Genomic DNA, 57,671 nt, shown 5'->3' with positions numbered 1-57,671 from the left:
GATAGAAGCTGTGTCTGTCTTTATAAGACTTTCAATGTTCTTTTCTTTACCCTGAACAATCTTCTTTGTAACGGTAAAGGTTTTCTTTCCCTTAATATCAGGAATCTTGAACATTACGTCCATAAGCATTTTTTCTACGATTGTGCGGAGACCACGCGCACCGGTTTTCTGTCGGATTGCTTCGTCTGCAATTTCTTCTATGGCTTCTTTTTCAAATACAAGCTTAACATCATCAATGTTGAAGGAAGCCTGGAACTGCTTTGTAATTGCGTTCTTAGGTTCTGTGAGTACGTTTACAAGATCGTCGCGAGTGAGTTCTTTGAGGGCACAGGTAATAGGCATACGACCAATAAGCTCTGGAATCAAACCGAACTTTACAAGGTCATCCGGAGTAACCTGATTCAAAAGCTTCATCTTGTCTTCATCAGACATCTGGCCAACTTCTGAGCCAAAGCCCATTGCGTGAGAGGAAACACGCTGTTCAATAATCTTATCAAGACCAACAAAGGCTCCTCCAAGAATAAAGAGGATGTTTGTTGTATCAATCTGAAGCATTTCCTGGTTTGGATGTTTTCGTCCGCCCTGAGGAGGAACGCTTGCAACTGTACCTTCAATAATCTTCAAAAGTGCCTGCTGAACGCCTTCACCGCTTACATCGCGTGTAATCGAAGTGTTCTCGCTTTTGCGCGCAATCTTATCAATTTCATCAATAAAAATAATTCCACGTTCTGCGGCTTCAATGTTTCCGTCTGCGGCGTTAATGAGTTTCAAAAGAACGTTTTCAACATCTTCTCCAACGTAGCCGGCTTCAGTCAAAGTTGTTGCATCTGCGATTGCGAATGGAACCTTAAGGCGCTGTGCAAGAGTGCGGGCAAGAAGTGTTTTTCCGCTACCTGTTGGTCCAATCAAAAGAACGTTAGATTTTTCGATTTTTACAGCGTCCTCTGCGGCCTGAGCTGCTGCAGAAACTGACATTCTTTTATAGTGGTTGTAAACTGCAACAGAAAGTGTCTTTTTTGCTTCTTCCTGACCTACAACGTAAGAATCAAGATATTCCTTAAACTCACGTGGAGTAGGTACATCTTTAAGTTCAATAGGAGTTACATCTGCTTCCTGCTGATCTAAAATTCCCTGACAGATTGCTACACACTTATCGCAGATAAAAGTATTTCCGCTTGGGCCTGTAATAAGCTTGCGGTCTTTACCGGCTGTGCTTCCGCAGAAAAAGCAGAATACGTCATTATTGCTTCCAAATCGTTTCATATTATTCTCCAAACCTAACGTCATTCCGAACTTGTTTCGGAATCTATTTTGACGAGATGCTGAAACAAGTTCAGCATGACGTGAGGTATTTTATTTACGTGCAGGCATAACCTGGTCGATTACGCCGTAATCAGCTGCTTCCTGTGCTGACATAAAAAAGTCTCGCTCAATATCTTCTGCAATTTTGTCTGTGCTCTTGCCAGTATCTTTAGCAAGATACTCTATAGAAAGCTTCTTTAATCTGATGATTTCTTTAGCCAGAATGCTGATATCACTTTCCTGACCTTCAACTCCACCACGTGGCTGGTGAATCATAACACGGCTTGAAGGAAGGGCATAACGCTTACCCTTTGTTCCGCCTGCAAGAAGAATTGCGGCCATGCTTGCAGCCTGACCCATACAGATTGTCTGAATATCGCATTTTACATATTTCATTGTATCGTAAATTGCAAGGCCTGCTGTAACTGCTCCTCCTGGAGAGTTGATGTAAATGCTTATATCTTTTTCAGGATTTTCTGATTCGAGGAAGAGAATCTGAGCTACAACGAGGTCTGCCATTGCATCGTTGATTTCTCCGTCAATAAATACGATTCTGTCTTTTAAGAGTCTTGAGAAAATATCGTAAGTGCGTTCTCCGTTTCCTGTTTTTTCAACAACGTAAGGAACCAGTGTGTTCATCTGTTCGTTCATAAAATCCCCTTTATTTTACAACAAGTGTATCATTATAAATATACTGAATTTTCGAGCAATTGGGTAGTAGAATAAGTTAAAAAAATACGGTGGTTTCGATAAACCGCTTGCGCGGCACTCAACCACCGTATTTTTCTATAACTGGTGGTTGAGTGATGCGAAGCATCGTATCGAAACCACCTGTTTATACTATTAATAAGCCATTCCTGAGTTAGCAAAGAGGTCTTTGAAAGACATCTTATCGCCCTTAGAAACCTTTACTTCCTTATAGATTTCGTCGTAAAGCTTGTTTTCTTTAGCGTCGTCAATAAGATATTCCTTAGCGCGAGGATCTTCGTAGTGCTTCTTAACTTCTTCTACAGTCATTCCGCCTTCTTCAGCAATCTTAGCATACTGTGCTTCGATTTCTTCTGGAGTTACGCTGATGTTGCGGTCACGGATGAGGCAGTCTACGATGATGCGGCTCTTAAGCATTTTTTCGCTGTCGCCAGTCCACTGCTGGAGCATAGCTTCCTTTGTCTGACCAGAAGCAGTAATCATCTTGTCCAGCTGTTCTGGAGTTGTCTGGAACTGCTGAGCCATCATTCTCCAGCGGCCATCGAGCTCTGCCTGAAGCATAGATGCTGGAATATCGAACTTGTTCTTTTCAACAAGCTGCTCGAGGAGAGAGTTATTTTTCATTTCCTTTACGCGGCGGCTTGCAGCAAGCTCCATGTTCTTTTTGATGTCAGCTTTCATATCATCGAGAGTCTTATACTTCTCGTTGCAGTCCTGAGCAAAGTCATCATCGAGGGCAGGGAGGTCGCGAAGCTTAACAGCCTTAATTGTTACGCGGATTTTCTTTGTTTTTCCGGCGAGTTCTTCATCAGGATCATCCTTCTTGTATTTCTTTGTGATGTCCTTAGATTCATCCTTTTTCATACCGATGATTTCGTCATCAATTTTATAGATGTTTTCGCCGCTTCCAACTGTGAATACGAAGTCAGAGCGTTCTGTACCTGCAATAACGTTTCCATCATCATCAAGTTCAGAATAGTTGATTGTTACGATATCATCTTTTGCAACAGTTGCATCCTTCTTTTCGATAACCATTGCATTTCTTTCCTGCATACTCTTAAGTTCATCAGCGAGGTCGCTATCCGAAATAGTTACCTGAGGCTCTTTTACATTTACGCCAGAGAAGTCTTTTACGGATACCTTAGGGAATACGTCGTAGTGAACTGTGTAAGTAAGATCCTTTGTCATATCGAGTTCTGGAGCCTTGTCCATAACTGGCTGTGAATAAGGAAGAGGGCGGTTATCAACTTCTTCCTTGAAGATTTCGTCGAATGACTGGTCAATAAGAGTTCCGATTGTGTCGGCTTTGATAGAGTCTCCGTATTTGCGTTCCAAAACATTCTGAGGTACATGACCTTTACGGAAACCAGGAATCTGAGCGTGTTTTACATAATTTGCAAGTGTTGATTTGTAAGCGCTCTCTACTTCTGCCTTTTCAATTGTTACAGTAAGCTCAACTGCCGATTTTTCAAGAGTTTTAAATTCTTTCTTGAGTTTCACTTTTGTCTCCTGTGAAAGCCGCGCACGGCTAATGTGATTTACAAAAAAATAGAGACACAAGAAATTGCGTCTCTATATAAGATTTAAGCGGAAAACGGGAGTCGGACCCGCGACATCCACCTTGGCAAGGTGGCGCTCTACCACTGAGCTATTTCCGCATTATTCTGTATTACAGGCAAACGCCTTTAATCGAGCGGAAAACGGGAGTCGGACCCGCGACATCCACCTTGGCAAGGTGGCGCTCTACCACTGAGCTATTTCCGCAAAAATCTTTTTGTAGTCTTAAAGTGCGGGGGGAGAGACTTGAACTCTCACGCCGAAGCACCAGATCCTAAGTCTGGCGTGTCTGCCAATTCCACCACTCCCGCGGGTGATTTCTCATTCAAGTCTTGCGACTACGGAAAATTAGAATATAGAAAACTTTGATTTGTGTCAATAGTATGATATAATAAAATCATGGAATTAAATAAAAAGTTTATAGCAAAGATGACCCGCATATACGGCCTTATAGTTTTAATATCAAACGTAATTGCCGTTATGGTTCCTGAGCTTATTTCAATTCCTGTTCTGGATGAAGAGAATAACCGGATCTGGGAAGACTTTCTTGCTCATAATAATCTCGCACCGATTGCAATGATTTTTGCTTTTCTTGTACCAACCCTGGTATGTATTATTTATTCCTATCGTATTTTCAAATCAGATGAAAAAATAGTAAAAAACGTAGCAGAGATTCCTTCTGTTTTTTCACTTTCTTCTGTAATTGGCTGGAATCTCTACTATTTCATTGAAATTCCTTTTGTTCTTTATGCCCGAGCCCAGTTTGGAATTTACATTAAAGCAATTCTTATTTCCAGCTGGGCTTTTGCCCTTTTTTCCGGCATGACAGCCTGGACCCTTTCTTATCTTGCAATTGAGATTTTAAATCGAACTATATTATTGCCAAAGGTCTTCCCGGAAGGTCATATAAGCAGAAACGGCTTTTCATTCAGACCATCCTTTAAGCATCTTATGCTTTTCTGTTATATTGTATCTTCACTTTTTCCTGTAGTAATTCTCCTTTCCAGTTATATTTCTGTTCAGGTTAATAACGGACTGGAGCTGCATAGCGGGGTAATTATTGTATCTGTACTTCTTATGATAATTGCCTTTGTTATTACTATCAGTCTTTCAAAACTGATATTGAATCCGCTTAAAAATCTTACGGAAGCTTCAAAAAGGATTCAGAAGGGGGACTATAAAAGCCGGGTAGGTATAGTTACATCAGATGAGCTTGGTGAACTTGCCGACAGCTTTAATGATATGGCTGATTCCCTTGCAGAAAAAGAGTTTATGCGGGATACCTTTGGTAAGGTTGTGGATCCGGAAGTAAGGGACTATCTTATGTCTGGTGCGGGAAAAGCTTCATTGGGAGAAGCTCTTGGTGGCGAAACCCGTGAAGTTTCTGTTCTTTTCTGTGATATCAGAAGCTTTACTGCTATGAGTGAAAAGATGGCTGCAGCAGATGTTGTGTCACTTCTCAACAGATATTTTACGGCTCTTGGAAACTGTATTACAAATCATCATGGAATTATAAACAAGTATATAGGCGATGCTATTATGGCAATTTTCGGAGCACCGGTTGCCTCTCAAAACAGTGCAGAAGATGCTTTTGAAGCAGCCCTTGATATGAGAAAAGCTCTTATAGAAATCAATAAAGAATTTAATAAAGATGGTCTGCCGGAAATTAGATTTGGAATAGGTATTCATACCGGCCCTGTTTTTGCAGGTACAATCGGGGCAGAAACCCGTATGGAATATACTGTAATAGGCGATACTGTAAATACTGCCAGCCGTCTTGAATCTCTTTGTAAAACTTATACAACAGATCTTTTGATTTCCGAAGCTTCAGCAGAAAAACTGGCAAATTTTCCTGAATTGACCTTTGTTGCAGAAACCCAAATCCGCGGAAAAACGGAATCAATGAAAGTGTATTCCTGCTGATTTTTATATAGAAAAGATTAAGCGAAGATGGTATAATAAATCATTATGAGCGAATTTGAAAATAATACACAGTTAGCTGAAGATGATGAAATCAGCCTTATTGATTTGTTTTCTGTACTTATCAAGCACAGATTTATGATTATCGCAGGTACTATTTTAGTTGCCATCCTTGGTATCTTTTATTTATTCGGATTACCAAAACTCATGAAATCTGCGGATAAGCATGAAGTTACAATCGAATATACATATCAGATAGATTCATTGCCACCATCAATTGAACAGCAGCTTGGTTTTAATGATCAGAGACAGAAAATCGTTGTAAGCCTTGCAAATTATAATATGACTCGTCTTACATTCTTAGCCCAGGAAGTTAAAAAGTATAATCCTTTTGGCGTAGATTTAGATGAAATGACACCATACCAGTACAACGGATTTATTCAGGGCCTTGTAAAAAACAAAATGTTTAAGGTTGAAATCTCTCCAATGCAGACTGAACTTAAAGTTACTATAACAGTACCTGAAACAAATGTTGCTGTTGCTAATCAGATGCTTGCTGATATGGCAAATGATACAACTAAAGAGATTGAAAATTATCTTTTCCCAAAAATTGATGCAATCGATAAAGCGGCAGAAGATTCTCTTGCTCTTGTTATGCCTGACGATACTTCATCTTCTACACAGAAGCTTAAAGATACACAGGTTCAGATTAAGAACTTTAGAACAACCTATTCAGGCTTCCTGACTTCAGCTGGTGAACCATTTATTCTTCTTGAACCTCTTGGACGTCTTAAGAAATTAGTTATTCTTGTTTTTGCTGCATTCTTTGTTTTAGTTTTTGTAGCCTTCCTTTTGAACGCTGTTGAAAATATTAAAAAGGATCCTGAAGCAAGTGGAAAAATTAAGACAGCATGGGATGGCGGTAAAATAAGCAAAAAGAAATAAGGCTGGAATACTTTGCTCCTTAAGCTTGCATTAAAAAACGTAATTTCCCGACGGTCTTCTCTTGTTATAATTCTTTTTATAACTTTTGCAGTTAGTCTTTTTTGCCTTGCCAATGCTGTTTTTGACAGTACAGAGCAGGGCGTACAGACTAACTATGTTGCAAGCTTCACCGGAGACTTTATAATTCGTCCAAAATCAAAGTTTCAGCAGAGTCTTTTTGGAGATGAAACTCCTGTAACCGGCGAACTTACCACTCTAAGTACAATTGTTCCCTACGAAAAAATCATAGAAACCATCGAAGCTATGCCGGAAGTTGCCGGTACAACAGGTCAGATTTCCGGAGCAGCTATGGCAGAACGTTCCGACGGTGCCAACAGAGTTCCTGCCTATGTTTTTGGAGTAGAGGGAGAGCCTTATCTTTCTTTAATGAAATCTATTCACCTCTTGAGGGGAAAGCCTTATGAACACGGACAGCGCGGTGTAATGCTTTGCTCTCAAATGGCAGAAAAGCTTGGCGTTGATGTAGGCTCTACAGTTCAGTTTATAGTTTCAGACGGACCAAACTACAAAATTCGTGCTGCAGATGTAACGGCAGTCTTTGAATATGAAATCTATAACGAGATTTTTGGCCGCTTTGTTATTGCAGATCCTATAACTATCCGCTCACTTCTGGGAATCACAGAAGTCTTTTCATCAGATTCATATAATCTTAGTGAAGAAGCAACAAATCTTTTTACCGAAAATAACGATTTTTCAGATTTTGATGATTTATTTGATGATGTTTCTGATTATGATGAAGCATTAATCCAGACAGACTCTTCTGAGGAGGAGGAAATTGTAACAGAAACTACTTCAGAAGATCTTTCAGAAAGTACAAGCTGGAATTATTTGATAGTAAGATTAAAAGATGCAAAAGATACAAAGAGAATTATGAAAAAGATTTCCAGAATCTTCCGGAAAAACGGTTGGCCGGTACAGGTTGCAGACTGGCGTCATGCTGCCGGAAGTACAGCTCTTTATCTTTTCTGGATGCGTAAAATCTTTAATATTGGCATTGTTATTGTACTTGCAGCCGGTTTTATTATTGTAAATAATACTCTGGTAATTAATATTCTGGACAGAACGCGTGAAATTGGAACTCTTCGGGCTATAGGTGCAAAAAAGCGTTTTATTTCACTTCAGTGTATGACAGAAAACCTCATTCTGACTATAACAAGCGGAATTCTTGGAGTTCTTGCAGGTAATATAGGTACACATTTTATAAATAAAGCTCATATAGTTCTTCATAATTCATTTCTTGTACAGCTTTTTGGTGCAGAGGCCATAAGTGTTCATGTAAGCAGTGGAAATGTTATTAAGCTCTTTATTCTGGTTCTGGCCCTTGCTTTATTAGGCTGGATTTATCCTGTAATTAATGCTCTTAAGGTTAGCCCTGTAGATGCAATTTCGGGGGCAAAATGACAGATGAACTGAAAATGGGCTTACGTTCCCTTATTTATCGCAGAAAACAATATACATCTTTATTTTGTGCCTGCCTTTTTGGAGTAGCAGTTTCATTGTTTTGTCTCTATGCTGTAAATGGTATGCTTTCTGCACTCGAAGATAAGGCACGTATTTATTATGCCGGAGACTTGCAGTTTATAGGAGGCTGGGGTGTAGATCAGCCTGTTTCCAATACAGAAGAACTCGTTTCATGTTTCCCTGAAAACTCAATTATTGCAGAACGTTATGAGCTCGATGCTGATTATGCTGCCTTTTATTTTGAAGGTACCGGCGTTAGACAGAGGGTAATTAAAGGCGTAAATTTTGAAAAAGAGAAAAAGCTTTTCGACAGCTTTAATTATGTTGAAGGTTCTGCAGAAGGGCTTTACGGAACAAACGGAATATTACTTTCTGAGCCAATAGCAAAAATGCTGGAAGTACATACTGGTGATGAAATTACCTTTATGCTGCGTAATTCAGGATGGCAGATAAATACCGTTCCCCTGATTGTAAAAGGAATCTTCCGTGATTCCAGTCTTTTTGGAATGTATACTTCTTATATGGATAAATCCTTGCTTTGTCAGGCTTATGGATATCCGGAACATCTTTGTAATCGAATTGGGATAATGCTTCCAGACGGAACTCCTTCAAGAAAAGAACTGGATACTTATCAGGCTGCTCTTTCTGAAAAGTTTAATATGTATAAAATTGTAGAAGATAAGCAGGAGTATTATGACAATTGTCTTTACAGGGAAAATCAGCCTTATGCCCTTATCAAGCTAAGTGCAAATCTTCAGGAAATACAGATAATTATTGATGCTATGAAGGCTATTGTAGCCTTTGTTATCGTAATGCTTTTAATCATAATTGTTACAGGCGTAAGTTCTACCTTCCGAGTTATTGCCATGAAGCGTATAAACGAAATTGGTATTTACAAAGCAATAGGAATGAAGAGAATGAGGATTTACGGAATGCTTATGACGGAAACTCTTTTACTGCTGACTGCTGGTTGTATTGCAGGCTTTTTCTTCTCAATTCTCTTAAATGCAGTAACAGGCCTCATAAACTTTTCATTTATTCCGGCATTTGATATTTTCCTTGTTAATGGTAAGATGAAGGGAATTATTTCTTTTGAATATTTTGTATTGATTTTTGCGGCTATAGTTGTAACTACAACGATAGCTGTTATGTTTGCAGTTAAGAAGTCTGTTTCTGTTACTCCATGTGAGGCTCTGGCAGTTACAGAATAGAATTAATTGCATTTTATGGAGATTTTTATATGAAAAAACACGGATATCGTTATATTACAGCTCTTCTTTTTTCTTTTTTTGTTCTCGGAATCTGTCAAAGCTGGGCTTTAAGCCAGGCAGAATATGAAAGTCTGCTAAAAAGGGCAGAGAATAATACTGCTTTTTATGAAACTGATTTTAAAGGAAACTATACTGTAGTCCAGAATAAGCCTGGTGAAGGACAGAATGTTACAGAAGCTGTTATGTATCGCCGTGATAAAACAGGTTCATGGACAATTCTTGTAACAGGACCTGCAAAAGAAAAAGGAAAGGGTTATCTCCAGTTTGATAACAATATCTGGTTCTTTGATCCGGCTGATAAACGCTTTACCTTTACAAGTGCAAAAGATAAGTTCCAGAATACAAATGCAAATAACTCGGACTTTGCTCCTCAGCATTATGCAAGGGATTATTCAATAGAAAAAGCAGAAGAAGTAACTCTTGGAAAAATGAATTGTGTACTCTTTACTCTTAAAGCAAAGGTAGACAGTGTAGATTATCCTATGCTCAAACTCTGGGTAACAAAGGATGATGGACTTGTGCGCAAGAAGGAAGACTATTCATTGAGCGGACAGAAACTTCGTACAACAGCCATTCCATCTTATCAGCTGATAAAGGCAATAGAGAATAATTATTCAATTCCGGTATCTATGTTGATACAGGATAATCTCAAAGGTAAAAAAATAGGTGGTAAGGTTCAATACGAGCAGACTCAGATAACAATCAGAAATGTTGTTTTTGAAAAAGTTTCTGATGCAGTATATACAAAACCTTATCTTGAAATGAACAGTGCTAAATAAAATGAAAAAAGCTTCCATATTGTTTTTAGTTTTTTCTCTCTTTTCCGCTTCATTAATTGCCCAGGATTTAGAGACGGATGAATCTGACTTGAACGAGTTTGATTCCATTGAAATTGATGACTTCGATTCAATTTTTGATGATGCAGAAGATGTTGAAGAAGCTATAGTAACAGAAGATTCTGAAAAGCCTGTACAGGTAGTTGCTTCTGCCTTTTCTTCTATGGTGCATTTTTCCGGAAGCTTTTCTGGTGATGTCGGACTTATTTACCTGCACAGAAAAAATGTAGATGAAGCCGGAAATGAAAAAAATGACGACTATAATGGGTATTTTTCATTAAAAAATGTATTAAACATGTCAATTGTTCCGAGTGATATCTTTTCTGTAAGGGGAAGCCTTGAAACCGGAATTGATAACGGATTTTCACTGGCAGTATCATCATTATATTTTAATTATCTTCTTCTTAATCGCCTTTACATATCAGCAGGTAAAAAAGGAATTTCCTGGGGTAATATAAGACTGTTTAATGGTGATTATTATGGCTGCGAAGTACATACAAGCTGTCTTTACAGTACCGGACCAAAACATGCAGATATCTTTGGAGAAGATGGTGCCCCACTTGCTCTTGATATACGTTATCCATGGGCCTGGGGTACATTGACCCTTGCTGCTACAGGATATCCGGGAGCTTCTGTAAGACCAAGCAATTTTAATTACTATGCTTCAATTGAATTTTCTCTCTTAAATACCAACTTTAATCTTTATGTAAAGCGTCCTGCAAAGAATACTGTTCCTGTAAGAACAAATCTTGCAGGTCTGGAAGTAAAACGTACAATTCTTGGTTTTGATGTTTATGGCCAGGGAATTGTCCGTGTAAAAGACATTCATAACTTAAATAGTTCAGCAGGTTATGATTATATTGTTGCCACAGCAGGTTTATACAGACTTTTTGATGCTTTTGATCCTAATATTGGTTTTAATATTGAATATCAGTATGAATATAGCCCGGAAGCAGAATATGTGCATAGTAATCGTATTGCCTTCGAAGGTGGCTTAAAAAGACTTGGAAAAAACAAAAATATGAAGCTTGGTCTTATAAGCCATTACAGCATAACTGAAAAGCATGGATTTACTGCCTTGAATTTTATTGTATCCGGAATATTGCCTTATGCAGAATGGTCTAATAAGATTGGAGTAGGCTATGGTTCAAAATATGAAATACCAGCCTTCCTTGCAAGTTCTTCAATAGCTCTTTCTTTAGATTATTAGCAGAAGAGTATTATTCTTCTACAACTTTACCGTCTCTTATTTTAATAACCTGTGTAGCCATGTTAACTATTTTCTGGTCGTGAGTAGAAAAGATAAAGGTTGTTTTAAGTTCGTGATTTAATTTCTGCATCAGTTCGAGAATCTGATCTCCGTTTATTGAGTCAAGATTGGCAGTAGGTTCATCAGCAAGAATGATTGGACATTTTGTAACAAGGGCGCGGGCTATTGCAACGCGCTGTCTCTGGCCGCCGCTGAGCTCACTAGGCTTATGTTTTTTCCAGTTTGTAAGTCCAACGGTTTCAATAAGATAATCAACCCATTCTGTCTGTTCTTTTTTGTCCATTGTCTGCATGGCAGGGGAATTACCAAGATGTAAAGGAATTACAATGTTTTCATAAACATTAAGAACAGGAATAAGATTAAAGGTCTGAAATACAAAACCAAGAAGGTTGCGTCTGTAGTCTGTAAGCTTTGAATCTATTGAAAGTGGAATTCTATGAGTTTTGCTTAAATTAATGTCTTTATAAATATCAATATCATTGATAATGACTGAACCTGAAGATGGCAGGTCTGTTAATCCTATAATGTTTAACAGGGTGGATTTACCTGAACCGGAAGGACCTGAAATTGCACAAAAACTTCCCTGATTGATAGAAAATGAAATGTCATCTACTGCTTTTACAGAGACTTTATCCATCTGATATATTTTGCTTACATTCTTAAGTTCTACAATAGCCATTGTCATATTATAGAATATTTCTTATAATTTATAAAGATGTACAAAAAAAACATTTTCTCACTTATTCTTTTTTCTTCTCTTATGCTTCTTTCTTCATGCTGGATTTATCCTGATTATAAGGAATATGAAATAATTGATAATATTTATTTTTTTGATGATTATGAAACAATGAAATCTGTGATAATTCCTATGATTAATAAATCATTTACTGACTGGCACTGGAGTTCGGAAGAATTTGATAAAAAATATGAAAAGTACTTTGGTAACATGGATGCAAATGAAGAAGATATAGTCACTCTTTCAGAATCAAAATATTTCTATGCGGTAAGAAATAAGAAATCGACTGCTAATCTTGAAACAAAAGAACAAAAAGCAATCAAGTCTGAATACTTCTGGATAACGACGAAAAATAATGAAGCTGTAATTTTTTATCAGCAGTAACAAGGGAATTATATGAAAGTTAATCATAAAGGTTTTATATTTTTCACAATTTTATCATTAATAATGCTTTCTTCCTGTAAGAATGTAAAAATTGAAGAAGATTATTATTATACTGAAACAGAGACTATTGATGACATGATTATAACCTTAAAAGGTAAGGGCTATGGTTTATATGGTCAGATGATTGAAAAATATAAAAAAGGATCAATTAAAGAGCTGATGGAAGGTAAGCCTATGAAAATCCGTACCAGCTCGGCAGATGATAATAATTCTTCATATAATGAAATATATCTTACCTTTGAAGTTAATGGATATGTAAAAAGCTTTGATACTGATGTTTCTGCCTTAAAGAAAGAAGGATTAACACAGGTGAGGGTTTATTATACTGATGATGAAGATAAAGAATATACCTTATCGACTTCAAAATATTTAAATGGAAGTATTTCTGTTGATAAAGAAGTACAATCTATAGTTCTTTGTATAAAAGCTTATAAGTATTATCCGTCGACATACAATCAGCTGATTTATAGGGATGATATTACTGAAGAGGATTTTGAAGAACTGCCAGGAAGACAGGTAAATAATGAGATTTCGATTAATTATATCAAAATTGAAAGATAATTTCTGCGTCTGAGAGGATTTGCCGTTACGGTCGCCCACGTCCATGTGGGCTCCCTCTGTTGCGTCTGAGAGGATTCGAACCTCCTACCTACGGATTCGAAGTCCGTTGCTCTATCCAGATGAGCTACAGGCGCGTTAAATAAAAAAGGGTGCCTAGTCGGGATCGAACCGACGACAACCAGATCCACAATCTGGCGCTCTACCGCTGAACTATAGGCACCGTATTAAAAAAAAGCTCCTAGTGTTTGGCTAGAAGCTTTAATGAGCCATGCAGGGATCGAACCTGCGACCCACAGATTAAGAGTCTGTTGCTCTACCAGCTGAGCTAATGGCCCGAAGTCTTAACTGACTTAGTGATAATGAATATACACAATATTGATGTTTTAATCAAGAGCTTTACCTGCTTTTTTTAACATTTTTTTCATTTTTTTTAATTTTTTTTCTTACAATAAATACTCAAAAAATCCTAAACAAAATTTTTCAAAGTCCGATATTCAAAGAGAAGGCCCATAGTATTTTTAATTGGACTTTACCAGGAGTTATTAAAATGGACGAATTGATTAAAGAATATGCAACAGTTCTGGCAGAAGAGGAAAATCTTCTCGACCGTCTTACAGAAAAACAGAAACTGCTTCGTAAGGCAATTACAGAAAAGGACTGGGAAAGCCTCACTGGTTATATTAATGAGGTAAACCTTATTTCTGACAGTTTCCAGAAATTTGATATTCGTCGTGATGAAATTCAGAATGAGCTTAAAACAGATGAGCTTAAGCCTCATTTTGAACGCCTTGGTCGTCTCCGCACAAAACTCCTTAAATGCAAGGTAGAAAATCAGGTTATTTCAAACTATGTAAATGTAACCCGCGAGTTTATAGCTGAAGTGGTAGAGAAGGCTTTGCCACAGACTCGCAATAAGAATTATACAAAATATGGCACTGTTACACAGCCAAAGCCAGCCAGTGTACTGGTAGATGTTAGGGGGTAAGTTATGGGATCAACTTTCTCTGGAATTGAATTAGGTAAACGCAGCATAATGGCAAATACAGATGCCATTACAACTGCAGGTCATAACATTTCAAATGCAAATACAGAAGGCTACAGCCGCCAGCGCGTACAGATTAAGGAGTTCGATCCTCTTTACAAGCCGGATCTGGAAAGACTTGAACGTCCTGGTCTTATCGGGCAGGGTGTAGATGTTCAGTCAATCAACCGTATCCGCGATGAACTGCTTGATGAACGCATTGTTGCTCAGGCAAATCAGGAATCATACTGGGATACCCGTTCAAAGTATTATCAGATGATTGAACAGATTTATAATGAACCTGATGATATTTCAGTACGCTCAAATATGGATAAGTTCTGGGAAGCCTGGCAGGAGCTTTCAATTAATCCGGAAAGCAAGGCAGCCCGTCAGGCAGTTGTAACTCGTGCAGAGACCCTTACAGATTCAATCAAGCAGCGCTGGGAGGCCTTAGCAGGTGTAGGAAACCTTATTGATGGTGATATTGAAGCAACTGTAAAGCAGGTAAACTCTTATGCCCGCCAGATCGCAGACTGTAATGCAGAAATCGTTCGCAGCCGTGCTATGGGGGATAATCCAAATGACCTCCTTGACCGCCGCGATCTCCTTGTAGACAAGCTTTCAAAGCTTATTAATATTTCTACAGACCAGAGAGACAGCGATGAGTTTATGGTTCACGTAGGTGGCCGTGTAATTGTTCAGGGAAATATTTCCCGCGAAATTGACCTTGTTCCTCGCTTTGATGATACAGGCTACTCAAAACTCGTTTGGAAGGATACTGGAAATGATGCTGTATTCAACGGTGGTACTCTTGGTGCTCTCGTAGAACTCCGCGACGTAGATGTTCGTAACGAAATCCAGACTCTCAATACAATGACAATGAACTTTGCAGACCTTGTAAACGATGTTCACCGCAATGCAGTTGGTGCAAACAAGGTTACTGGTCTTGATTTCTTTGTACAGCATCCATTTGTAGAAAATGCAAACGGTAACTTTGACCGCAATGGCGACGGACAGCTCGATACTTCTTATGTTTTCCGCTTCACAGGTACAAATGCCCTGGATAAACAGCAGCAGGTTGGAATTGAAGGTGTAATGACCTTCAGCGGCAGCACAGGAAACGTACAGGTTCCTTACTTCCACACAGATACTGTAGAAACTGTAATTGCCCGCATCAATGACTCTACAAGCGAAGTAAAGGCTTATCTCGATAAAAATAATCACCTTGTGCTTAAGGCAACAACAGCACAGAGTGTAGATAATCCGGATTTTGTAATCCGCCATGTAGAAGATTCAGGTTACTTCCTTGCAGGTTATTCCGGAGTTTTGGCTGGAACTGGTGCCGAGGGAGCTTATGATTTTGCTCAGGCAGATGCTGTTAATGCACTTGCAGCTGGCTCTCAGTTCTCTGTTTCTCCTGTTTATAATCCTTCTGCTTATATTGAAGTAAATCAGGCTTTGCGAAACGACGTAATGAGTGTTGCAGCTGGTTATATGGATGCTGCTGGTACAGCACCAACAGGTGATGGTCGTGCTGCAGTAGAAATTGCCGCTATCCGTAACACAAGCGTTATGGTTGGCGGAATGAAAACCTTTGATGACTACTTTGCAGATACAGTTACAAACGTTGGACTTAAGGGTGAACAGGCAGAAACAAATCTTTTGAGTCAGAATGCAATTATGGATGACCTCCGTAATCTTCGTGATTCAATTAGTGGTGTAAATATTGATGAGGAACTTGCCGAGATCATGAAGTTCCAGCATGGCTACAATGCTGCGGCAAAGTTCGTAACAGTCTGGGACAGTTTGATTGATACAGTAATCAACAGACTTGGAGTTTAAGGAGTAAATCATGCAGAGAATATCTAGTCAGATGAACAATAATAATACTCAGAGCGCCCTTCGCCTTCAGGAGAGCCGCCTGAATCGTGCCAATAATCAGATTGGCTCACAGCACAGAATTCAGCAGCTGCGTGATGACCCGATTGCTGCAGGACACCTTGTACGCTATCAGTCTTACCTTGGCCGCGTAAATCAGTTTGAAAAAAATGCACTTACACTTTCAGACCAGTTTACTGTTCGCGAAGGTTACATGACAGATTCTCTGGAAATAATGCAGAGAGTCCGCGAGCTAGCTGTAACTGGTGCCAACGGAATTTATACAAAAGAAGATATGTCTAACATGGCAACCGAAGTTGATGAACTTCTCAAAGCTCTTGTTCAGAATGCAAATGCCGTAAGTCAGGATGGTAACTCAATCTTTGCCGGAACAAATACAAAGGCAACTGCTTTTGATGTTGAAATGGGAAATGTAGAAGGTTCTGGAGTTCCTCTTATTCAGAATGTACGCTATAACGGAAATATTGATGTAAACCGGGTAGAAGTTGATGAAGGTAAATATCTTGTAAATGACAATGCCGGAATCAAAACTTTCTGGGCAGAAAATCAGCAGGTTTTTGGTGCCCGCGATGCTTCTCAGTGGCAGGCTTCAAGTGATACAGTAATTTCTGTTGATGGAGTAAAAATTGATATTAAGCAGGGCGACAATGTTTATGCTGTTGCTGCAAAAATCAATAACTCTGGTGCTGCTGTAAAGGCTACAATTGACCCTGTCCGCAATGCCCTTAATTTTGAAACAACCGATGCCCGCCAGCTCTGGCTGCAGGACCTCAGCGGTTCTACACTCGAAGAACTTGGAATCATTAAAGATTCATCTCAGCTCCCGCCATACAACCTTGCAAATGGAGCCCGCCTCAGCGGTGGCAGCATGTTCGATACAGTAATTGCTTTTAGAAATGCTCTGCTCGCAGGCGACCAGGAAAGCATCGGTGGTCGTGTGCTTGGTGCTCTCGACAAAGGAATTGACAGCCTTGTAACACGTATTGCAAAATCAGGTGCTGAATATGAACGTGCCCAGCTTAATGCAACAAGAAGCAGCAAACTTGCTCTTGATGTAACCCAGCAGGTAAGCCGTGAAGGAGATCTGGACTTTACAAAGGCAATTACTGACCTTAAGATGCTGGATTATACAAATCAGGCAACCTTGAGTCAGGCTGGAAAGATGTATTCATCAACCTTGTTGAATTACATGAGATAAAAAGTAAAAGGTGGTTTCGATACGGTGCCAAGCACCTACTCAACCACCGATGGTTGAGTAGCACGCAGTGCATATCGAAACCATAATTAAAACATAGAGGTTAATTTATGGAACTTATAACAAAAGCCCGTGGAAAAATTACTGTTTCTGATGACCACTTGATTACAATTCCCGAAGGACTTTTTGGCTTCGAAGATTATACAAAATATGCTCTCGTAGATTCAGATTACGAGCCCTTCATCTGGCTTCAGTCATGTGAAGATCCTAACCTTGCTTTTTTAATAGTTGATCCTTTCCTTATCTGTAATGAATATGAAACTGATATAGACGATGCTGCTCTTAAAAAGATTGGAATTACAAAACCTGAAGATATCATCATTATGACAATTGTAACAATTCCTCATGACGGTTCATCAATTACTGCAAACTTTCAGGGACCTCTGGTAATTAATAAAAAGAATCATCAGTGTATGCAGGCAATCCTTAGCGATAACCGCTGGTCAACCAAGGTTGATATAGTTCAGGCTCTGAACAAGAAAGGAGGGCAATAATGCTTATCCTTTCAAGAAAAATTGATGAAAAAATCAAGATTGGTAATGACATTACAATTACTTTAATTGATGTACATGGTGACCAGGTAAAGATTGGTGTTGAAGCACCTAAGGATGTAAAGGTCTTCCGTCAGGAAGTATTTGATGCAATACAGATGGAAAATAAAGCGGCTGTTGTAGACAGTCAGGAATCAGGAAACGAAAAGGCTATTTCTGCTGTAAGTGCATTGAGCAAGCTTCTTAAGAAATAGTCGAGTTAAGTTTTAATTCAGCTTCGCTGGCACGTAAATAAACCGGACCGTCAAAATCTTTAAGCGGTTCGGCTTTTTTATTTATAAGCTCTTCTGTAATTTTTATAAGAGCTTCTGCTGTCATGGCTGGACTTGCTGGAAGCAGATATTTTTTTCCCGGAAGGGCAGCATTTAGTTTTTCTGCAAGCTTTTCAGCATCGGGGCCGCAAACAAGAGCCTTGTCGAATTTACCTGCTTCTTCAATAATTTTTTCAACTTCCCAGTCGCCGTCTTCAAGAAGACATTTTTCTCCGTCTGTTATGCGGCAGTAAAATTTATCTTTATTTGCATCAATACAAGAGATTAAAGGATAATCAAGATTCTTATAAGGGAAAGCGTAAGCTTCCAGAGAAGAGATTCCATATACAGGAACTCCATAGGCAAGTTCTATTGCTTTAAGGGCAGAAATGCCAAGGCGGAGGCCTGTAAAGCTTCCCGGTCCTATTGTGAGTGCTGTGGCATTTAAATCTGCAGCAGATATGTCAGCTTTTTTCAAAAGTTCATCTATTGAAGGTACGAGAATTTCAGATTGTCTCATACCAATGTCGTAAGTTGAAGAAATAAATTTTGATTCAGTTTTTACTGCAAGAGAGATTCTTGTTACTGCACAGTCTAAAGCTAAGATATTCATTATATTTCTCCATTATTCCAGTTTTCAATTTCAATAAGGCGGCTTCCGTCATCCTGTGGAGTAAGACGAATTATAATGGTGCGGGAAGGAAGTTCATCCATAATTTTTTCGCTCCATTCAATAATGGAAACGCCGTCTCCGTAAATCATATCGTCGGTTCCAAGATTTACAAAATCTTCGCCACCTTCAAGTCTGTATACATCCATATGATATAGAGGCATTTTGCCATAATATTCGCTTATAAGACAGAAGGTTGGGCTGGTGATTGTGTCTGTGATTCCAAGAGCCTGTGCAATTCCTTTTGTAATAGTTGTTTTCCCAGCTGCAAGGGTTCCCTGCATGGCTAAAACGTCGCCCTTTTTAAGTTTGCTGCCTATTCGCTGGCCAAGGGCAATTGTTTCTTCTGGAGATTTAGTTGTGAATGTTAACAAGGTAGTCTGCCTTCGAGCTCTTCTGTAAAAATATATTCGAGCAGGGCCTTTTTTACCGGAATAAGCGGATAATTAACTGGCTGAGGGAATGAGAGCTCAATAATCTTTTTTCCCATAGGGCTTGTTTCAATGCTGAAGAAAATATGAACTGTATCAGTGCTGGTAGGAAATTCCATTATTGCATCGCACGTATATTTTCTGAGATAGAAAATCTGACCTTCTTCGCGCTGAATGTTCTGTAGCTCAATCACTCTCATATTATTATAGAATACTCCAAAAATGCTCTGTTATCAAGTCTTTTAAATATTCATTTTTAAAGTTCATATTTATATACGAGAGTATGAATTCTGTTTTTAGTAGCCAGTGAAATCTGCATGAACTGAATATGTAAAGCAAGTTTCCCGGTAGGTAGCTTTCTTGTACGGCGGATGATTCCTACAATTGTTTCGTCAATTCCAGTTTCCGGCAGGATTACACCAATATATTGGTTCTCCTTAATAGGAAGAGTTGTCTGAATACAGCAGCCGCCGGCAGAAATATTTGTGATTTTTCCCGGGTATTCTTTATCGGAGAAGGTGTAAAGCTCTTCATTCTTTTTATGATTTTCATTAACTTTAACTGCCTTAAATGAACAATCTCTTTCAAAAAATTCTCGCTTAAAGTGACGCTGAGCCTGACATTCAAGCTGCTCAGAATGTGAAAGTACCATGTAATATTTTCCGTCATTTCCTTCGTTGTAACGTATAATTCTGGTTATAAGATTATAGGAAAGTCCGTCTGGCGTACGGAAGGTAAATCGGCTGCGGGTTAGAAGTTCAGGTCTTCTTGGAGATTTATAAATGAACTCTGGAATTTCAGCAGTAAAGAAATCCTTCTGGTTCTGGGTAACCGTAAATGGATATTGTTCACCCTCGTTGGAAATATAAAATACAACACAGCCAATCTGAATCTGGCGTGTAGAAAGCACCTTTTTGTACTGAGCAACAATCATTTCCAGCTTAAAAAGTGTTGTAAAGAAATCATTCATTTTTTCGTCTGTAAAGAGGTTCTGCTGTTTCATTATGTCATATGCAGTATGAAAAAGTTCATTTACTTCATTGTTGCTTTTGATTGAGTAAAGGATGTTATTTGTGTCTGTAATTTTACAGATTTCCCAAAGGGTATTTATTTCTGTTTGATTAAGATTATTTTCTTTTGCAAGCTTTTGAATATCTTTAAACTTGGTTTTTCTGCTGCGTTCTTTTTCCAGGTATGCTTCTGATTTGTAATAGTTTTTTATTCGCATCCATACTATAAATGCAATACCCAGAATTGCCGCAACAATAATAAGAAGTATGATGATAATAGCAATGTCACCGCGATGTGCAATTCGCGCTTCAACAGGGGAACCGCTTCCTGAACCTAATAAAAAGAACATATTTACACCTCGCTTTTTAGAAGGCTCTACATATTCTGCAGGGCTTTCGAAATATCCTTTAATCTTGGACAGATTTCGTATTCAGAAAGATCTCCAAGCATTACCGTATCATTATTCTGCAGGGCATCTTCAAAATCTTTAAGGATTGGAGAAAACTCTGCAAAGAAATCTTTGAAATTAATTCCATTTAAACTCTCGCTTGAGAAGGTTTCAGGGAAGAGGGAAGCAAGTGTTGCAATGTGGCAGAACTGGTCTATGCTGTCTGCAAGTTTTTTTATAGATTCACTTACTTCAAGATTCTTTCCGCTTTGAAGGGCCACCGGCACACCCTCCATCTGATTTGCAAGTTCGCTGAACAGTTCTGAAAGCTTTGAAAAGGAAGCCTTTATGTCATTTTCAGTAACAATAGAAAATTCAAATTTTGTATCATTGCCAAGAGGTTTTGCAGCTTCCTCGTCAAAAATGTCTGCAGTAATCTGCTTTCCGTCTACAATAATACCTATTACTGCTGCTTTGTTTTCTTCGCAGGTAGCTTCAAAAGATTTAAGAACATCTCCAATTGTCTGTTCATCTTCCAGTTGTACATCAACCTGCTGTCCATTTATATAAAATTCAATCATATTTTACCTGCCTTAATTTTGTTTTTGCTGCTGCTTTGTGAAGTTCGAAATTGTATTCTGCTGAGCTTCAAGACTGTTCAGAGAGCCTTCCATCTGGCTGTATTTATTGCGAAGCTCTGCTTCCTTTTTAGCCATCTGACTTTCCAGCTTTGTAATTTTTGTTTCTGAGCTTTTGATTTTTGAATCAAGAGAAGAAGTCTTCATTGCAAGAATGCCGCCTGTTTGTGTATAAGCAGAAATCTGTTTATCAAGCTTATAGGCAATTCCAGTGTCTACAATAAGGTCTCCGTCTGAGTCATAACCAAAAAGCATTTTTATATCATCAAGATGATTTGCAAGAGCATCATCAAGTTTCTTTTCATCAATTTCGAGATAGCCGCGAAGCTTACTCTGTGAATAGCCGCCCGAATATCCGCCTGCATTGGTTGCGATTCCAAGCTGTGAAAGCATTGTAACCTCTGCCGAATCAGAGAACATATAGCGGGCTGCTATTGTAGAAGCCATATTTGATTTTATATTTGTTAAAGAAAAATCAGACTGAAAAAGTCCCAGCTTCTTTTGTTCTGCTTCTTTTTCATCAGAAGAAAGATAATCAAGTTCATCAATGATTTCCTGCTTATTCTGAGAAAGAATATTAAGCTCAGCAACTGCCTGATTATATTTACCTACAAAATCAATAATGGCTGTTTTTGAAGCATCTACATCGGGCTTTACGGCAATTGTAGCTGTCTTTTCTGTTTTGTCGTGTACATTCAATGTAATTTCAGGAACTACATCATCAATTTTATTTGAAGAACGGGTAATGGTAATTCCTTCGTATTTGATAATTGCATCATCTGCTGTAGAGACAGGATGCTTTGGACCATATCCAAGGTCCGTAACAGGATCAAGAGCAGTAAAGCTTGATATTTCATAGCTTGTTCCTGTGTTCTGATTGCGAAGGGCAATTGCTTTGATTCCCGGATAGTCGGAAAGTTTTACATCAATTTGTGCGGCTTTGCCTTCTTCGGCCGGAGTGTATGGAAGTTCCTTTTCGCTGCCATCTTCCATTACGGCGTATAAAATCTGATTTGTTTTTACAGGTTCGAGAGGGGCAGGTGGTTCTGGCGGCAGATTAAGATTAGTATCCGATTCATTGTTGTTTATTACAATTCCGTCAAATTCAGCTGTTCCTGCATCAGGAAGTTCTGGCTGGAGTAAAGTTTTATTTATTGCCTCTGTAATATCTTCTGTTTCTTTTTCTGTAATCGTAAACTGAAGATGTAATGCATTGTCCCGGAGAATTTTTTCAGGGACTTTAACCTGGTAAGCTCCCCGGGGGTCTACAATAGCAGTCTGTTTTTCTTCATCATATTTTGTGTTGGTAAGAGAAAGAGGCGGCATGTAAACCGGTTCGTCATATTCAATTTTATTAACAGGCAGAATTTCTGTCTGAGAGTTTGCAAAAGTTTGTGTCTGAGATTTAATTTTATCAACCATGCCTGAATCAAAGGCAAATGTTTTGGCATCATCTTCAAAAATAAGGCGGTTTTCTTTGCCGGTTGGAACTGCTTCTATGAGCAGAGATTTTTTACCGGCACTTGCACCAATGATAGATGATTTAATTATGTTATTTCCACGTTTATTTATTGCACTTGAAAAATCTTTAAGGGAACCGCCTTTCCAGTTAAAAGTAATCTGCTTTTCTCCTACCTTGTAAGTGTAAGTTCCCTGAGGAACTTTAAAATCATTTTCCAGCTCGTCACTTAGAAAGCGGTCTGAAGAAGCCGCCTGAAGAACATCAACTTTAAATGATTGAAGACTTGCAGAGCGGTTTGCTTCTGCAGTAATTGCATATTCTTCTGTTGATGAGGTGAGTTTACTGTTAAATGGATTTTCAAATGAGTAGAGAGTTTTTGTGTTATCTCTTAAAGCTGAGAGTCGCTGGTTAATGTCGCGCCAGGCGTTCTTCTCAGTTTTTAACGATTCAAGCTGATTCTGTTCCCTTGTAAGAGGGATACGCTCAATTTTCATGAGCTTTTCAACAGTATCGTTTGTATTATACTGATCAGTAACGCCTGGTATGTTCAGTCCGGCCATAGGCTTATATTACTTCGTCGAACATTGAGCCAATAGCTTTTCTGATGCGAAGCTTAAGTTTCTGCATGTCTTCTGACGGAATCTGCTTTATTACCTGGTTTGTAGCTGAATCAACAATAGAAACTACTACGCTTCCAAGTTCTTTGTTCACACTGAACTGCAGCTTATTTCCGCCAACCATTTCAGTCATTTTTTGCAGCGCTTGAGAATCTGCCTTTATTTCGGCAATATTCTGTTCAATGTTCTGCGCTACCTGGGCTCCTGTGGGAGTTATGGATAGGGCAGCAACCTGTTGTGCAGTATTGCTTACCGTATTTCTGTTTGTGTTGTAAAGAGACTGGCCATCCATTGCCACATGAACCATAGAATTCGTATTAATAGTATTCATAGTTCTCCTCCTTGAAAAAAATGGAAAGGGAAGGGGGGCGCATACCCCTTCCTTCCATATTTCAAATCAAAAAGATGACATCCAGTTATCTCTTTAATTCATATTTTTTTAATTTGTCTACTGCAAGAGTGCCAATACAGTCTGTGACTGGTTATTAGCCTGAGCGAGCATTGCGGTTCCAGCCTGTGTGAGAATGCTGTTCTTTGTGAATTCAACCATCTCAGAAGCCATGTCTGTATCACGGATACGGCTTTCTGCAGCCTGAGTGTTTTCAGCAGCAATGTTTACGCCCTTTGCAGCCAATTCGAAGCGGTTCTGATATGCACCAAGATCTGCTCTCTGCTTGTTAACCTGAGTTAATGCAGCGTCAACAGCGCCAAGTGTCATATTTGCTTCTTCTGGTGATGAAATAGTGATCTGTTCTTCGCTACCCTGTGCACCCTTAAGTCCAAGAGCTGATGCAGTCATTGTACCAATGAATACACGAGCGTTCTGATCCATATTTGCACCAATCTGGAACTGCATTGTGCTGTCGCCTGTTTCTGCGAAGCGTCCAGTAAGCATATTCATACCGTTGAACTGAGCTACACTTGCAATGCGGTCAACTTCAGCAACGAGCTGTGAAACTTCAACCTGAATCTGCATGCGGTCTTCATCGCTGTAGATACCGTTTGCAGCCTGAACAGCAAGTTCGCGAACACGCTGAAGAATGTCTGTTGTTTCAGCAAGATAACCTTCGGTTGTCTGGATGAAAGAAACACCATTCTGGATGTTCTTTGAAGCCTGGTTCAAACCACGGATTTGGCTGCGCATCTTTTCAGATACAGCAAGTCCTGATGCATCGTCACCGGCGCGATTGATGCGTTCACCAGATGAGAGCTTCTCCATGTTTTTCATGATCGATTCATTAGAAATGTTTGTCACACGATCAGCATAGAGTGAGCTCATATTGTGATTAATAATCATATTTGTGCCTCCATGTTTGCTTAAAAACAAAAAGCCTCATGCTTTTTGTCCTGCAGGTGAAGGCTAAATCAGTACTGCGCCTCTGATTTAGTTTCAGACCATTCAGCAGGAATAGTCAGTCTTTATTAAAATTAAAACTGACTGTTCCTGCCGTCACCAGCCTGCATGGAAACACTATGTCAAAGAACAATGCGCCGCTGAAAACGGGCATGTAAAAATCAATAATTGCTTATTAATTTTACGATGTTTTTGCTGAAAAATAAAGGGGAGTAAGACAAAAAAAACACCGCGCAATTAATTTTAGGCTGCTTTCGCAACCTAAAATTAATTATAACTCACTATCTGGCTAAAGACAAGTGATTATCTCAACAAGCTGAGTACATTCTGGCTCTGGGTATTAGCCTGAGCGAGCATAGCTGTACCTGCCTGCTGAAGTACAGAATTCTTTGTGAACTCTACCATCTGTGAAGCCATATCAGTATCACGGATGCGTGATTCTGAAGCCTGGAGGTTTTCAGCACCAATATCCAATCCCTTAACAGTAAGTTCAAGGCGGTTCTGATAAGCACCAAGATCAGCACGCTGTTTGTTGATCTTCTTCAATGCTTCGTCGATAGTTCCGATTGCGCGGTTGGCATCTTCCGGTGTAGCAAGTGAAAGCTTCTCTTCTGAACCAAGTTCGCGAACTCCAAGAGCTGCAGCAGACATAGTACCGATAAATACCTGTACTCTCTGATCCATGTTAGCACCAATATGGAACCACATAGAAGCTGTTACTACATTTTCTCCTGTTGGCTGTGCGAAACGGCCAGTAAGCATGTTCATGCCGTTAAACTGAGCGGCAGAAGCAACGCGGTCAACTTCAGAAACAAGAGCCGAAATTTCAACCTGAATCTGCATGCGGTCTTCTTCAGAATAGATTCCGTTAGAAGCCTGAACTGCAAGCTCGCGGATACGCTGCATGATGTCAGTTGTTTCCTGGAGGTAACCCTCTGTTGTCTGGATAAAGCTGATACCATTTGAACAGTTCTGTGAAGCCTGGTTCAAACCGCGGATCTGAGCACGCATCTTTTCAGATACTGCGAGTCCTGAAGCATCATCACCTGCACGGTTGATTCTTTCGCCTGAAGACAATTTCTCCATGTCTTTGTTAAGACTGAGACCTGTAACTCCGAGCTGACGATTGGCAAACATTGCCGACATGTTGTGGTTGATAACCATAGTATTCCTCCTTGGAATGTGAGCAGAAGAATCCTTTCTTCTGTTTGAAAAAAGATGCAAAAATGCGTAAATGTTTTACAAGGCTACATCTACACATTTTTGCCCGAAACGCCTGACTGCTGCTTCAGCGAAGTCGGTACAGCCATAACACTTCTACGGTTAATATCGGCAGGATTCTGGAGGAACTTTAGAAAAAATTTAGAAAATTTCGATAATTTTTTTCAGGGCACGAACTGCTTTTCCGCGATGGGAAATGGCATTCTTTTCATCGGCTGTTAGTTCGGCAACTGTTTTCTGATATTCTGGTAAGAAAACGATAGGGTCGTAACCGAAGCCGCCGCTGCCGGCCTGTTTTGAAATATCGTCGATTAATGCGCCTTCAAAGGTTTCTTGGGCTACAAAAAGACGGTCCGGGCCGCAGTACATTACCATAGCGCAGGTATAATGGCAGGAACGGTCTCCGTGAAGGTATGCAGCTTTAGGAAGATTTCCTTTTGCTATAGCTTCGTTTGTCTGCTGAATAAGGAAGATATTCTGTTCTTCCTGGCTGATTTTACCGCCGTCTGGCTTACCATGCATAAAAGCAGGGCCTGCATAGCGTGAAGAGAAAATGCCAGGCGCTCCACCCAAGGCGTCTACGCAAATTCCCGAATCGTCTGCAATGACAGGGCAGTGCACAATATCATAAAGTGTGCGTGCCTTAATCAGACTGTTTTCGTAAAAAGTTGTTCCTGTTTCATCAGGATCAAAAGCAATTCCTTCGTCAGAAGGAATAAGGATTGTGTGTTCCGGTAAAAGTTCACACATCTCTCTTTTTTTATTTTTATTTCCGGTTGCTAAGTAGATTTTCATATAAATCAATATAATGAAAATACCGGCTATAAACAATAATTATGGTTCATCAGATATTTGTATTTTTGATTTTTCGAGATCCTTTTTTGCACAGTTTATATAATAGTTAACCTGACGTTCACACATTCCCATAAGATTTGCCACTGTCTGGTTTGATGGCCGTAAATAAATATGACCTTTTTCAAAAGAATCATTAAGACGGCTCCAGCTGCGTCTGTGTTTTTTCTCCATTGTTTCCATGTGTTCTTTCATCTGTTCAAAGTTTTTGCAGACCGTGTTATTACTCAGCACATCATCTTCAAGTTTAGCCATAATCTTTAAGTATCTTTTATGATGGAAATATGCAAAGTTTCTTCTTTCTTCAGCTTTTTCCCTTCTGATGCTTTTTTCATCTAATGTTTCTTTACATTTTTCAATCAGCTTGTATAAATGTTCTTTATTGATTCCGGAATAACTGCATATCCTTAAAATCTGTTCATCAGTAAGATAATACGAAGATTTTAAGGCTAGAATTACAATTTTCTTTTCATTGTGTTTCAGCTGCCTGTCTTTTAATGACTGCATAACTTCAGGCTGTACTGTAGCTGCGGCTTTGAAAGGGACTTTTGGTAATTCAAAATTCTTGTAATCAATTCTGTAATATTTTTCTTCTTTTTCTTCCAGCTCAAGGATGCATTCTTCGTAGTTTATCTTTTCCCTTAAAGACTGAATAATCTGTTTTTTTATATTGATGTTTATGATATTACATATATTACAGTAAAGATATGTAAAAAAGTCCCCTATATCCGGATTGTATTGATGAATAAGCCTGGTTTTCTTTTCAATAAGATTCATCAGTACTTCCTGCCGGAAATCTTCATCGTATTTGTGAAGTCCAAAAACAGGATAATTTTTAATAACAAATCTGCAGATCAGATCAAGGAATTGATTTTCATTGATTTTTCCGCAATGCATTTGTTCCGGCAGTTCGTTCAGGTTTTGTGTTTTCATAATAATACCTCTTTTAATGATTTTTAGGGTCAGTAAAGCGAGCTGTCATTTTCCCGGTAAATTGTATATATGCAAGTTTTGTGCCATGTGTGGAAAAATATGAAATGACTGGTATTTTTTTAACTTTTTTGGATGTTTAATACTTGACCTGACTTATGCAAAATGATAATATAGCAACATCTTTTGGCGACTTAGCTCAGTTGGTAGAGCACACGGCTCATATCCGTGATGTCAATGGTTCAATCCCATTAGTCGCTAGCTTAAATCCGGTACTTTTACAGTTCCGGATTTTTTTTTACTTTTTTTCTATTTTTTCATTTTTCATTAACAAGTCCGTTAAAAAATCTGCCTCTTTATTAAAAAAAAATCCAGAAGGCATGTTTTTCATTAAAAAAATTATAAAGATAAAAAAAAGAAAAAATCTTGTTAAAAAAAAACTTTGGGTTTATAATTACTATTACTTGATTTGATGGTAAATAAATAATTACCTGTACAGGAGTTAATATGAAGAAAATACTGATTATACTTGCAGTTTTTGCAGCTTTGTCTGCTTCTATTTTTGCAGCAGAAAACAGTAGTGCTTCTGCACCTGAACGTACTGAAGGAAAATGGACAGATATATCTTATGTAAATGTACCTGTTCTTAAAATACTTGAAGGTAAAGACGGATACGCAGTTATTTACCAGAAAAATAAAACAGGTGTTGGAAATGTTGTTATTCCTAAAAAATGGGGAAAAGGCAATAATGAGGAACCAAGAAAGCTGAAGTTCCGTGCCGTAAAAACATCTCTTGGTGCATACATGACAGTCGTAAAAGACGGTGGTGAATTTAAACGGGTTATTCTTTCAATTCCTATGAATAAGAGTAATTCAATCTGGGGTATGGTAGATTCCAGAAAGAATATGGAAGGTGCCGATAAAGATACTCTGGAAGACTTGGAATTCTAGTCCGAAATACGGTATTATAAAAGAGGGTTATAAACCCTCTTTTTTTTTATTTAAAATAACGGAATTTGCGAATGTTTGAATTATCTCAAGAAATAATCGATGAACTCAAATCTTTTATAGAAAATCATGATTTCTTTTTTATTGCAGGACATAAGGAACCGGATGGAGACTGCATTACCTCATGTCTTGGAATAGCCGCAATACTTGATTACTTTGGAAAACCTTATCAGTTACTTTCTGCAGGACCTTTTAAGAGAAACGAAGTTATCCGCTGGCAGGATAAGTTTTCGGATACTATGGAATTTCAGGATGAAAGTGAACGCAAAAAAAGCGGTTTATTTATAGCTGATTGTTCTGAAATTGTCCGTATTGGTGACATAGACGGCGATCTGAAAAATCTTGATACCTTTGTTATTGATCATCATAAAACAAGCGGTCTTACAGACGGAATGAAAGGGCATGTCGATTCAAACGCACCAGCCTGTGCTTTTTTAATTCAGCTTTTTTACGAAAAACTGATTGGCGACCTTCCTGCCGAACTTGCAAAAACTCTTTTCTTTGGAATTTGTACAGATACAGGCTTTTTCAGATTCCTGACTGAAAATTCTTCTGAGGTCTTTGCAGCAGTAAGCCGTCTTGTTGCATCTGGCGCAGACCCTAGAACAACCTATCGTGAAATAAATTCCGGCAAGCCTTATTCTACAAGAAAGCTTCTTGGTATTCTTTTGGGTAAAGCCGAAAGATATCTTGACGGCAGACTGGTAGTAACCTGGGAGTCTCTTGAAGATACAAAAAAATGGGGCCTGGAAGGCCGCGATTCAGATTCCCTTTATCAGCTTATGCTGAGTGCTAAAGGTGTAGAAGCTGTAGTATTCCTTCGTCAGGATACAGAGACTACCTGTACAGGCGGTTTCCGTTCACAGGATAAAATTGATGTTTCCCTTGTAGCGTCAAAGTTTGGCGGCGGCGGTCACAAAAATGCCAGCGGCATGAGCTGTAACGGTCGCGTCGAAACTCTTATTCCACAGATAGTAAAAGAATTTGCAAGAATAATGTAATAGATGCTGAAACAAGTTCAGCATGACTTTATCTTAGATTTGCGCCTTCAATAAATGTCTTTGCGTAATCAATTAATTCTTTTGCTTCTGCATCAGTATAAGGGTAGATGTCGTTATAGCTCGGGTCCAGACAGTTCTGATTCATAAACTGGGCAAACTGCCAGCTCGCATCCACCGGCAGCAGTTTTGCCATTTCTTTTATATCATCTTTTGTAACGAGTCCCGGGACAAGAACAGTGCGCCATTCGCGGCAGTCTGCAGAATAACTTGCAACAAGCTCTGTGCTTTCAGAAAGTACCTTTTCGAAAAAATCAGATTTTCCAAAATATGGAGAGGCGTCTCCGCAAATTAAAGTAGAATAGCGGGAAGGGCTGGTTTTTATGTCCATGGCAATAAAGTCCGGCCGAAGGCTGTCGTCTTCAATCAGAGCTCGTAATTTTTCCGGAAGGGTTCCGTTTGTGTCTATTTTGATTTTGTAGCCCAGTTCCTTTGCCCTGCGGATTATCAGCGGAGTATAAGGATTTAACAAGGGTTCTCCGCCGCTTATTACAAGGCCGCTTAAAATACCCTGACGCTTTTCAAGGTGGGCAAAAAGTTCTGCTACAGTGTTGAGTGGTTCGGTTTGAGTGCCTGCGGGTATTTCCGAATCATTCAATACCAGTCCTATGTTGTAGCAGTAGGGGCAGCGGATATTACAGCCTTTTAGAAAAAAAGAACCTGCGACCAGACCTGGAAAATCCACACAAGTGGTTTTTACAAGTACGCCCGCAGGTTTATTCAGGTCAAGCTCTGACATTATGCAGTTACTTTTACCTTGTTGAATACAGCTTCAAGTTCTTCAACATTGTGGCAGCGTGCAGTTTCTACCCCAGCCTCGTTGTAGAAGATTACTGTAGGTGATGCAAATACACCTTTCTTTGCAGCCTCTGCGAGACCTTCTTTTGTATCTACATCAATTGCACGTCCCGGCATATCAAGCTCAGACATAAAGTCTTTTACTGGAGGGCAGTTAGGACATGTCTGTCTTGTATACATTTCGTATGTTACGCTCTGTAAATCTGCTGCTGGTTCTGCTGCAGACATTTTAGCAGGTGCCTTGCGAACGCATGGCTGGTCTGCTGCAGTAATATCATATTCCTTGCTGGCTTCGAGAGTGAACATTTTGCGCTGATCGAATTCATCGCGCTTTCCTTTGTTCCAGTGCTTTACGGCACGGTAGTAACCTACGATGCGTGCGTAAACCTCAGTCTCGGTTCCATGAACGTCCTTAAGTGCAGCTCTTGTTTCTTCAATCTCGGCGTCAATCTGTGCAAGTGTTCTTTTTTCCATAATCTTTTTCTCCTCCCAAATTATTTAATTTTCACACCCACACTAAATATAGTGTGGATACAGTCTTTTGTCAATGCTTTAGACACTAGAATTTTCGGCAGGGAGCCTCAAAAACTTTAATGCCTCTTTACTTTTTTAGTTCTTTTCTGCAAGAACCTTTGCTCTTTCTGCTTCCAGCTCCTTAAGCTTTTCTTTAAGGGCCTTTTCTTTTTCGGCCTTACACTTAGGACATTCGAACTGCTGTCCTACGAGATAGCCGTGAACCTTACAGATAGAGTAGGTTGGTGAAACAGTAAAGAAAGGAATGCGATACTTGCTTGCAACTGTGCGTACAAGGTCTGCGCAGCTCTTCCAGTCTTTAAGAGCTTCACCCATAAAGATGTGGAACATTGTTCCACCGGTATACTTAGTCTGCAGAGCTTCCTGATGGTCGAGAGCTTCGAATACATCAGCTGTGTAATCAACAGGCAGCTGTGAAGAGTTAGTATAGAACGGCTCGTTTGTTCCACTTGTAATGATGTCAGGGAACTGTTCCTTGTCGTGGCGGGCAAGGCGGTAAGATGTAGATTCTGCAGGAGTTGCTTCGAGGTTGAAGAGATCTCCTGTTTCCTCCTGGAAGTCCTGCATCTTCTCACGCATATGCTGTAAAACCTTTTCTGCAAAAGCCTTGCCCTTAGGGTCTGTAATATCAACTCCAAGGAAGTTGAGACAACATTCGTTCATACCGCAAAGACCGATTGTGTTGAAGTGGTTAACAAGGGTCTTGAGGTATCGGCGTGTATATGGGAACAAGCCGCCGTCATAAAGCTTCTGAATAACCTTACGCTTTGTACAGAGACTTTCCTTTGCAAGCTCCATAAGGTAGTCCAGGCGCTTGTAGAATTCTTCTTCATTCTTAGCCAGGTAACCAATCTGTGGCATGTTGATTGTTACTACACCGATAGAACCTGTGAATTCGTCTGCACCAAAGAGACCACCACCACGGCGGCGAAGTTCACGCTTATCAAGCTGCAGACGGCAACACATAGAGCGTACATCACTAGGATTCAAATCTGAATTAACAAAGTTCTGGAAGTTTGGAGTTCCGTACTGAGCTGTCATTGTAAAGAGCAGCTTAGCATTCTCTGAGTTCCAGTCAAAGTCACGTGTAATGTTATAGGTTGGGATAGGGTAAGCAAATCCGCGTCCGTTAGCATCACCTTCAATCATGAGCTCAATGAATACCTTGTTAATCATATCCATTTCTTTCTGGCAGTCGCCGTAAGTGTAATCCTGTTCCTTACCGCCAACGATAGCCTTTTTGTTCTTAAGGTCATCAGGACATACCCAGTCTAAAGTGATGTTTGTAAACGGAGCCTGTGAACCCCAGCGGCTTGGTGTGTTTACACCGTAAATATAGCTCTGGATGCACTGGCGAACCTGTTTTTCTGTAAGATGATCTGCACGGATAAATGGTGCAAGATATGTATCGAATGATGAGAAAGCTTGAGCTCCTGCCCATTCGTTCTGCATGATTCCCAAAAAGTTTACAATCTGGTTTACAAGTGTTGAAAGGTGAGTTGCCGGAGTTGAGGTGATTTTGTCCGGAACACCACCGAGTCCTTCTGCAATTAACTGGCGGAGAGACCAGCCTGCACAATAGCCTGAGAACATAGAAAGGTCGTGGATATGGAATGCGGCTGTTTTGTGGGCTTCTGCAATTTCCTTTGAGTAAATATTGTTAAGCCAGTAGTTAGCTGTAATTGTTCCTGAGTTATGGAGGATAAGTCCACCAAGAGAGAAGTTTACGTTAGCGTTTTCGTTTACACGCCAGTCACTCTGAGCAAGGTAGCCGTCCATAGTCTTGTTGATGTCGATCATAAGACTCTTTGCGTCGCGCATTGCTTCGTGGCGGGCACGGTAAAGGATGTAAGCCTTTGCTACTTCAACTTCGTTGTTTTCGATGAGAACGCTTTCGACATTATCCTGAATCTCTTCGATACCAGGGATAGAATGTGCGCGGTTACCGGCAAGAAGAAGACGAAGTTTTTCTTCTACCATGTCTGTAAGCTTTGAGGCTCTGTCCGGATCCTTGCGTTTTTCTACGGCTTCAATAGCCTTGCCGATTGCGGCTTCGATTTTGCTTCTGTCGTATTCAGCGATTTCACCAGAGCGCTTTACTACAGACTTAAGGAAGCCTTTCGTTTCTGAATCGGAGCTGTTTCCAAGGAAGCTTCTCCATTCTGGAAAGATTGATTGATCACTCATTTTGATTTTCCCCTCTTTTCTATGTTCTTTACTTCTGTAATGAATTCATCGAGATTTTCGAAATGCCGGTAGACTGAAGCGAAACGGATGTATGCTACCTTGTCGATGTCATACAATTTTTCAAGTACTAACTCTCCCAGCTCAGACGTAGAAATTTCACGGTTTTCACGACCTTTTTTAATTGCGAGATCTTCAATGTCATTGGATAGCTGTTCTACCATAGAGGTTGCAACAGGACGTTTTTCAAGAGCACGTTCAATACCTTTTTCCAGCTTAAGGCGGTCATAAGGCTGACGGCGTCCGTCGCGTTTGATAACCATAAAGGGTTTTTCGTCAATACGTTCATAGCTGGTAAAGCGATAGCCGCAGGAAAGACATTCACGTCTTCTGCGTATACTTTCACCGTTTACCATCGTTCTTGACTCAAGGACTTTGTCCTCAATGTTACCACAGTAGGGGCAGCGCATTGTTTCCTCTCACTTTTTATTTCTAGCGTTTTAGTTCTGATAATTACATCATAGTACACTAAATATGGATACTCAAGTGAATTTTAGGAAATTCTGCGAATTTATTTTAAACTTTTTTTCTTGACAAAATTATTTTTTGTGCTTATCAGCGTTTTTTGAGCTTGTGCTCTTGACTATTTTTTTGTTTTTAGAATTCTTTTTATTTTTTTTGTCTTCTTTTTTTGATTTTTTAAGCTTACGTTCACTCGGAATATAATCATAAGGGATAAATGTAAAATAAGACCATACTGCACAAGCTGCAAAAATAATGAGGCAGAGATATGGAAGCCAGTTTCCGAAGCGGGCATAGGTTGTCATTTCTCTCTTAAATACCGGAATATTACTTGCAAGGGCTGCTTCTTCGAATAAAGGAAGGTCTGCAATTACTTTTCCGGCAGGATCTACAACTACAGAGTAACCTGCATTAGCAGAACGTACCAGGGTAGTGCGGTATTCTATTGCCCGGTAAGAGGCTATTACAAAATGCTGTATCTCGCTCGATTTTTTAAGAGACCAGGAATCGTCTGTGATATTTATAAAAAGTTCACTTCCGTTCAGAAAGAGAGGCCTCATAATGTCAGTAAAGGCATCATCAAAGCAGATTGGAGTGGAAATGCGTACTGTATATGGTTTTCCATCCTCTTTTTTCTGTTCGTAATAGTCTTTTGTAAGGTCTATATCCTTTACGGCCGGAAGACGATAGTTTTCTGTTATTCTGCATGGAACATCAAAATAAACATACTGATCACCGGGACACCAGCCGGCAGAAATACCTACAATCTTTTCCATAAATGCATGAACAGGAGGTATTTCCATAAAAGGCAGGGCTTCTGCAAAAGGGACAAGATGATTTTTTGCATAATAGCCGCGGTAATATCCGTCAGCATCATAGAGAATTGAAGTATTAAAGTATTCTTTTGTTTTTCCCTTTCTTACGACAGAACCGCCGAAAATGCAGGGAACTTTAATTTCCCTTACAAATTCTGCAAGTGATTTTTCAGAGGGATAGAATGAATAAAAGCCTTCTGAATTCGGGAAAGCCCGCTGAAGACAGCCTTCGCTCCATACTACAAGATTTGCTTTCTGGCCTGCCATTTCCAGTTCATCTATTTTTTCTTTTGTAAGTCTTTGAGACTTCAGGATAGAGTTTTTATCAGATTCTTCGTTCCAGGGGTTACTGTTCTGCTGAACTGTAATGGTTGTAAGTTCTTTAACCGGTTTGCGGGGCTTATCATATTGATATAAACCGTGAATAAGCATGAGTAAAAGAAGTCCGGCAAATAACTTTGCACATTGTATTGTATCTTCTGTTCTGCTTTTCTGCAGTTTGTAATTTCCAAAGTATTGAATAAGACCTTCTGCGGCAAGGGCGTTAAACATAATAATCATAAAGGTTATGCCGTAGGTGCCTGTTATGGATGCTGTCTGCATTAATAAAGGCCAGCGGAACATTGCAGAAGAAACTGTTCCCCATGGGTAACCAAGAAATCCGGCTGATTTTACCCATTCATAAAGAGTATAGATTACCGCAAAGTAAAGAATACGGAAGACTGGAGAACGTCTTATGGTTTTAAGGGATAAAAAGTTAATGCCTGCATAATATTCATTAAGCTTATTCTGACATTCTGAAGTGTAATACGGGATAAAAAAGAAAAGTCCGAAGGCTCCACCTATGCAGGCAGTACCTATAGCGGATGCTCCCAGGGTAAAAACTGCAAAATCCTTAAAATAAGCCAGCCAGAAGCTTGAAATCAGGTGGGTGGTAAGGGTCTGGATAAAAAAGGCTATAAAAGCAGTTTTAAAATCCTTAATCTTATTGAAAATGATATATAAAGGAATAAAGGCTGCCAGAGTATAGCCGGGACAGCCGAAAAGATAGAATTCATTTGGAATTGCAGCCGAAAGCATAAAACCTGAGAAAACCGAAGAAAAAATAACTTGTAAAATCAATTCCATTATATTATTATTTTAACAATATACATTGAAAAATTTCAAGGTAAAATAGGGTAATTAATAAAGGGAGGGTCCAATAAATGAAGGCAGTAAATGATGCACACGAATTGGAATATGGAAATAAACCCGATGTAGTGGCAAAAGCGCCGGGACGGTTTCATCTTATAGGTGAGCATTCCTGGTTTTTCAAAGATAAAACAATGTCTATGGCAGTTAATCTGCCGGTCTATGTTGCAATATCAAAAAGAGATGACACTTCTGTAAAATTCTACTTCCATCAGCTTAACGAACGAAAAAAAGCAAGCATTACATCATTAAAACTTAAAAAAGAAGACCGCTGGGCAAATGCAATAAAGGCTATTATATATGGCTTTACTTCTGCAGGCTTTACCCTGGGCGGAATGAACATAACGATTTACAGTGAAATCATTCCTTCGGCAGGTTTTGGAATTACCACTGCCGCAAAGGCTGCAAGTGCACTGGCAATTAAAAAGCTTTTTACCCTTAATTGTTCAGAGATGGAGCTGCTGCAGGTAATAGAGCGAGGTAATAGACGCTTCCTTCAGACAAATAATTATATTGCAGATAATTTTACAGCTCTTTTTGCAAAAAAGAATAATATTCTTATAACAGACCACTTTAAAAACACCTGGGATTACATTCCTTTTAATTTTGAAGATAAAAAGATTCTTCTGGTTGATACAAAGGTTCCCCGTGTAGAGGTATGGAACGAAGAAAGCCTGCATGAACCTCAGTATGCACTTATCATGGGTGATATGAGGGAAAGAAAGCCTAATGTTTATGGCGGCTGGCGTTATATAGACGATGTAACTGATATCAACGAACAGCTTTCTGAGGTTGGAGAAGATGCAAGACGCAAGCTTCTTTCGGTGCTTTATGAGCATAATGATTTGCTTAATGCACGTGAAGGTATTGAAAAAGGAGACTTCTTTAAGTTTGCCCGCTCGATAAATCACAGTCATGAGACTATGAGGGATATGTTTAATATTTCCTGCCCGGAAATTGACTGGATTTTGAAGCGTGTAAATGAACTGGAGCCTAATCTGGACTTTGTAAGAAATCCTGTTACCTGCGGAAGAATTACCGGTAAAGGCTTTGGCCGCTGTCTTTATGCAATTATGCGCGAAGGCGATATGGAAAACTTTAAGGCTAAAATTGCAGAGTTTGAAAAGATTTTCGGCTTCCATCCGGATGTATACGAAGTTGAGCCTGCAGATGGTGCTTCTTTAGTAAAGGATTAGACTGGAGCCCTTATGAATATTCTGCTTACAAATGACGACGGAATAAATGCAAAGGGAATAAATATTCTTGCAGACAGGCTGGAAAAAGATGGACACGCCCTTTATATGGTAGCCCCATCTTCCAACCGATCTGCCGTCTCACATCATATTACAATGTACAACACCAATATTCTGAATGAGGACAGCAAAAACCGCTGGGCTTGTGCCGGATATCCTTCTGATTGTGTATGTATAGGACTTAAAAGCGACCTTTTTAATGTAAAAATTGATGTAGTTATATCAGGCATTAATGAAGGTGCAAATATGGGTACAGATATTATTTATTCTGGTACCTGTGGCGCGGCCCGTCAGGCAGTGCTTGATGGAGTTCCTGGAATTGCTCTAAGTGTAGATCCGGAAGAATGGACACCGGAATGCCGGGCAAAAATGAAATACGAAGCACTTGCAGACTTTGCTGCTAAAAATCTAAAAGAACTGATTGCCATGGCAAGCACTGAGGTTCCCCGTATTTTCGTAAATGTGAATGGTGCCTCAAGAGATTCATATCTTGGTATAAAATACTGTCAGTCTCTTTGTATAAGGGATTATGGTGATAAACTTAAAATTGTAAAAAATAAAGGCACTACAGAATCGCATTTTGTTCCGGGAGGCGCTCTTCCAAGACCGGATGAAACAAGTGATGCCTGGGTAGTAAAGCAGGGCTATATTGCCATTTCCAGGGTATATGCAGAACCTCTTGCAGCAGAAATAGTGGACGGTATGCAATTTAAGTTGTAATATAGTATAGATATAATAAAAGGGTGGGGAAATTGCAGAATAACACAATTTTAGATGAAGGTAAGAACCTTTATTCTCAGAAACAATATAAGAAGGCTCTGGCTTTTTTTCTTGGGCTTCCAACTGATTCACCTGCAGACAAAATAGAAGTCTCTTATTATCTTGGGCTTTGCTACACTAAGCTTGAGCGTTATGATGATGCCCTTTTATTCCTTGAACAGGTAGTAACCTCCGGTGGTAATTTTGAACGTGTACTTCAGTGCCGCTTTTTACTTGCAGTAATTTATGCACTTTCCGGACGTAAACGCCTTGCAGACTTTGAATTGAATAAGCTTCTGGAAACAGGATATATGACTGCTTCTGTTTATGCGGCAATTGCTTTTGTTGCCTGGGAGCAGAATGATACAGAGCGTTGTCTTAATTACTATGAACAGTCTTTAAGAGAAGACCCGGAAAATATTTCTTCTTTGAATGGCTTGGGATATGTACTGGCCTGTCAGGAAAAGGATTTAACCCGTGCACTTTCTCTTTGTAAGCAGGCCGTAAAATCAGCTCCAAAATCTGCAGCCTGCCTGGATTCTCTTGGCTGGGTTTACTATAAGCTTGGACTATATAAAGACGCTTTGCAATATCTGCAGCAGGCAGAACAGATAGACACCATGAATGTGGAAATCGCAGAGCATATAAAATCCGTAAGACTTAAGGCAGGACATTAGCCGATGAAAATGATGAAAAAAAGTGCCATTTTACTTTTTGCAGCTCTTTTTTCTCTTTCTGCTCTATATGGTCAGGTAACGACCGATGATGCGGGACTTCGTGTTCCGGAAGACAGAATAAGAACCGGTAACGAAGGTTTTGCTTCAGAAGAATTCAGGCGCGGTGTACAGGCTTACTACAAGGGAGCCTTTAACGAAGCAATAGTTCAGTTTGAAAAAGCCCTGGCATATCTGCCGGATGATAACCTTATTCTGGACTGGCTTGGAAAAGCCTATTACAAGGCAGGTCTTGAAGGCTCTGCTTTAAGTTACTGGAATAATGCAAGTGAAAACGGCTATGGCGGTCTTTTGCTTGAAAATAAAATTGAAATTGTAAGGGAGCGCCGTGTAACGGGGGACTCCACAGATAAACTTATGCGCTTTTCCGAGGCGGGTGCCTTTCCCGGAGAATTCCAGGGGAACCTTATTTTCAGCGGCCCTGTTTCCGTTCAGCCTAATTATGACGGAACTATGTGGGTTGCAGCCTACAATACAAATGAACTTGTTTTATTAAATCAGAATGGAAAAGTAATAAACCGCATTGAAGGTCCGCTAAATGGTTTTGACCGCCCTAGTGATATTCTGCGCCTCCACGACGGAAAGCTTCTTGTAAGCGAAAATGCAGGAGACCGTCTGGCTCTGCTTGATGAAAAGGGACATTTTGAGCGTTATATTGCTTCAAAGGGAAGGGCAAAGGGCCAGCTTGTAGGACCTCTATACCTTGCCCAGGATTATCTTGAACGCATTTATGTAAGTGATTATGGTAACCGCCGTATAGATGTGTTTGATAAAGACGGGGAAGCCATTTTCTTTTTTGGCGGACCTGGCGGAGACTTTGCCGGTCTTAAGGGACCTACAGGAATTGCCATTGCAGATGAACAGGTTTTTGTTGCAGATGACCAGCGCCAGTGTATTTATGAATTTGACAGGGCCGGAAACTTTATCCGTGAACTGGTAGAACCCGGAACATTTAAAAAGCCTGAATCAATTAAATACAAAAACGGCAGCCTTATTGTATGCGATTCTAACCGTGTTGTTTCGGTAGATTCAGAGTCTGGTGCTCTTTTTGAATATGTAAGGACAGGTAATGCTCCGGCGCGGGTAACAGCAGCCGGTCCGGATGTGAACGGAAACCTTATTGTAACTGATTTCACGGCTAATGAAGTTTATGTTATGTCTAAGGTTCAGGAGCTGGTAGGCGGATTATTCGTACAGATTGAACAGATTGATGCTTCCAAATTCCCGAATGTTACTGTAGAGCTCCGTGTAGAAAACCGCCACCGTCAGCCTGTAGTAGGCCTTCAGGAAGAAAACTTTTACCTTACAGAAAACATGCGGCCTGTATCTAAATTAAAGATGCTGGGAGCCGCCTCGAATAATACCGATGCCGATATTACCATAATCATTGACCGTTCTGTAAATACAGCGCTTCATGGTGCGGAAATTGAAAGCAGTGTAAAGGAAGTTGCGGCTTCTATGAAGGGGCGCGGTATACTTAGAATAGTGTCGGCAGGTGCTATCCCTGCGGTGGAGTATGTTGGTAAGCCTGATGCGCTGGGGGATTTTAGTCTTGCAGCACTTAAAACTAAAACCACTTCATCTGCGGCCTGTGATCTTGCAATTCGTCTTGCTGCCAATGACCTCATCAACGCGGCAAAAAAACGCGGTATTGTTTTAATTACTGCAGGTTCTGGTAACTCTTTGTCTTTTGAAAAATACAATCTTGCAGAGCTTTCCTGCTATATGAACAATAACTCCATTGCTTTCTCTGTAATTCAGCTTGATCAGGGAGCTCTTGGAGATGAATTATCCTATGTTGCCGACAGTACTTCTGGAGATATTTATTACGTATTCAGACCACAGGGATTAGGTGACCTTGTAAAAGATATGATTGAGCTTCCTCAGGGAATCTACCAGCTTTCATACACCTCTGCAATGTCTACTAACTTTGGAACAAATTATCTTCCTCTGGAAGCCGAGGTTTATCTTTTGAACCGAAGCGGCCGCGACGAAACCGGATATTTTGCTCCGCTCCAGTAGTTAAAGATTATTCAAACTCAGCTTTGGCACCGATTGTCAGACTTAAATTAATTCTGTCTGCCAGTTTTTCGTTGATGATAAGGGTGCCTTCCAGACCTGCATTTATACAGTAGTATTCAAGAAAGCCGACTTCTACAAAATGATTATATGAATATTTTTGCTGCAGCTCTGCTTCTATGCGGCCAACACTTATTGTAAAACTGTCTTTTCTGGTAATTGTGTACATACTGCTTTTTACAGAAGGAAGAAAAAGATGTGCCATAGCAGTTATAAGACTTGTTGCTGAAGGCCTTGAATAAGTAATTGTATCCTTTACATCCCAGTTTGCAAGGTCTTCAATTGAAAAATTCACCTGTTCAGAAAGAATTGATTTTTCACTTATGAATAAAAGCAGCTGTGAAAAGTATTGAATGTTAAACTTAAAGTTTTCGGGCTCTCCAGCCGGAACCTTAAAAATTGCAGAAAGTCTTGTTGTTAATTCTTCCTGGGTAAACCAGTCAAACAGCTTGTCCTTACTCTTGCTTCCAAAATTGTTTATTGAGTTGTTGGTTATTACAGCCTTAAACTGATATAAATCGGCAACCGGCGGCAGACTGTTTATTTCACGGGTAACTGCAAGAGTCAGTGCTGAAGGTATGAAAATATCTTTTTTTGAATTATATAAAGTACGCCTGAAGTTACCTTCATATTTTGCGGCATAGCTTTGAGTAATTTTATCTTTTAAATTCGAATCAAAAAGTTCATAAAAAGGAATGCTTGAATAAAACCAGCTTCTCTGGTCCTGAAGACCATAAAGGTTTTGAGCATCAGTTTTATAATCTCCACCCCAGGCTATGTTTTTTGTACCGCCGCCTGTTCTTGCAACTTCGAAGCTGAAAAATCTGTTTTCTGTTGTGAAAGGAAAAAGCAGGGAAATAAATTCTTTGTCCGAAAAAGCAGGAGTTATGGAATCCCTTTTATCATCAGAAAGAAAATACTTGTCTGAAAGCTCATAAGTTATCTTAGGCTTAAAGGTGAGTGAAGGGGTAAAAGGAGCAGTAGCATTTAAGACATAAGACCAGAGGGAAGTTCTTTCTGCAGCATCAGCTTCACCGCTGGAAAATTCCAGACTTGAAATATCTGTCCAGCCTTCCATATAGGAAGACGGAATGTTTTCTTTTTCTGTGTGCAGGAGTTTTTGGGAATTATCATATTTTATGTTCAGGCCGGCATTTCCTTCTGATATTTTTTGAACATAGCCTAAAGAAAGACTCGAATCTCCTTTAGCATGATACTGTGTGTTGTAAGCCGAGCTCTTAAAAGATCCTGATAAGGGAACTTTTACAGGACTGAAATCAAGAGAAAAATTATTTTCTTTTCTAAGTTCATTTGCAGCAGGCTTAAAACGGTACTTGTCTTCCAGAGAAATAATCTTAAAAAGAAAAAGGTCTCTGCCTGTTTTTATTCCGTGACCTGATTCCGAAAGCTCTGCATTCTCCGTAAGATCCTGCACTGCAAGGTCTGCCGAAAGTTCTACATCTCCAAGGCTTATTCCTGCAAGAGTTTTTGCATTTACAAAAGGATCCGGGGCAGAAAAATTACCGCTTCCCTGGTCAGATAAAAAGCCAAGATGAAGGTCTTTAAGAACTTCAAAATCACCGGCCTTTATAAGAGCACCTTCTTTTTTATAGTCGGCTGCGAAATAATTTCTTACAGTGCCGTAATAAGAGGCTTCTTTATATGCAAGTGTTTCAACAAGACATTTTTGATTTTCAATGGTAAGTCTTGAAGGAAAAACTTCTTTGTTGATATTCAGTGTATAAAAATCTTCCGGAAGGACTATGCCGTCTATGCAGACTTCTTCACTGTCTGTAGAAATTGTAATATTGTGAATTGCTTTTGTAAGACCTGCAAGTTCAGTGTCTTTGATGTAAAGATAAAGAGCTTCATTACCAGCTACGGCTCTTCCGGTATCTTCGTCAAGAATCAGGGTAAGGGGGCCTGAAAGAAGCCTGTCACTTTCAGAAGAATCATCATCACGGAAATCAATATCAATAGAGATTTTTTTATAGGCAGAAAAATCTTGAGGAGAAAAAGTTATTGTATTTGATTTTTCCGGTATGAGGCTTTTAGAATCAGGATTTGCCTCTAACTCTTCATTCCAGTCGTCAATCAGATCCTGCCAGGAATACAATAAAAGGCCGTCTGATGTGTTGTCATTTAAAAGCGAGACTGAACTTTTGTCAGTAAGGGTAAGGTTATCTTTTTCATAAGTTATTCCGCTGGCAAAGGCAGTAAAACTGTTTTTTTGAATTCCCTTTTCGATATATGAATCTTTTTGATTCACAGGCTGTCTTGTTGTCAGGGAAAAATCAGCAGAAAGCTCCGGCAAAAAATTAATCTTCATTCCGGCCGCAGCTGAAAAGGCTCCGTTTGAAAAATCGGTGCTTTCTTCCTGCCAGGTAATGAGCAGCTGGTCTGTGTCTGAGACAGGGGTATTTAATGTAAGAACGCCTGTGTTTTCATTAAATTCAGTTCCGTTTAAGAGAATTCCGTTTTTATAAACCTGAACGGTTCCAGCCGCCGCCTTTTTTGAAATAAGGATTTCTTTTACCGGTGAATAAGATCTTGCCCGGATTGCTAGAGAGGTATTGTGGGGAAGGTTCAGGTATATTTCCGGACAGTCTTCTGCAAAAGGATATATGCTTTGCGGGTCATCTTTATTTGTAATAGAAGCGCTGCTGATTTTTGAATCAAAAAAGTTTTCAAATAAAGAGGTGTAGATTTCGTCTGCTTCGCCTGCCTTGTATTTTGTAACTGGTACTTCTGATTGTTTTGATATTACAAGATAGTCTGCTTCTTTTTTTTGTCCGAAATCATAAATTACAGGGCATAAGAAGGGAGAAAAACCTTTGTAATTTTGAATTATAAGGGCTTCTTCTCCATCAATTTCCGTAAGCATTTCGTAAACAAAATTTTCTATCTGATAGCGGTCACCTTTTCCAAGTTCTTTCTGGATTTTTCCAAAGAAAGTTTTTTCCTGGTCCCAGCTGCCGCATTGAGAAATTATTTGTGATGGTCCTGAGACTGATGTAAAGGTAAGCAGAATTGAGGGAATATCTCCGTCTGCATTTTTGTCACCTTCAGCTTCCTGACTGAGGTAGAGGTAGTTCTGCGTTACGGCGTATTCATCATTGCGCAGGCGTCGGAAAGGGCGGCCACGGGTATCTGTGTATGAGCCTGCTTTATCTTCAACATAAACATTTTTTATTTCATTTAACTTTAGGGCAGATGCCTCCGGAAAATGGAATTGCCGGCCGTATGCAAAGTTTTCAACTGGAATTGTAAGGTCAGAAACTTTATTCATTCCGTAATAGATTTCGCTTTTGCTTTCTGTCATATCATAACGAAGCAGAAAGTCTGCCTGCATTTTTTCGGATGGAGAAAGAAGATGAAGGGACATGCCCGGCGCCTGGTTGTTTCCGCCCCGGAGCGAATAGCCGAAATGCTCTGCAGAATATCCCTGCGGCATTGTTATGCCTCTGTTGGCAAGACGGAAGTTTCTTATGATTCCATTTCCATTATAGCCGAAGGCTAATGTGTTTCGTGTAAACTCATCGGCAAAGGCAGCTTCAAAGTACCAGCTCTTATTTAAAGTAAGCAGAATGGAAATGTCGGTTTCCTGCTTAAAAACCGGCAAAACAGCTGCAAAACCAAAATCAGTATCATTTCCAAAACTGAAGTCCAGTCCGCCTGTAAGCTCTGCTTTCCATAATCCGCTGGCAGAAAAATCCACATGATTTTTATCGTTGATATCATAATCAAATAAAAAAACAGGAGCTTCTTTTTCTTCATCTGAAGAAAGAAATTCTTCTGCCTGTAATTTACCAGCTGTAAACGGGATTAAAAGAACAAAGAGCAGGGCCTTTAAGGTTCTTGCCTTGCTTACTTTTATCTCCGGGTGTTTTTTTGAAAGTTTAAGAATGGCTTTTTCAACAGCCTGTTTTTTTTCGTCATTGTTTGAAGAAAATAAATCCTGCTGATAAGGCTTTTCTTCTTTTACTATATTTTCAAAGCCGACTCCCAGCAGCCTTATGCCCCGGCCTTTCTGGTAACGCTTTTCAAAAAGTCTTTTTATGATTTCAAAAAACGAATCCAGAGTTATGATGTTTCTTTCAACTGTTTCCTGAACCGTGCCTGTAGAAAAATCATCATAACGAATTTTTACAAAAGCAGTCCGCGAAAAACTTTCTTCTTTGAGCAGGCGGAAAAAAACTCCGTGGGCAAGTTCAAGAAGTTCAGTTTCAATTGTATATATGTCTGTAAGATCATAAGGAAAGGTCGTTTCCGCGCTTATGGAATGAGATTTGGTTTCGCGGCTGAAGGATTCTTTTTCAATGCCTCTTACAACATTATATAAAAAGCCGGCCATGTTTTTGCCAAACAAAAACTCAAGGGTGTCGTAATCTTTTTCGTAAATATCGCGGGTTGTGTTAAATCCCTTGCTGCGAATCAAATCAAGAGACTTTGGACCAAGTCCCCATACTTTATTAAGCGGAAGGTTCAGCATGAAAGTTTCTTCACTTCCGGCTTTTATATGATAAAAACCATCAGGTTTCGAAAGACCAGAAGCAATTTTTGCAAGATATTTAGTTCTTGCAAGACCAACTGAAACAGTAAGTCCCGTTTCTTCTTTTACCCGTTTTTTTATTGCACGGGCAGTTTCTTCCGGCGGCCCGAAAAGTTTTTCGGTACCGGTAAGGTCTATAAAGGCTTCATCAATAGACATCTGATCTACATCCGGAGAATAATCGCGGAAGATTGACATTATCTGATGAGAGAGTTCAGCATAACGATGCATTCGGCCATGAACAAAGATTCCCTGAGGGCAAAGCCGGTAGGCCTGAAAGGTTGGCATTGCAGAATGAACTCCAAAGGCACGGGCTTCATAAGAGGCAGTAGAAACAACACTGCGCCGGTCTTCTGGTTTTCCACCGACTATTACAGGCTTGCCTCTAAGCTCCGGATTGTCCAGCTGTTCAACGGAGGCAAAAAAAGCATCGAGATCTACGTGAAGATACCAGTGTAAAGCTTTGTCGCTATTTGCCATCAGTCAGCTCCAGTTTCCAGGGAACGGCTAATAAACTGAAAGGTTCCTGAATCATCGTCTCTATAAACAGCAGATACCGTAATTTTACATGGTACCTTTGCGGCACCGTACCTGAAAGACATTTCCTTAGGCGGATTATTAGGGATGCTGAAGCGGGCCTGGTTTACCGAAGGATTTGTGTAGTCATTATCAGAATATAAAACCGGATTTAGATTGTCGGTAGTAATGAGAATATCACAGATTATGCAGTCCTTTTCCAGGGAAACATCAACCGTACGGATTATATCATCAAATACATTTCTGTCCTTTACCGAAAGCTGAATAAGCTGGCTGCCGTTTGGGTTGATTTTAATTTCGTAAGGCTGAGTCTGTTTTTTATTAAGACTTTTTGTACGGATAAAACCAAAAAGTGAGAGTGAAGCAGTAATAACTGTAAAAATAATGATTGTTGAAATTATTACATAATTGATTTTTTTACTGCTGCTTCTTATCCAGGTAATAATTCTGAAAAGTACAATAAAAATCGGATATATAACCAGAGGAATTATAAAATCAATAGTTTTTTTTGTAGAAAGATAATCAGAAAGATATTTTAAGTTTGCTGTATTTATCATTCGGTTTGCATAGGGTACAAGAGGCAGTATCATAAGCAGAAATAAAGCAAAATGCAGATAGTTATTTTTTACAGTAAGTGCCAGCAGAGAAAGAAGGCAGATAATGATAAAAATAGGGCTTAGAGAAATATCTGCAAGAATAAAAAGAGACTGATTAATAAAACAGCTTATGACAAGAAGGTAATCAACAGCCCGTTCTGTAAAAGCATTGTTCAGGGTGAGAATAATAAGATAGGCTGAAAGTGTTAGAAGCAGAGAAATGCTTATCTGGAAAATCAGTCTGCCGTAAATCTTTGTTGCATAAGTGGCATCAGTAGAAATGTTACGGAATAAGATTCCTCCAAGGAAAAAGCCGCAGGTAATCAAAATATAAGAGAGGGGAACAGACCACCAGATTTTTCCGATTGTATACCAGGTATGCTTTTTTAATCTGCGGTTTACAAAAATAAGTATGAAGATAAAAAGAAGCCAGAGGAAAATTGTTGGAATTACAATATGCAGTATCATTTTTTCAGACACAGTATGATAACTTCCAAAAAGTTTTATGATTAAAAAGTGATGTTCCCAGCTTGTGTCCGCATTTTTTGAGAAAAGCTCAACAAAGTTTGAAATTACGTTAATTTTTGTCTTGCTTTCAAGATCTTTTTCTTCAGAAATATTTCCAAGTGAAAGTTTGATTGCAGGTATTTCGTAGGAAAAAAAACGTGTCAGTACAGGACTTGAAATAAAATTATAGGAAGAAAGCTGACTGAGAATAATCTTCGGATAGTTTATTTCTATGTCATTGCTTTTGTAAATGTTCATTGCATTTTTTATGAGAAGTGGTGGAGAAGAAAGCCTTTCTGCTGTCGTTTCAATCTCATTTTTACCGCATTCCAGGTCAAAAATTACAGCAGTGTAAGACAGGTTTGTATTAAGGCTTTCGAGATAAACCTGAGTTCCGTAAATCATATCTGCTTTTTCAAGAAGCTGCTTTTCACCATAAGCGAAAAGGGCTGTTATGGTAAAAGGATATGCTTTATCCCTGATATCAGATAAAGTTTTGAGTATGATTTCCTGATTGTCCGGAATATCTTCCTGAAAAAAAACAAGAATTAAATTTTCCGGTGAAGTGTTCTGTTCCGGGGCAAATGTGACGATAATATTATAAGGAAATGTGTTTTCACCAGATACCACAAGGCTTTGTGTAGAGGGTGAAAAACCGTTTTTTTTGAGGAAAGTATGAACCTGAGAACATAATTCTATGCCGGCAGCTCTCTTATTGTTTGAATAAACAAAAGAGGAGGAAAGAAGAATCAGAATGCTGCACAGAATTTGTCTTATTTTCATCACTTTCAGTTTAAATTTTTATTGTTTACAATGCAAGTCCTATCGTGTATAATAGATAAAAATAAAAAAAGATTTGCATTTAGCAGGGTATATGGGATCGGATAAGAAATTCATTCTGGAGTTGCCACTCAAAGTTGTTTTGACAGAGGATGGAGCTTCCAATTTTATTAGTCACAATAAAAAACTCTTGCGTTTCCGTCTGGCCGATAATGTCGAAGAATACGGAATCTCTCTTGATAAGTTCTCTCCACAGTCTATCCAGAGTATGATTCTTCTGGATTATATATCAAAAATTGAAATTTCTATGTCTGAATTCGTTTCTTCCCGCCAGGAAGTAATGGATTTGTCTAAAGTTATTGTTTATTCCCTGCTTTATAAACAGTTTGACCGCGATGTTTACGCTGCTTTAATTCAGTGTGAGTGTGTTCGCAAACACAACCGTGCTAATCCTTCTCATCTTATTGATGAAAGAACAAATATGTCTGAACGTCAGCTTCGTTCAATCCTTCAGAATAAAGAAGCTACAATTCAAAATACAAGACGCCAGATTCTTGACCCGATCTGGAAGTCTATTATGTCTAATAATGACTATTCTTCAGAAGAAAAGAATATCTACCTTTTGATGTCCGAAAAGTTTATGAACCGTCTTGGTCTTATGAACTGGTATATCATTACATTGTTTGCCAAGAATGAGGGGGCTGCAGAGATGTATGTAGCAATCCGTAATCTCCTCTCTTCATATATGGATAAATCAAAGGTAGCTGAATATATTTCCGTAATGGTAATGGAGCTTGCCCTTAACAACGAAAATACCAACATTCGTAAAGAAGCAAAAACCATGTATCACGGAATTGATGATATTGATGCCCTGATTTTTGACCCTGAGGTTCGTGCAAAAATTGTACAGGAACTTCAGCGTAAACACGAGCTTGTATTCCTTTCATGGAAGCTTGGTGGTGGTTCAACCTCTATTGGTAAACAGGGACGTCTTTCAATAACACTTTACAACAAGGACGATGAGTTCCAGGAAATGAAGGATAATATTGAGTCTGCAAAGGCTTCTAATACAAATAAAAAGTCCCTTATTGACTTCTACCGAGAATTACCGGAAGGTCAGGAAGGAACAGACTTAGGTTTGTATTATCTTTCATATCTTGATGATGCCTGCAAGAAGGTTAATGTAAAATTTGAATCTCTTGTTAATCAGTTCTCTGCTTCAGATCTTACAGTCATCAACCTCAACTTCAACTTCTAATTTATGGGTAGTACGCTTTCTAAAACAAAAATAACACTTTTTCTCTTTGCTGCGGCTTTAATCCTTTTATTTTCTTCATGTTCTCAAAACACACCGGAACTTACAACAACAGATTATTCCGTAATATTTGATTATGATGGAGAAGATAATCCGCCGACAGCCCGTCTTTCAATTTTTGCTTCTTCAGCATCTGATGTAAGACGTTATGAAAGAATAAGAATAACTTCACTTGAAACAGGTCTCTGCTGGGAAGCTGATAATCTTACAAGGCTGGAAAGTGAAGACCTCCAGTGGGCCGGCTGTACAAATCTGGTTGCCCCGGAAAATGAAGAGCTCCCGTCGGGACAATATGAGATTACATATTTTAATGCAGACGAAAAAGAATGTACTGTAAATCTTGATGTTCATTATGATCTTGGACTCTATGATGTACTTCTGTCTGGTCTTGCAGATTATATGGCAGAAAAACGCGGAATTGAAAAAATTGCTGTATATGATAAGCAGCATATAATGATTTATTTTGGCGACAGAACCGAAGAACTCAAAACAACCCGCGATATCTGGAACAGATATAAAGAAGCAGAATACTATCAGGTTATCTGGTATGCAGCAAACGGAACAGTTTTATGTATTGAACCTGAAAAACCTGTAACTCCTGAAATGGCTGATCAAGAATAATATAAATAAGGAAAAATAATGGAAAATAAGACTCCAGTCCAGAATGTAGAAGAAGGCGAACAGGCCGAAGCAGTACCACCCTCGGGTTTAAGACGAGAAGTAAAAACTTATGTTTTGCGCGCAGGAAGAATGACTGCTGCTCAGGAACGCGCATATAATGAACTTGCACCTTCATGGTGTATTCCTTTCGAACACAAAAAATTAAATTTTGTAGATGTATTTGGAAACACAAATCCTATTGTAATTGAAATCGGTTTTGGAATGGGAGACGCAACTGTGGCCCTGGCCGAAGCAAATCCAAACATTAACTATCTTGGTATTGAAGTACATACTCCTGGTGTTGGAAAAGTACTTTCAGAAATCCAGAAGAGGGAACTAAAAAATCTTTACATAATTGAATACGATGCCCTGGAGGTTCTGGAATATATGATTGGCGATAATTCAGTAAACGGCTTTCATATTTTCTTTCCGGATCCATGGCCTAAAAAACGTCATCATAAACGCCGCATGGTTCAGCGTCCGCGCACAAATCTTTTTGCCCAGAAGCTTGCTCCAGGCGGTTACCTTTATTTTGTTACTGATATTATTGATTATGCCGAATTTGCTCTTGAAGAACTTCGTCAGACTGAGCATTTGAAAAATAAATATGAAGGCTTTGCAGAGCCTCAGCCATGGCGGGCTCAGACAAAGTTTGAGCGCAAGGGCCTCAAGGCAGACAGAAGCATAACTGAGCTCTACTTTGAAAAAGTGTGATTCCGGTGGTTGAGTAGACCGAAGGTCGTATCGAAACCACCTTGTAAAAGGTATTATATGGACTTGTTTGAATCTCAGAGAATCTCAGAACTCGAAAACCTCATTACCCGCTATCAGAAATCTTACTACGACGGCGAAGGCGAAATAAGCGATGCAGAATTTGATAAGCTTTGGGATGAACTTAAGCAGTTAGACCCGGCTAACCCCATACTCCACCGGGTAGGAGCCGATTCTGGAAACTTTGCAAAGGTACAGCATGTAATGCCAATGGGAAGCCAGGAAAAGGCCGCAAACCCGGAACAGTTTTTGGCCTGGGCAGAAAAGCATAAATACGACGAATATCTTGTTGAATATAAACTCGATGGTGCTTCGCTTGAGCTTCAATATGAAAATGGCTATCTTAAGCGGGCAGTTACCCGTGGTGACGGTTCGATTGGCGACGACATTACCGCCAATGCCCGCAAAATGGGCGGGGTAAATGCCGCAATTTATAAAGACGGCCAGCTTGTGCCATTTACAGGCGGAATCCGGGGTGAAGTAATTATGACCCATTCAGTGCATAAAACTTATTTCCCCGACAAGGCAAATTGCCGTAATGCTGCAAATGGACTTATGAAGCGTAAGGACGGACAGGGCAGCGAATATCTTAAGCTTATTGTTTACGATGCCCTTTCTACTGACGGTAAATCTTATTTTACAAACGAAGAAGAAAAAATCCGCTGGCTTATGGACTGCGGCTTTAATGTTGTAAAGCTTGTAATCTGCAAATCTCCTGACCGGGTAATTGCTTACCGTGCCAAGGTAATGGAAGAGCGGGCTGCTCTGGAATATGATATTGATGGACTTGTAATCAAGGAACGTGTAATTAATCTTGCCGACGCCAGCCGCGACCGCCCTGACCATCAGATTGCCTTTAAGTTTTCTCTTGAAGAAGCAGTAACAACATTGCGTCAGGTTGAGTGGAGCATAAACGGCGGTACCTATACACCAGTTGCAATTTTTGATGAAGTTGAATTAAACGGCACACGGGTACAGAGGGCAAGTCTTGCAAATCCTGATACACTGCGTAAGCTTGGAGTTCAGATTGGAAGCCACGTTGTAGTTGTAAAGCGTGGTGAAATCATTCCAAAGATTGAAGGTGTGGTTGAAGAGAAGGGGCTGGAAACAAGGCCTGTGGAATTCCCAAAGATCTGCGAAGTTTGCGGAACTCAGCTTGTTGATGAAGGAAGCCGTTTATTCTGTCCTAACAAGGCCTGCAGTAAACGGGTTCTCCATCAGCTTTTGAAATATCAGCAGGTAGTTGATATCCGCGACCTTGGGGAAACTCTTATTACTTCGCTTTTTAAGGATGGCCGCCTTAAGTCTATTTCTGATATTTATACCTTGCAGGTTGAAGACCTTGTTCCATATTTTCTCAATGAAGAAAGCATGGAAGCTGATAAGAAGTCGCTGGGAGCAGAAAAGGTTTATAACTCAATTCAAAATCACCGCCGTATGCGCCTTGCAACTTTTATAGGTGCTTTTGATATTGAAGGAATTGGTGAGACCTCTGCAGAAAAACTGATAGGGGCAGGTTTTGATTCGCTTGAAAAACTGCTTGCTGCTAACGAAGACCAGATTGCTTCTGTTTACGGTTTTGCAGAAATTATGGCTCATACAATAGTAGAAGGACTTGCTGAAAATGCCGGTGAGATGCGGCAGCTTGTTGACTCTGGCACTATTGAACTTGAGCAGGCAGGAGCTGGGCTTCTCGCGGGAAAGTCTTTCTGTTTTACAGGCGAGCTTATAACTATGAAGAGGGCCGATGCGGAACAGCTGGTAAAGAAAAACGGCGGTTCGATAAAGTCTTCAGTTACAAAGGATTTGTCTTACCTTGTTACAAATGATACCACAAGCGGTTCATCGAAAAACGTAAAGGCCGCAAAGCTTGGCATTCCTGTTATTGATGAGAAGGCTTTCCTGGAGCTGCTCGGATAATATGGTGGTTGAGTGATGCGAAGCATCGTATCGAAACCACAAAATGGAGATTTCTTGAAAAGACAAAACTACTTTATAAGATTGTTTTCTCCTTTACTTACGCTGATTCTTATTGCTTACCTTGTTTTTACCTGCTGGTCTGTGCTTGCCTGCTGGAACGCGACCGCCTCGTTGAATGAAAATATTCCCCAGGAATTTTTGCGGATTAAAATTTACGGCTCTTCAACTTCAGCAGCCTCAGACGCTTCAGAAGGTAACACAGTCAGCGGAACTTTTTCCATAATTGATTCTAACGGAAATGAAATTGCAGTAATTGAGCGCTCCTGGTCCGGTTCTTACCTTGCCGTGGAGTTTGCACGTATAGGTTCAGATGGAAAGTATTTTGTTTTTCCTTCCCGCATTTACGGAAAAAACAGAATTATCGAAGAACGCCGTGAACGTTCTCATGGAACTCTGCTGGAAAAATATTATGACGATTACGGACAATGTATGCTGCTTGGATATGGTTCAAGCCTGAGTGACCGTAAAAAACTATACCGCATTGCAGCCTTTGCAACAGGAAAATACAGACTGCCATCCTTTGGCCTTGTAACAAGATTTTCGATTGACCTTTCAGCCTGCCGCCCCGACCGCTATTATTCTATAAGCTTTAATGAAAACGGCAGTTTCGTGGTGGAAGAATTATAGAATGTCATTGCGAGGAGCGTAGCGACGTGGCAATCCACTAATTTTCTTCAAAAGTAAAATCACTTAAGAAAAATTCAGGTCTTACAGCAGAGCCATTAAGGCGAACTTCCCAGTGCAGGTGAGGACCTGTAGCAAGACCTGTTGCTCCAGACTTACCAATCAACTGTCCCTGGTTTACCATGTCACCTTCTTTTACAGAAAGCTCACTCATATGATAGTAAAGACTGTAAAGCCCCGGTAGATGTTCTATAACTACACTCCAGCCGGTAGAAATACGGCTTTCAGCCATAACAACCTTTCCGCCTGCGCAGGCTTTTACTTCTGTTCCTGTTGGAACACCATAGTCATTTCCGTAGTGAAGGCTTGTAGAAGATTTTCCGTTTGTATAAACATATGTACGGCGGTCTCCGCAGTAAGCAGTATAGCGCTGCGATTCAGTTGGCCTAGTAAACTTTTTCAAAGAGAAAATATCAGAAGGCATGGAAGTAAAAAGAATATTGTTGAGCTTTTCAATTTGGGCCGCACGTTCAGGGCTGTTGTCAGTTTTGATATTTGTGTTTCTTTCATCAAGCTGCAAAACTTCTTCCGGGAAGGTTCTCATCTGCAGGCGGCTTGGTAAAATGAATTCTTTAATGTCAGTATCAGAATCAGCATAAATAATTTTAAGACTGTAGTTGCCATCCTTAAGCCAGAGAGAAACAGGAATACCGCAAAGCATTTCAGTGCTGGCAGTTTTTTTCTTAAGCTGATAGAAAGGAGCAGACTCAATCACTTTTTTATCCTGAAGCAGCTGCAGTGTAGCTTTTTTCTCAGGCTCATTCTTCGATTTTTTATGAGTCTTAGGAATGGTAATGTTCAGCCTTACAAAAATCGCATCACCGGGAGTTATAACATCATTATATGTAAGATTAAGATTATAATTTTCAGATTCGTATTTAGCGTTAGCTGCAAAAATCAAATTAAGCTGAAGTAAGCAGAGCAGGGTAAGCAGTATTTTTTTCATTATATTTCTCCTTTTGATGGAAGCATTTCTTTTATAATTATCTGTTTTGTAACATTGCCGTTAAAATAATTTCGGCTCATGTTGTATAGAATATCATATTTTTTTCCAATAGATATATCTTTTTTCAGACGGTCGGCCTGGCCCCAGAACATTGCCGGTATTTTATGCTTGCCGGTATCAAAAATCATTTTAAGATGATGAGGCTCCTTTTTGCCAAGAACCATTGTATCAATCAGCTTGATGTTTCTGGTCATCAGTACAAGCTCAGGACTTTCTGCACCGCAGGGTTCAAAGGTTTCCATAAGACTGAAGTTTTCCGGGGTAAGATGCTCCGGTGGAATTTCTGCGTCAACAAAAATATCAGAGCATTCTTCTTCAAGTTCAACTGTGGCTGCGGCGGCCTGTACCTTGTTCAAAAAGATTTCAAGCTTGTCTTTATAAAAACTGAAGCCGGCTGCAAAATTGTGACCGCCGTGATTTATAAAGATGTCACCCATGTTGTCAAGAAAATCAGTTGCAATAAAGCCCCTGCAGCTGCGCATGGAACCCGTGCAAACTTCATTTTCATAAGTAATGGCAATTGTCGGAACGTTGAAGTCCTGCATAAGGCGGGTGGCAACAATTCCGGTGACTCCCTTATTTATGCACTGATCTACACAAATGCAAAGCTTGTTGGAATGACGGCTAAGACTTTCTTCTGCAGTATCATGAACTTTATAGCAGGCTTGAGAAACAAGATCTTTTCTTTTTTCATTTAAATCATAAATTGTATTTGCAAGCTGCTCGCGTTCACGAGGATTTTCAGAAATTAAAAGCTTTAGGGAAAGGTCTGATTTTCCCATGCGGCCGGCAGCATTTAAGGCAGGAATAACTGTCCAGGAAAGGTCGGTAGAAGTAAGGGCATCTTTGTTTATATTGAGCTTATTAAAAAGCTCTGCGAGTCCCTGTCGTGGTCGTTCTTTTTTGATAGAAGCAATTCCGCTGCGGACAAAAATGCGGTTTTCATTTTTCATTGGCATAATGTCTGCCAGGGCGGCAAGTGCTACCAGCTGAAGGTCCTTCTGTTCGGCTTCTATCTGGCCCGGCTTTTTCTGAGCAATAACTTTTTTACAATAAGTAACATATAAATTATATATGCTTTCAATTTCAGAAGTTTCCTGATCATTATATTTTGCAATCTGTGAAAGTGCTTTAATCTGGGCCGCACTTTTGTTCTGCACAGAAGGAATTACTCTGGAGATTTCATTTCTTAAATCATTGATGTTGAATTCTATTCCGCGGCCGAATAAGCCCTGGAGAATATTGAGAGTCTTTTTTGAATCCCAGGAATAAATCAGCTGGCCCTGTAAAAAATAGGGGAGTTTGAGGTCGTAAATAGAAGTTTGACCCGGAATGATTTTTTCGTGCAGCTCTTTGATTTTTACCAGGTTTTTGATTTTTACGCAGTCTGCATAGACGCAGCCTTCCTCTTCGTTTTCTGTCAGTTCCAGGATGCAGATTTCTGCTCCGTAAAAATCTGTGTCTGCAAAACGAAGGGCGCTTACCAGTTTATAAGCCACGGCCGCACCGGAGATTCCATCGAAGGGATAATTTGAATCTTCCATCTTGGGGTCAATTATGATAATTGCTTCAGGAAGATTTTCCGGCGGATTATGATGGTCTGTTACGATAACTTCTATACCAAGGTCATTGGCATGGGCAATTTCATCGTTATTGGAAATGCCGCAGTCTACGGTGATGATAAGAGTTCCGTCCTGAGCAGCAAAATCATCTATTGCCTGCAGATTAAGACCGTAGCCGTCATCATCAAGGGGGAGCCGCCACTGCACATCAAGCCCCATTCTTACAAGCTCTTCGTATAAGATTGCGGTACTGCTTATTCCGTCTACATCGCTGTCACCGAAAATCAAAACCTTTTCGCCTTCTTCTTTAGCCTGTAGGATTCTTTCAACGGCATCTTCAATTCCATTAAAAGAAAAGGGATTGTGTTGGAATCTTAAATCATCTTCAAGATAGTAGAGAAGGTCTGAGCCCTTAGTGATTCTACGACGCACAAAAACAGAGGCGAGTAAAGGCGAAATGTTAAATGAATTGCAAAGCGGCTCAATCTGCTGCTTTGTTACCGGCTTTTTAATCCAGTGTGATATATCTTTATATGAAGCTTCGCCTCTCACAAAATCCCCATCCCAGTTTCAATTGAGTTCAGCTTCTGATCAATACTGTTTTCAATCAGAAAGAAAACCAGCTGACGAATCTGGCCGTAAACTTCTTCATCAATTGAGAGCTTTCTTGCATCTGAAGGGGAAAGAACTGTAAGAGCGGAAAGATATTGCAGGGCGGTAAAATGCACGCCTATCATATTTTCTCTCTGGCTGCTTCCTCCCGATTCAACGCAGTCCGGACAGATAAAACTGTTTTCCATACTATTATAGTATGAAATGGCATTTGGTGCAAACCGTGAATCCAAAAAAGTTTTACCGCAACTTGCGCAGGCGTGAGAATTAGGCTGAATACCAAGTAATTCCAGATAACGCCACAAAAAACGTAAAAGTCCAAGGCGGCTCTGTTCTTCGTCGCAAAGTTCCATTCCGTCCAGAAAGCCGCCTACGAGACGGTGACAGAGCTCAGAACTGCCACCGCAGCGGGTTTTTATAGCAAGCTCTGCAGCAAGGGAAGCGGCGTAGGATTTAAAAAGATTTTGACTGAAGGAAGCGTGGTAATTTGCAACCTCAAAGTCACTGATTTTAATCTGATTTTTTTCCGGATTTTCATAGAGCCAGACCTTGCCTGAGTTCCACTGGGAAACAAGTGAACGAAGGCGGCTCTTTGGTCCGCCGTACAAAACCGCATAAACAATACCTTGCTCCGGAGTGAGCAGGGTAACACTGGAGTTATTTTCGCCCAGCGGCCGGAGTGATAAGACAATTGCAGAAGTAGAAGACGAGCGGTTCATGCCCTTAGTATAACACAGTTATGGTAGGGGAATAAATAGTTATGCTTCGATGTAAAAAAAATCTGACAGCGGGAGCCCGTCAGATTTTTTTTTGATATCTGATTTTTATTTATTTCCCTGTCCATAATATGCGTTAGGACCATGTTTACGCATATAATGTTTATTAACTATATAATCTGGTAATTCTGTCGCATCCGGACGAATCTGCAGTGTATACATAGCCATCTTACAGATTTCCTCAAGAACAGTTCCATTATAAACCGCCTTATCCGCATTTTTGCCCCAGGCAAAAGGTCCATGACCTCCGCAGAGAACCATATTTACTTCACTAGGATTAAGTCCAAGTTCTGCAAAGTGCTTTACAATCAAAAGACCAGTTTCTTTTTCGTAGTCGCGCTCAACAGCTTCGCGGCTGAGGTATGGAGTGCAAGGAACTGCCTTCTGAATGTGATCTGCGTGTGTGGTGCCAAAGAGTGGCACTGAGCGCACTGCCTGAGCCCAGGCTACGGCGCAGGTAGAGTGAGTATGGATGATTCCTCCAACCTCGCCACCCTGATTCATTGCAAACTCCTTGTAGAGAACTGCGTGGGTAGGGGTGTCGGAAGAAGGATTCAGAGAACCATCAACCTTCTTTCCATCAAGGTCAATAATTACCATTGATTCAGGAGTAAGCTCCGGATAAGGAACTCCACTTGGCTTGATTGCAAAAACGCCCTTATCCTTATCAAAAGCAGAAACGTTTCCCCAGGTATAGAGAGCCAGGTGGTTCTCCGGAATTTTCATATTAGCTTCGTAAGCCTGATTTCTAAGTGTTTCGTAATTCATTTTTTTTC

The 57,671-nt window shown here is 39.8% G+C and carries 50 protein-coding genes and 7 tRNA genes (1 of these 57 running past the window's edge); 25 read left to right on the top strand and 32 right to left on the bottom strand.

Annotated elements, in window-relative coordinates:
* From clpX to G626_RS0104435, 6 genes are all read right to left on the bottom strand, one after another.
* Positions 1-1,263: the 5' portion of an ATP-dependent Clp protease ATP-binding subunit ClpX gene (gene clpX / locus G626_RS0104460; RefSeq protein ID WP_022931589.1), read on the bottom strand. Its footprint begins 12 nt before the window's first position; only the first 1,263 of its 1,275 coding nucleotides appear in the window; the start codon lies at positions 1,261-1,263; the stop codon falls past the left edge of the window.
* A 90-nt stretch (positions 1,264-1,353) separates the two neighbouring features.
* Complete coding sequence (gene clpP / locus G626_RS0104455; RefSeq protein WP_022931588.1) at positions 1,354-1,953, bottom strand: ATP-dependent Clp endopeptidase proteolytic subunit ClpP; 600 nt, start codon at positions 1,951-1,953, stop codon at positions 1,354-1,356.
* A gap of 192 nt (positions 1,954-2,145) precedes the next feature.
* A complete protein-coding gene (tig, locus tag G626_RS0104450) occupies positions 2,146-3,510 on the bottom strand; it encodes a trigger factor (RefSeq protein ID WP_022931587.1) in 1,365 nt (454 codons plus the stop codon).
* A gap of 86 nt (positions 3,511-3,596) precedes the next feature.
* Positions 3,597-3,668 (bottom strand) — tRNA-Gly (locus tag G626_RS0104445).
* A 34-nt stretch (positions 3,669-3,702) separates the two neighbouring features.
* Positions 3,703-3,774 (bottom strand) — tRNA-Gly (locus tag G626_RS0104440).
* A gap of 24 nt (positions 3,775-3,798) precedes the next feature.
* Positions 3,799-3,878 (bottom strand) — tRNA-Leu (locus G626_RS0104435).
* Between the two features lie 88 nt (positions 3,879-3,966).
* On the opposite strand from G626_RS0104435, the gene G626_RS15390 reads away from it, so the two are divergent.
* The 6 genes from G626_RS15390 to G626_RS0104405 are packed head-to-tail and all read left to right on the top strand — an operon-like array spanning position 3,967 to position 11,270.
* Positions 3,967-5,490, top strand: coding sequence for an adenylate/guanylate cyclase domain-containing protein (locus G626_RS15390; RefSeq protein WP_022931586.1), 1,524 nt, complete (start codon positions 3,967-3,969; stop codon positions 5,488-5,490).
* 45 nt (positions 5,491-5,535) lie between these two features.
* Positions 5,536-6,432 (top strand): Wzz/FepE/Etk N-terminal domain-containing protein, encoded by an 897-nt coding sequence (locus G626_RS0104425; protein ID WP_022931585.1) that lies wholly within the window; start codon positions 5,536-5,538, stop codon positions 6,430-6,432.
* Between the two features lie 12 nt (positions 6,433-6,444).
* Positions 6,445-7,893, top strand: coding sequence for an ABC transporter permease (locus tag G626_RS0104420; RefSeq protein WP_022931584.1), 1,449 nt, complete (start codon positions 6,445-6,447; stop codon positions 7,891-7,893).
* Positions 7,890-9,164 carry an ABC transporter permease gene (locus G626_RS0104415; protein WP_022931583.1) on the top strand — a complete coding sequence of 425 codons (1,275 nt, stop codon included), beginning with the start codon at positions 7,890-7,892 and terminating at the stop codon, positions 9,162-9,164. The genes G626_RS0104420 and G626_RS0104415 overlap by 4 nt, the downstream gene beginning before the upstream one ends.
* A 29-nt stretch (positions 9,165-9,193) precedes the next feature.
* Positions 9,194-10,003 carry an outer membrane lipoprotein-sorting protein gene (locus G626_RS0104410; RefSeq protein ID WP_022931582.1) on the top strand — a complete coding sequence of 270 codons (810 nt, stop codon included), beginning with the start codon at positions 9,194-9,196 and terminating at the stop codon, positions 10,001-10,003.
* Between the two features lies 1 nt (position 10,004).
* Positions 10,005-11,270: a hypothetical protein gene (locus G626_RS0104405; RefSeq protein WP_027726978.1), complete on the top strand. Its 1,266-nt coding sequence runs from the start codon at positions 10,005-10,007 to the stop codon at positions 11,268-11,270.
* 10 nt (positions 11,271-11,280) lie between these two features.
* Here G626_RS0104405 and G626_RS0104400 read toward each other — a convergent pair whose 3' ends face one another.
* Complete coding sequence (locus G626_RS0104400; protein ID WP_027726977.1) at positions 11,281-12,009, bottom strand: ABC transporter ATP-binding protein; 729 nt, start codon at positions 12,007-12,009, stop codon at positions 11,281-11,283.
* A gap of 36 nt (positions 12,010-12,045) precedes the next feature.
* On the opposite strand from G626_RS0104400, the gene G626_RS0104395 reads away from it, so the two are divergent.
* Together G626_RS0104395 and G626_RS0104390 are read left to right on the top strand one after the other, a co-directional pair.
* A complete protein-coding gene (locus tag G626_RS0104395) occupies positions 12,046-12,450 on the top strand; it encodes a hypothetical protein (protein ID WP_022931579.1) in 405 nt (134 codons plus the stop codon).
* Positions 12,451-12,462: 12 nt separating this feature from the next.
* Positions 12,463-13,071, top strand: coding sequence for a hypothetical protein (locus G626_RS0104390; RefSeq protein WP_022931578.1), 609 nt, complete (start codon positions 12,463-12,465; stop codon positions 13,069-13,071).
* A gap of 60 nt (positions 13,072-13,131) precedes the next feature.
* Here G626_RS0104390 and G626_RS0104385 read toward each other — a convergent pair.
* The 3 genes from G626_RS0104385 to G626_RS0104375 all read right to left on the bottom strand — a co-directional run bounded on the left by G626_RS0104385 (position 13,132) and on the right by G626_RS0104375 (position 13,406).
* A tRNA-Arg gene (locus G626_RS0104385) sits at positions 13,132-13,205 on the bottom strand.
* Positions 13,206-13,219: 14 nt separating this feature from the next.
* Positions 13,220-13,291 (bottom strand) — tRNA-His (locus tag G626_RS0104380).
* Positions 13,292-13,333: 42 nt separating this feature from the next.
* Positions 13,334-13,406: transfer RNA gene (locus G626_RS0104375), tRNA-Lys, on the bottom strand.
* A 212-nt stretch (positions 13,407-13,618) separates the two neighbouring features.
* Here G626_RS0104375 and G626_RS0104370 point away from each other — a divergent pair.
* From G626_RS0104370 to csrA, 5 genes are all read left to right on the top strand, one after another.
* On the top strand, positions 13,619-14,056 hold the full coding sequence (locus G626_RS0104370) for a hypothetical protein (RefSeq protein ID WP_022931577.1): 438 nt from the start codon (positions 13,619-13,621) through the stop codon (positions 14,054-14,056).
* Positions 14,057-14,059: 3 nt separating this feature from the next.
* On the top strand, positions 14,060-15,934 hold the full coding sequence (gene flgK, locus G626_RS0104365; protein ID WP_022931576.1) for a flagellar hook-associated protein FlgK: 1,875 nt from the start codon (positions 14,060-14,062) through the stop codon (positions 15,932-15,934).
* 10 nt (positions 15,935-15,944) lie between these two features.
* Positions 15,945-17,189, top strand: a complete 1,245-nt coding sequence (locus tag G626_RS0104360; protein WP_022931575.1) for a flagellar hook-associated protein 3 — start codon at positions 15,945-15,947, stop codon at positions 17,187-17,189.
* 107 nt (positions 17,190-17,296) lie between these two features.
* Positions 17,297-17,740, top strand: coding sequence for a flagellar assembly protein FliW (fliW, locus tag G626_RS0104355; RefSeq protein ID WP_022931574.1), 444 nt, complete (start codon positions 17,297-17,299; stop codon positions 17,738-17,740).
* Positions 17,740-17,991, top strand: coding sequence for a carbon storage regulator CsrA (gene csrA, locus G626_RS0104350; RefSeq protein WP_022931573.1), 252 nt, complete (start codon positions 17,740-17,742; stop codon positions 17,989-17,991). Before fliW ends, csrA begins: the two co-directional genes overlap by 1 nt.
* On the opposite strand, the gene tsaB is transcribed toward csrA, so the two are convergent.
* From tsaB to G626_RS0104295, 11 genes are all read right to left on the bottom strand, one after another.
* A complete protein-coding gene (tsaB, locus tag G626_RS0104345; protein ID WP_022931572.1) occupies positions 17,981-18,661 on the bottom strand; it encodes a tRNA (adenosine(37)-N6)-threonylcarbamoyltransferase complex dimerization subunit type 1 TsaB in 681 nt (226 codons plus the stop codon). The two genes, csrA and tsaB, sit on opposite strands and share 11 nt — an antisense overlap.
* On the bottom strand, positions 18,661-19,092 hold the full coding sequence (tsaE, locus tag G626_RS0104340) for a tRNA (adenosine(37)-N6)-threonylcarbamoyltransferase complex ATPase subunit type 1 TsaE (protein ID WP_022931571.1): 432 nt from the start codon (positions 19,090-19,092) through the stop codon (positions 18,661-18,663). The genes tsaB and tsaE overlap by 1 nt, the downstream gene beginning before the upstream one ends.
* The gene (locus tag G626_RS0104335) at positions 19,086-19,343 is read right to left on the bottom strand and encodes a hypothetical protein (protein ID WP_156003169.1); all 258 of its coding nucleotides are present in this window, start codon (positions 19,341-19,343) and stop codon (positions 19,086-19,088) included. Before G626_RS0104335 ends, tsaE begins: the two co-directional genes overlap by 7 nt.
* 62 nt (positions 19,344-19,405) lie before the next feature.
* Positions 19,406-20,509, bottom strand: a complete 1,104-nt coding sequence (locus G626_RS0104330) for a PilZ domain-containing protein (RefSeq protein WP_022931569.1) — start codon at positions 20,507-20,509, stop codon at positions 19,406-19,408.
* A gap of 26 nt (positions 20,510-20,535) precedes the next feature.
* A complete protein-coding gene (locus G626_RS0104325) occupies positions 20,536-21,129 on the bottom strand; it encodes a hypothetical protein (protein ID WP_033421602.1) in 594 nt (197 codons plus the stop codon).
* 12 nt (positions 21,130-21,141) lie between these two features.
* Entirely contained in the window at positions 21,142-23,208 is a 2,067-nt protein-coding gene (gene fliD, locus G626_RS0104320; RefSeq protein ID WP_022931568.1) for a flagellar filament capping protein FliD, read from the bottom strand.
* Between the two features lie 4 nt (positions 23,209-23,212).
* A complete protein-coding gene (locus G626_RS17280) occupies positions 23,213-23,596 on the bottom strand; it encodes a flagellar protein FlaG (protein WP_022931567.1) in 384 nt (127 codons plus the stop codon).
* Positions 23,597-23,713: 117 nt separating this feature from the next.
* Positions 23,714-24,562 (bottom strand): flagellin N-terminal helical domain-containing protein, encoded by an 849-nt coding sequence (locus G626_RS0104310; protein ID WP_022931566.1) that lies wholly within the window; start codon positions 24,560-24,562, stop codon positions 23,714-23,716.
* A 360-nt stretch (positions 24,563-24,922) separates the two neighbouring features.
* On the bottom strand, positions 24,923-25,783 hold the full coding sequence (locus G626_RS0104305) for a flagellin N-terminal helical domain-containing protein (protein ID WP_022931565.1): 861 nt from the start codon (positions 25,781-25,783) through the stop codon (positions 24,923-24,925).
* 198 nt (positions 25,784-25,981) lie between these two features.
* A complete protein-coding gene (locus tag G626_RS0104300) occupies positions 25,982-26,635 on the bottom strand; it encodes a non-canonical purine NTP pyrophosphatase (protein WP_022931564.1) in 654 nt (217 codons plus the stop codon).
* Positions 26,636-26,674: 39 nt separating this feature from the next.
* Positions 26,675-27,625: a hypothetical protein gene (locus tag G626_RS0104295; RefSeq protein ID WP_022931563.1), complete on the bottom strand. Its 951-nt coding sequence runs from the start codon at positions 27,623-27,625 to the stop codon at positions 26,675-26,677.
* Positions 27,626-27,810: 185 nt separating this feature from the next.
* On the opposite strand from G626_RS0104295, the gene G626_RS0104290 reads away from it, so the two are divergent.
* The 3 genes from G626_RS0104290 (at position 27,811) to G626_RS0104270 (ending at position 29,631) form a co-directional block, all read left to right on the top strand.
* A tRNA-Met gene (locus G626_RS0104290) sits at positions 27,811-27,883 on the top strand.
* Positions 27,884-28,129: 246 nt separating this feature from the next.
* Entirely contained in the window at positions 28,130-28,573 is a 444-nt protein-coding gene (locus G626_RS0104275; protein WP_022931562.1) for a hypothetical protein, read from the top strand.
* A gap of 71 nt (positions 28,574-28,644) precedes the next feature.
* Positions 28,645-29,631, top strand: a complete 987-nt coding sequence (locus G626_RS0104270) for a DHH family phosphoesterase (protein WP_022931561.1) — start codon at positions 28,645-28,647, stop codon at positions 29,629-29,631.
* A 28-nt stretch (positions 29,632-29,659) separates the two neighbouring features.
* Here G626_RS0104270 and G626_RS0104265 read toward each other — a convergent pair whose 3' ends face one another.
* From G626_RS0104265 to lnt, 5 genes are all read right to left on the bottom strand, one after another.
* Entirely contained in the window at positions 29,660-30,427 is a 768-nt protein-coding gene (locus G626_RS0104265) for a radical SAM protein (RefSeq protein ID WP_022931560.1), read from the bottom strand.
* Positions 30,427-30,960 carry a glutaredoxin family protein gene (locus tag G626_RS0104260; protein ID WP_033421600.1) on the bottom strand — a complete coding sequence of 178 codons (534 nt, stop codon included), beginning with the start codon at positions 30,958-30,960 and terminating at the stop codon, positions 30,427-30,429. Before G626_RS0104260 ends, G626_RS0104265 begins: the two co-directional genes overlap by 1 nt.
* 135 nt (positions 30,961-31,095) lie before the next feature.
* The gene (locus G626_RS0104255; protein ID WP_022931559.1) at positions 31,096-33,207 is read right to left on the bottom strand and encodes a ribonucleoside triphosphate reductase; all 2,112 of its coding nucleotides are present in this window, start codon (positions 33,205-33,207) and stop codon (positions 31,096-31,098) included.
* Positions 33,204-33,674: a transcriptional regulator NrdR gene (nrdR, locus tag G626_RS0104250; protein WP_022931558.1), complete on the bottom strand. Its 471-nt coding sequence runs from the start codon at positions 33,672-33,674 to the stop codon at positions 33,204-33,206. The genes G626_RS0104255 and nrdR overlap by 4 nt, the downstream gene beginning before the upstream one ends.
* 129 nt (positions 33,675-33,803) lie before the next feature.
* Positions 33,804-35,669 (bottom strand): apolipoprotein N-acyltransferase, encoded by a 1,866-nt coding sequence (gene lnt, locus G626_RS0104245; RefSeq protein WP_027726973.1) that lies wholly within the window; start codon positions 35,667-35,669, stop codon positions 33,804-33,806.
* A gap of 77 nt (positions 35,670-35,746) precedes the next feature.
* On the opposite strand from lnt, the gene G626_RS0104240 reads away from it, so the two are divergent.
* The 4 genes from G626_RS0104240 to G626_RS0104225 are packed head-to-tail and all read left to right on the top strand — an operon-like array spanning position 35,747 to position 40,500.
* Complete coding sequence (locus G626_RS0104240; RefSeq protein WP_022931556.1) at positions 35,747-36,928, top strand: galactokinase; 1,182 nt, start codon at positions 35,747-35,749, stop codon at positions 36,926-36,928.
* Between the two features lie 12 nt (positions 36,929-36,940).
* A complete protein-coding gene (surE, locus tag G626_RS0104235) occupies positions 36,941-37,705 on the top strand; it encodes a 5'/3'-nucleotidase SurE (RefSeq protein ID WP_022931555.1) in 765 nt (254 codons plus the stop codon).
* A 32-nt stretch (positions 37,706-37,737) separates the two neighbouring features.
* Positions 37,738-38,421: a tetratricopeptide repeat protein gene (locus G626_RS0104230; protein ID WP_022931554.1), complete on the top strand. Its 684-nt coding sequence runs from the start codon at positions 37,738-37,740 to the stop codon at positions 38,419-38,421.
* A gap of 3 nt (positions 38,422-38,424) precedes the next feature.
* Complete coding sequence (locus G626_RS0104225; RefSeq protein ID WP_022931553.1) at positions 38,425-40,500, top strand: hypothetical protein; 2,076 nt, start codon at positions 38,425-38,427, stop codon at positions 40,498-40,500.
* A 7-nt stretch (positions 40,501-40,507) separates the two neighbouring features.
* Here the strand turns inward: G626_RS0104225 and dinB are convergent, their stop codons facing one another.
* Positions 40,508-45,589 carry a DNA polymerase IV gene (gene dinB, locus G626_RS17830; RefSeq protein WP_022931552.1) on the bottom strand — a complete coding sequence of 1,694 codons (5,082 nt, stop codon included), beginning with the start codon at positions 45,587-45,589 and terminating at the stop codon, positions 40,508-40,510.
* Entirely contained in the window at positions 45,589-47,532 is a 1,944-nt protein-coding gene (locus G626_RS0104215; RefSeq protein WP_022931551.1) for a hypothetical protein, read from the bottom strand. The genes dinB and G626_RS0104215 overlap by 1 nt, the downstream gene beginning before the upstream one ends.
* 91 nt (positions 47,533-47,623) lie before the next feature.
* On the opposite strand from G626_RS0104215, the gene G626_RS0104210 reads away from it, so the two are divergent.
* The 5 genes from G626_RS0104210 to G626_RS0104190 all read left to right on the top strand — a co-directional run bounded on the left by G626_RS0104210 (position 47,624) and on the right by G626_RS0104190 (position 52,882).
* Positions 47,624-48,787 (top strand): hypothetical protein, encoded by a 1,164-nt coding sequence (locus G626_RS0104210; RefSeq protein WP_022931550.1) that lies wholly within the window; start codon positions 47,624-47,626, stop codon positions 48,785-48,787.
* A gap of 3 nt (positions 48,788-48,790) precedes the next feature.
* Entirely contained in the window at positions 48,791-49,465 is a 675-nt protein-coding gene (locus G626_RS0104205) for a hypothetical protein (protein ID WP_022931549.1), read from the top strand.
* Between the two features lie 129 nt (positions 49,466-49,594).
* Positions 49,595-50,218, top strand: a complete 624-nt coding sequence (gene trmB / locus G626_RS15370) for a tRNA (guanosine(46)-N7)-methyltransferase TrmB (protein WP_231365103.1) — start codon at positions 49,595-49,597, stop codon at positions 50,216-50,218.
* A 57-nt stretch (positions 50,219-50,275) separates the two neighbouring features.
* Complete coding sequence (gene ligA / locus G626_RS0104195) at positions 50,276-52,195, top strand: NAD-dependent DNA ligase LigA (RefSeq protein WP_022931547.1); 1,920 nt, start codon at positions 50,276-50,278, stop codon at positions 52,193-52,195.
* A 54-nt stretch (positions 52,196-52,249) separates the two neighbouring features.
* The gene (locus G626_RS0104190; RefSeq protein ID WP_156003166.1) at positions 52,250-52,882 is read left to right on the top strand and encodes a hypothetical protein; all 633 of its coding nucleotides are present in this window, start codon (positions 52,250-52,252) and stop codon (positions 52,880-52,882) included.
* 37 nt (positions 52,883-52,919) lie between these two features.
* Here the strand turns inward: G626_RS0104190 and G626_RS0104185 are convergent, their stop codons facing one another.
* From G626_RS0104185 to araD, 4 genes are all read right to left on the bottom strand, one after another.
* Entirely contained in the window at positions 52,920-53,885 is a 966-nt protein-coding gene (locus G626_RS0104185; RefSeq protein ID WP_022931545.1) for a M23 family metallopeptidase, read from the bottom strand.
* On the bottom strand, positions 53,885-56,059 hold the full coding sequence (gene recJ / locus G626_RS0104180) for a single-stranded-DNA-specific exonuclease RecJ (RefSeq protein ID WP_022931544.1): 2,175 nt from the start codon (positions 56,057-56,059) through the stop codon (positions 53,885-53,887). The genes G626_RS0104185 and recJ overlap by 1 nt, the downstream gene beginning before the upstream one ends.
* Positions 56,056-56,838: a DNA repair protein RecO gene (gene recO / locus G626_RS0104175; protein WP_022931543.1), complete on the bottom strand. Its 783-nt coding sequence runs from the start codon at positions 56,836-56,838 to the stop codon at positions 56,056-56,058. Before recO ends, recJ begins: the two co-directional genes overlap by 4 nt.
* Positions 56,839-56,943: 105 nt before the next feature.
* The gene (gene araD, locus G626_RS0104170; protein WP_022931542.1) at positions 56,944-57,663 is read right to left on the bottom strand and encodes an L-ribulose-5-phosphate 4-epimerase AraD; all 720 of its coding nucleotides are present in this window, start codon (positions 57,661-57,663) and stop codon (positions 56,944-56,946) included.
* Between the last annotated feature and the right edge of the window lie 8 nt (positions 57,664-57,671).

This window comes from Treponema bryantii NK4A124 (assembly GCF_000421345.1).
Lineage (GTDB): Bacteria > Spirochaetota > Spirochaetia > Treponematales > Treponemataceae > Treponema_D > Treponema_D bryantii_B.
This window is presented reverse-complemented; position numbering and strand designations above follow the sequence as displayed.

Excerpts from the sequence above, each read along its gene's own strand:
- trmB (WP_231365103.1), top strand. The coding sequence starts at position 49,595 with ATGACTGCTGCTCAGGAACGCGCATATAATGAACTTGCACCTTCATGG.
- G626_RS0104370 (WP_022931577.1), top strand. The coding sequence starts at position 13,619 with ATGGACGAATTGATTAAAGAATATGCAACAGTTCTGGCAGAAGAGGAA.
- G626_RS0104330 (WP_022931569.1), bottom strand. The coding sequence starts at position 20,509 with ATGTTCTTTTTATTAGGTTCAGGAAGCGGTTCCCCTGTTGAAGCGCGA.
- nrdR (WP_022931558.1), bottom strand. The coding sequence starts at position 33,674 with ATGCGCTGCCCCTACTGTGGTAACATTGAGGACAAAGTCCTTGAGTCA.
- G626_RS0104360 (WP_022931575.1), top strand. The coding sequence starts at position 15,945 with ATGCAGAGAATATCTAGTCAGATGAACAATAATAATACTCAGAGCGCC.
- flgK (WP_022931576.1), top strand. The coding sequence starts at position 14,060 with ATGGGATCAACTTTCTCTGGAATTGAATTAGGTAAACGCAGCATAATG.
- G626_RS0104265 (WP_022931560.1), bottom strand. The coding sequence starts at position 30,427 with ATGTCAGAGCTTGACCTGAATAAACCTGCGGGCGTACTTGTAAAAACC.
- G626_RS0104415 (WP_022931583.1), top strand. The coding sequence starts at position 7,890 with ATGACAGATGAACTGAAAATGGGCTTACGTTCCCTTATTTATCGCAGA.
- G626_RS0104400 (WP_027726977.1), bottom strand. The coding sequence starts at position 12,009 with ATGGCTATTGTAGAACTTAAGAATGTAAGCAAAATATATCAGATGGAT.
- fliW (WP_022931574.1), top strand. The coding sequence starts at position 17,297 with ATGGAACTTATAACAAAAGCCCGTGGAAAAATTACTGTTTCTGATGAC.
- csrA (WP_022931573.1), top strand. The coding sequence starts at position 17,740 with ATGCTTATCCTTTCAAGAAAAATTGATGAAAAAATCAAGATTGGTAAT.
- clpP (WP_022931588.1), bottom strand. The coding sequence starts at position 1,953 with ATGAACGAACAGATGAACACACTGGTTCCTTACGTTGTTGAAAAAACA.
- recO (WP_022931543.1), bottom strand. The coding sequence starts at position 56,838 with ATGAACCGCTCGTCTTCTACTTCTGCAATTGTCTTATCACTCCGGCCG.
- G626_RS0104310 (WP_022931566.1), bottom strand. The coding sequence starts at position 24,562 with ATGATTATTAATCACAATATGAGCTCACTCTATGCTGATCGTGTGACA.
- G626_RS0104255 (WP_022931559.1), bottom strand. The coding sequence starts at position 33,207 with ATGAGTGATCAATCAATCTTTCCAGAATGGAGAAGCTTCCTTGGAAAC.
- ligA (WP_022931547.1), top strand. The coding sequence starts at position 50,276 with ATGGACTTGTTTGAATCTCAGAGAATCTCAGAACTCGAAAACCTCATT.
- G626_RS0104275 (WP_022931562.1), top strand. The coding sequence starts at position 28,130 with ATGAAGAAAATACTGATTATACTTGCAGTTTTTGCAGCTTTGTCTGCT.
- G626_RS0104215 (WP_022931551.1), bottom strand. The coding sequence starts at position 47,532 with ATGAAAATAAGACAAATTCTGTGCAGCATTCTGATTCTTCTTTCCTCC.
- G626_RS0104305 (WP_022931565.1), bottom strand. The coding sequence starts at position 25,783 with ATGGTTATCAACCACAACATGTCGGCAATGTTTGCCAATCGTCAGCTC.
- G626_RS0104185 (WP_022931545.1), bottom strand. The coding sequence starts at position 53,885 with ATGAAAAAAATACTGCTTACCCTGCTCTGCTTACTTCAGCTTAATTTG.
- G626_RS0104225 (WP_022931553.1), top strand. The coding sequence starts at position 38,425 with ATGAAAATGATGAAAAAAAGTGCCATTTTACTTTTTGCAGCTCTTTTT.
- G626_RS0104325 (WP_033421602.1), bottom strand. The coding sequence starts at position 21,129 with ATGATTGAATTTTATATAAATGGACAGCAGGTTGATGTACAACTGGAA.
- tsaB (WP_022931572.1), bottom strand. The coding sequence starts at position 18,661 with ATGAATATCTTAGCTTTAGACTGTGCAGTAACAAGAATCTCTCTTGCA.
- lnt (WP_027726973.1), bottom strand. The coding sequence starts at position 35,669 with ATGGAATTGATTTTACAAGTTATTTTTTCTTCGGTTTTCTCAGGTTTT.
- G626_RS0104410 (WP_022931582.1), top strand. The coding sequence starts at position 9,194 with ATGAAAAAACACGGATATCGTTATATTACAGCTCTTCTTTTTTCTTTT.
- G626_RS0104210 (WP_022931550.1), top strand. The coding sequence starts at position 47,624 with ATGGGATCGGATAAGAAATTCATTCTGGAGTTGCCACTCAAAGTTGTT.
- G626_RS0104390 (WP_022931578.1), top strand. The coding sequence starts at position 12,463 with ATGAAAGTTAATCATAAAGGTTTTATATTTTTCACAATTTTATCATTA.
- G626_RS0104205 (WP_022931549.1), top strand. The coding sequence starts at position 48,791 with ATGGGTAGTACGCTTTCTAAAACAAAAATAACACTTTTTCTCTTTGCT.
- surE (WP_022931555.1), top strand. The coding sequence starts at position 36,941 with ATGAATATTCTGCTTACAAATGACGACGGAATAAATGCAAAGGGAATA.
- G626_RS0104270 (WP_022931561.1), top strand. The coding sequence starts at position 28,645 with ATGTTTGAATTATCTCAAGAAATAATCGATGAACTCAAATCTTTTATA.
- G626_RS0104425 (WP_022931585.1), top strand. The coding sequence starts at position 5,536 with ATGAGCGAATTTGAAAATAATACACAGTTAGCTGAAGATGATGAAATC.
- G626_RS0104300 (WP_022931564.1), bottom strand. The coding sequence starts at position 26,635 with ATGAAAATCTACTTAGCAACCGGAAATAAAAATAAAAAAAGAGAGATG.
- araD (WP_022931542.1), bottom strand. The coding sequence starts at position 57,663 with ATGAATTACGAAACACTTAGAAATCAGGCTTACGAAGCTAATATGAAA.
- G626_RS0104405 (WP_027726978.1), top strand. The coding sequence starts at position 10,005 with ATGAAAAAAGCTTCCATATTGTTTTTAGTTTTTTCTCTCTTTTCCGCT.
- G626_RS0104295 (WP_022931563.1), bottom strand. The coding sequence starts at position 27,625 with ATGAAAACACAAAACCTGAACGAACTGCCGGAACAAATGCATTGCGGA.
- G626_RS0104395 (WP_022931579.1), top strand. The coding sequence starts at position 12,046 with ATGTACAAAAAAAACATTTTCTCACTTATTCTTTTTTCTTCTCTTATG.
- G626_RS15390 (WP_022931586.1), top strand. The coding sequence starts at position 3,967 with ATGGAATTAAATAAAAAGTTTATAGCAAAGATGACCCGCATATACGGC.
- G626_RS17280 (WP_022931567.1), bottom strand. The coding sequence starts at position 23,596 with ATGAATACTATTAATACGAATTCTATGGTTCATGTGGCAATGGATGGC.
- fliD (WP_022931568.1), bottom strand. The coding sequence starts at position 23,208 with ATGGCCGGACTGAACATACCAGGCGTTACTGATCAGTATAATACAAAC.
- G626_RS0104240 (WP_022931556.1), top strand. The coding sequence starts at position 35,747 with ATGAAGGCAGTAAATGATGCACACGAATTGGAATATGGAAATAAACCC.
- dinB (WP_022931552.1), bottom strand. The coding sequence starts at position 45,589 with ATGGCAAATAGCGACAAAGCTTTACACTGGTATCTTCACGTAGATCTC.
- G626_RS0104260 (WP_033421600.1), bottom strand. The coding sequence starts at position 30,960 with ATGGAAAAAAGAACACTTGCACAGATTGACGCCGAGATTGAAGAAACA.